The sequence below is a fragment of the Pseudoalteromonas piscicida genome (assembly GCF_000238315.3).
GTDB classification, from domain to species: domain Bacteria; phylum Pseudomonadota; class Gammaproteobacteria; order Enterobacterales; family Alteromonadaceae; genus Pseudoalteromonas; species Pseudoalteromonas piscicida.
The window spans coordinates 1,817,998-1,875,668 of sequence record NZ_CP011924.1 but is presented as its reverse complement, the minus strand read 5'-3'; the positions used below and the strand labels follow the sequence as shown (position 1 = coordinate 1,875,668).

The window sequence follows — 57,671 nt, the reverse complement described above, 5'->3', positions numbered from 1 at the left end:
AAAGGACGCGGCACTTGAGCGTCGTTTCCAGAAAGTATTTGTTGCAGAGCCAACAGTAGAAGACACCATTGCGATACTGCGGGGGTTAAAAGAGCGCTACGAGCTCCATCACTCGGTTGATATAACCGACCCCGCTATCGTTGCCGCGGCTAATTTGTCGCATCGTTATATTTCAGACAGGCAACTACCCGACAAAGCCATCGACTTAATTGATGAAGCCGGCTCCTCAATTCGACTGCAAATTGACTCAAAGCCGGAGCAATTAGATAGACTAGAGCGCCGTATTATCCAACTAAAATTGGAAGATAACGCGCTGGCAAAAGAGAAAGATGAAGCGAGTCAAAAGCGTCGCACTGAGATGCAAACGCTCATCAATGAATTAGAAGCTGAGTATCGAGAGCTTGATGAAGTGTGGAATGCCGAAAAAGCCTCACTACAAGGCACACAAGTGATTAAGGCTGAGCTTGAGCAAGCGCGTTTAGATCTAGAAGTCGCGCGTCGAGCAAGTGATTTGCAACGTATGTCCGAACTACAATACGGTCGGATCCCTGAGCTTGAGCGAAAACTAGACCTTGCTTCTCAGGCTGAAATGCAGGAAATGAGCCTTTTAAAAAATCAGGTTGGTGAAGATGAAATTGCAGAAATTTTATCTCGCTGGACTGGGATCCCGGTCGCAAAAATGCTCCAAGGTGAGCGTGAAAAGTTACTGCAAATGGAAGACGAGCTTCACAAAAAAGTGATTGGTCAAGACGAAGCTGTTAATGCGGTTGCCAACGCTATCCGTCGCTCACGAGCCGGGCTTGCAGACCCAAATCGCCCAATTGGTTCGTTCTTGTTCTTAGGTCCAACAGGGGTTGGTAAAACGGAGCTGACCAAAGCGTTAGCCAACTTTATGTTTGATACGGAAGGTGCCATGGTGCGCATTGATATGTCCGAGTTTATGGAAAAACACTCAGTTGCGCGCTTGGTTGGTGCACCTCCTGGTTATGTCGGCTACGAAGAAGGTGGCTATTTGACAGAAGCGGTAAGGCGTCGTCCTTATTCTGTGATTTTACTTGATGAAGTGGAAAAAGCGCATCCAGATGTATTTAACATCTTATTGCAGGTCTTGGACGATGGTCGCTTGACCGATGGTCAAGGTCGCACGGTTGATTTTAAAAATGCAGTGATCATCATGACCTCGAACTTAGGGTCGGATGTCATTCAAGAGCAAGCAGGAAATAACGACTACGCAACACTCAAGGAGCGTGTTATGGGCGTGCTGGCTAGTCAGTTTAGACCTGAATTTATTAACCGTATTGATGAAACCGTGGTGTTCCACCCGCTTATCAATGAACATATTAAAGAAATAGCGAGTATCCAGTTAGACAGATTGAGTAAACGCTTAACTGAAAAAGGCTTTGCGCTTGAGCTCAGTGACGCCGCGCTTGATAAAATCGCAGCAAGCGGATTTGATCCTGTATATGGTGCTCGTCCTTTAAAACGAGCCGTGCAACAATACATTGAAAACCCGTTGGCGCAGGACTTGTTACAAGGTAAGTTTGTGACTGGCGATACCATTAAAGTCGAGGTGGTTGACGACCAGATAGTGTTTAAGCACTAATATAGCTAAATGCTCTTACAGCCATGCTGTAAGAGCATTTTTCCTTCCCATACTGTAAATTTCTTCAAACTCCTTACCCTTTCGCGTATTCTACAAAGATAACAAACTGTCTTCTAAGAAAGCCGCATATGATAAATAAGTCAACCACTTACGGTATCTACGAATTTGGTGATAGCAACCAGCTGTGTAGCACCATCATTTCTTTGCCAGCGCTTACTTCAGGCCAAGTGCGCATAAAAGTAAACAGTACCAGCATAAATCCTATTGAAGTGAAAACCAGACAAGGCCTTGGTTATGTTGCAGCGCAAAAAAGCGCAGATGCCTTTTTGCCGCTCGGATACGATCTGTATGGTGAGGTGGTTGAGGTTTATGGCCCAGATAGCCAATTTAAAGTAGGCGACCTTGTCATCGGTATGGTTGGATTTGCAAGTAACCCCGGGACCTATAGTGACTATACAATGGCGCTTGAGTCAGAGCTCATCAAGGTTTCTTTGCAAGAAAATCCAGATATTGCAGGTCTTTGTCTTGCGGGTCTTACGGCAAAACAAGCGTTAGATAAATTTTCGAATCATAATCGTCCACTATATGTATTGGCACCAACTGGTGGTGTGGGGCATTTAGCAATTCAACTAGCGCAGCTCCAAGGGCGAAAAGTCATTGCTGTCTCGACCCGTCCTGAGCACGAATTGTTGTCGAAGCTCAAGGTAACGGCAATAAGTTATGACAAATTTTATCAGCACCAAGTTGAGTGCGATTTACTGGACTTAATTGGTGGCGATATTGCATTACAGTGTGTCGACTCGATGAAGCCGAACTCGCACCTAGTGACTATTCCCAGCGTCACCAAAGAAATGGTCTGTGAGCGAGCTACGATAAGGGGTGTAAGGGCTGAGGGGATGCTGGTTGCGAGTAATTTAGACGATCTTAAATATTTGTATCAGGCGTATCAAGCTGGCAAAATCAGCATAAATGTAAGTCATTACTTTGCTATGGCGGATATTGCGCTGGCTCATCACTGTATGGAAAGTGGTAAGCATGTTGGCAAAGTTATTATTAAGGCCTAAGTGTACTAAAAGTAGCCGTATTTAAATTGATTGCTCGGTTTAAATCACTCATTTAATGAATACACTTGGTATAATTTGGTTTCGACCCCATAAACTTGAAATTGGCCTGTAGGTTCGAGGAAGAATTTTTGAAACAATTAGACTTAAACACTAAGCTGGACTTATTGTCTGACGGCGCGCATCGCGGCGTTTTCAAAGGTATCAAAAGAGGTATCGAACGTGAGGCATTGCGGATCCAAGGGTCGGGAAAAATAGCGAAAACACCGCATCCAGAAAAGACGGGCCACGCACTGACCAATGGTCATATCACCACTGATTTTTCTGAGTCGCTACTCGAATTTATCACTCCAGTGAGTGAAGACCCACAAGAGACATTAGCGCAACTTTCTGATCTACAGAAGTTTACTTTGGCTAACATGGGTGATGAGTTACTGTGGCCTTTGTCGATGCCATGCTTTATTGAGGACGAAGAAGATATTGTCCTAGCGCAGTTTGGCACTTCTAATATCGGCAAAATGAAAACGCTTTATCGTGAAGGGCTGAAAAACCGTTATGGCAGCATGATGCAGGCCATTGCAGGTGTGCACTTCAATATTTCATTTCCAGAGACCGTATGGCAAAGCCTGCAAGTGATGTCTGAAGACGATAACCCTCAACAATCATTTATCTCCCAGCAGTATTTAGGCCTTATTCGTAATTTCAAGCGTGAAATGTGGCTGATAAGCTACCTGTTTGGCGCATCTCCTGCGCTTTGTCCGTCATTTTTGCAAGGTAAAAAGAGCGACTTGCCATTTAGTAAGCTAGAAAATGGCTCCATCTACCTTGAATACGGCACCGCACTTAGACTGGGTGATTTAGGTTATACCAATAGTGCACAAAGCTCGCTTAAGGTGATGTATAACGATCTGGATGAGTATATTGCGGGCTTGCGACAAGCCATTCGTTGCCGCTCCGACTTGTATCATGAAATTCCAGACTATCGAGCAGCAGAGCCAAAACAGCTAAATCGCAACATTTTACAGATTGAAAACGAGTTCTACTCACCAATTAGACCAAAACGCAATGCCAAGTCTGGTGAAACACCGACTCAAGCACTTGAACGTGGTGGTATCGAATATATCGAAATTCGTGCGTTGGATGTTAACCCATTCGAGCATACTGGTGTGAGTCTTGAGCAAATCCACTTCCTCGATGTGTTCTTAACCTATTGTTTGCTAAAGCCAAGCCCGGAGCTTTCTTTTGAAGCGCAAAAGCTCGCTGGTAAGAATTTACATCAGGTGGTTAACCAAGGTCGCTGCACAGCACTTGAACTGAGTAAAGCGGGTGAGCCTGTGAGTGTGAAGCAGTGGGGCACGGAGATTTTTACAGACTTACTCAAAGTCGCAAAAATGTTAGATGCGAGTACCGAAAAATCAGTTTATGTGGCAACAGTGGAAAAATTAATGTTGTCAATTGAAACACCTGCACTTACTTTTTCTGGGCAGTTGCTATCTCAACTGAAGAGTCGTACCTTAGAACAAGGCTCAATGGGCATTGAACTTGCGAAAAAATATAAGCAACTTCATCAAGATATCAAATACGGTTATTACGATGAAGATACGCTGAAGTCATTTGCACGTCAGTCTTTCGAAGATGAGGCTGCGGTTAGAGCTGCGGATACGGTAGACTTCACGGCTTTCCTTGACGATTATTTTTCAAGGGCATAATGCACAAGGCATAAAAAAGCGCAGCCATAAGGCTGCGCAAATAAATTTCAGGGATGAAACAATGCTAAACTGCTGCATTCATAAGTTCAGACCAATGCAAATTGTAAAAGTTCATTAGGTTTCGAAAAAAATGCAAAAAAAATTAATTTTAATTAGCCTCGTCGCTGTTTTATCCGGATGTGCTACTGCACCACCTAAACAACCTCATGATATTTGTAAGATTTTTGAGGAAAAAGAAGATTGGTACTATGACGCTTGTGATGCTCAAGAAAAGTGGGGCTCACCAAAGCATGTACTGATGAGTATGATGTACCAAGAAAGTTCTTTTCGGCATGATGCGGCTCCTCCTATGGAATATTTCCTGTGGTTTATTCCTGTTGGCAGAGTGAGCTCTGCTTATGGCTACTCTCAAGCCAAAACTCCGACCTGGTCTGATTATATTCGTGAAACTGGAAACTCAGGTGCAGATCGCGATGACTTTGAAGACGCCATCGATTTTATGGCTTGGTTCGTATACAAGACTCACAAGGTAAACGGCGTGTCTAAATGGGACGCTTACGCACAATACCTCAATTATCATGAAGGCTGGGGCGGTTATCGTCGTGGTACGTATAAAAATAAGAAATGGTTAATGCAAGTCGCAAATAAGGTAAAGCATCGTGCTGCGCGCTATGCCGTTCAACTTAAACGCTGTGAAGATGATTTAGATAAGAACTGGTTCGAGAGAATTTTTTCTTGAATAAACCGCGGTGTTACTTTCAACACCGCAATTGAGTTTAGCTTTTACTTGCTTAAGAGCTAGAAGAAATTTTCACCATCTTGATCATGTTTTCTTTGATCTCAATGACTTCCATCTTATAACCAGAAATCGTTAAGCCAAGAGGCGCATCTGGAATATCCTCAAGGTGCTCTACAATCAGACCACTGAGGGTTTTAGGACCTTCGGTAGGTAAGTCCCAACTCATTTCTTTATTTAAGTCACGCACGTTTACACTGCCGTCAACCATAACTGAGCCATCACGCTGCATGTTTACGTCTTCGCTCGGCGCACGCGTCTGCGTAGTGGTAAAGTCACCTACGACTTCTTCAAGAATATCTTCGAGCGTAACCAGACCTTGAATGTCACCATACTCATCAACAACAAGACCAATGCGCTCTTTGGCTTCTTGGAATTTGATCAGCTGTGTATTGAGCGAGGTATTCTCTGGTACATAGTAAATCTCTCTTACCGCACGCAGTAGTGACGGCTTATCAAACTGCTCTTTTGTCAGTAGGCGTAGCGCATCACGAGCGTAAATAAAACCAACCGCATCATCAATTTGGTCACGGTAAAGTAGCACTCGGGTGTGCTGCGCATTCGTGAGCTGGCGAGCAATATCTTTCCACTCGTCATTGATATCTATCGCATTGATCTCACTGCGTGGGATCATAATGTCTTCCACGGTCACGTGATCCAAGTCTAAGATAGAAGTGAGCATGTTTTGGTGGTTTGAGGGCAGCATAGCGCTTGACTCATTTACCACGGTTTTTAATTCTTCTTTACTTAGGCTGTGCTCTTCAATCTCTTGTGGTGTGATCCCGACCAATCGCAACATACCATTGGTGATCCAGTTGGTTGCCACAACCAAAGGGAACAAGACCTTCAACAATACTTTGAGGATAACAGAGCTTGGGAACGCGACTTTCTCGGGGTATAAAGCTGCGAGAGTCTTAGGTGTGACTTCAGCGAAGATAAGAACCACAAGTGTGAGACCAAAGGTAGCTACTGCGATACCCATATCGCCATACAGGCGCAGTCCAATGATGGTAGCCACTTGCGCAGCGGCAATATTGACGAGGTTATTTCCGATCAGGATCAGACCAATCAGTCTGTCAGGACGGTTAAGAAGGTTACTTACACGCTTCGCACCACGGTGATTCTCTTTTTCAAGATGGCGTAGACGAATACGGTTGATTGACATGATACCGGTTTCTGAACTAGAAAAATAAGCCGACATCAAAATGAGCACGCCGAGTATGATAAACAAGGCGCTGGTCGATATGTCTTCCAACAGTGGATCCCTTTTTTACTTACGAAAGAGTATTAAGCGTTAGTGAGTTACGATAGTCAAGTTAAAGTTTAAAACCTGCCTAAAATCACTTCTTGTATAAAGCGACTACCAAAGTAACCTAAAGTCACGATGCCAGAAGCCGCTATGATTGAAATCACCACAGACTTACCGCGCCAGCCGAACTGCTTATGCCCAAAGGCGACGACGACATAAATAAGCCATGCAACGATAGATAAAATGGTTTTGTGAATAGTCTCTTTGGCGAACATACCGTCTAAAAAGTAAAAACCGGATGCCAATGCCAGTGTTAATAAACCTGTGCCTACAAATAACAGCTGATAAAGCTGCCTTTCCACTTGCATAAGTGGCGGTAGATGGCTGGTCATAATCGCCAAATCCCGCTGTTTTAGACGTTTATCAATAAACATAAATTGAATGGCGTAGAGTGTGGCGATGATAAGTACACAGTAAGCCAACAAAGAAAGTGAAATATGTAAAACGAGACCAATATCTATGTTTATTGTGTGCATAATAATATGGTGTGGAATAAATAGGCTTGCTAATAACAAAATAGCGGCGAAGCCATACACCACGGGCAGCAATAATGTTGCAGGGAAGCGTAAAGATACGGTCGTTACAGAAACAACGATAACCCAACAGGTTAACAAGGCAACGTTGACGGTACTGAGATCTTGTCCTTGATGCGTAAACACTGAATTCACCAACACTAGCATATGAGTCAAAATGGCGACGGTGCTTAATATTAAGGTTTTCTTTTGATCTGGACCTTGTTTGTCAAATAAGCGCGATAAAACATGGCTGGTGGCCATGATGTAAAAGAGACAGGCGATTAATGACAAGCTAATAATCAACATAAAAATAAGTGCCTAATTTTTGCTTTCCTTTTTTAGCTATTGTATTTAAAGCCTATCCACTTGCATAGGGTTTTATCTCAATCCGTTAACTTATTCTTATTTTCGTTCAGCGAAAGCGTAAAAAGCAGAACAATCGGCTTGAATACTGTATTAGTGGCTCGCATATCAGTATAATGCCCGACAATTTCGAGATTTTGGAACCGATACATGTTTGAAAACCTCCAAGAGCGTTTAGGAAAAACGCTTAAAAACATCAGTGGCCGTGGCCGACTAACTGAAGACAATATTAAAGAAACACTCCGTGAAGTACGCATGGCATTGCTTGAGGCTGACGTTGCCTTGCCAGTTGTGCGCGACTTTGTAAAACAAGTAAAAGAACGCGCGGTTGGTGTAGAAGTCACAAAGAGTCTGAGCCCAGGCCAGGTTTTCATCAAGATTGTTCGTGAAGAACTTGAAAAGTCGATGGGTGAGGCCAACGAAGAGCTGAACCTAAACGCGCAGCCGCCAGCTGTCGTGATGATGGCAGGTCTTCAAGGTGCGGGTAAAACCACCAGTGTTGGTAAGCTGGCTAAATTCCTTAAAGAGCGCAAAAAGAAATCTGTGTTGGTGGTGAGTGCTGACGTGTATCGTCCAGCGGCTATCAAACAGCTTGAAACGTTAGCAGCAGAGGTTGACGTCGAGTTCTTCCCCAGTGATATTTCACAAAAGCCGGTAGATATCGCAACGGGTGCTATTTCTCACGCGAAGAAAAAGTTCATTGATGTGGTACTTGTGGATACCGCAGGTCGTTTGCACGTAGATGCAGACATGATGGATGAAATCAAAGATTTACACGCGGCGATTAACCCAATTGAAACCTTATTTGTTGTTGACTCAATGACAGGTCAGGATGCTGCAAATACAGCAAAAGCGTTCGATGAAGCGCTGCCACTCAGCGGTGTTATCTTAACTAAAACGGATGGTGATGCGCGCGGTGGTGCGGCACTGTCTATTCGCCATATTACTGGTAAGCCCATTAAGTTTATCGGTGTGGGTGAAAGAACGGATGCCTTAGAGCCATTCCACCCAGACCGTGTTGCATCTCGAATTCTAGGTATGGGCGATGTACTGTCGCTTATTGAAGAAGTCGAAATGAAAGTCGATAAAGACAAAGCCCAAAAAGTGGCTGAGAAAGTCTTTAAAGGCGATGGTTTTACACTGGAAGATTTTGCTGAACAGCTGCGCCAGATGAAAAACATGGGCGGTATGATGTCGATGATGGAAAAGCTGCCTGGTATGTCGAACTTGCCGGATGCAGTAAAAGGTCAAGTAAACGACAAGACCTTTAACCAAATGGAAGCCATCATAAGCTCAATGACGCCTAAAGAGCGTGCACGTCCTGAAATCATCAAAGGCTCGCGTAAAAAGCGTATCGCTGCGGGTTCTGGTACGCAAGTACAAGACATTAATAAGTTGCTGAAGCAATTTACCCAAATGCAGAAGATGATGAAGAAGATGAAAGGCAAAGGCGGCATGATGAAAATGATGAAGAACATGAAAGGCATGATGCCACCGGGCATGTTCGGTGGCGGTGGGCCTAAGTTCTAACACCGTTTTATAGTTTGTATAATGTGAAGGCAAGCCATGGGGCTTGCCTTTTTGTTTACTTAGTTATTCTTAAAATTGGGCACTATTGGCCTAAAGTTTTCTGCTTTTTTCGGGTCGCCTGTACCAATGTACTGGGCTTCTTGTGGATAGGGGTAAACAGGGCGAGTGAAAAGAATATTGCCCTGCGGATCTTCTTTTTGCGTCATCAGTGCATCCGGTGCTATGCCTGTATCAAGCCAATGCACTAACGCTGCGATGGCATCAAAGGTTTCAGCGCCAGGTCCCTCGATACCACAATGCACCAATCCTGGTGGCAAGAATAGCCGAGCAAAGTCGTAGGTGTTGTCTTTACCCATATAGTTGATAACCGACTCATACCAATCAATAGTTGCATATGCAGGTATCGCAGCGTCTGACCATCCATGTAATACAATCATTTTGCCACCGCTATTTTTAAATCCAGTGAGATCAGGGTGATCGGCGTCCATAAAACTTAAGATAGGTGAAAGCTCGCCAACCTCATTGTTGTAAGAAAAGTCTCTCCAGTTGCCTTGATTGTATCTTTCTCGAGGAAAAGCCAAGTACTTTAAATACTCGGTTGCAGCATAGTAGTGATAAGGCTTGATAAACGGTGCTTCAGGGAACAACCAACCTGTCCATTCAGGTTCGGAGCCATAGGGTAGGCCGCCATAAATGATGTTGCCTTGTTGGTCGTAGGATGGCGCATATATTTCCTTAATTGCGTTGACTTGGCGAGGTGTCAGGCATTTACCCGTTGTGTTGTGGCTGCACAGGAGCGTTTGCGGGTCAAAATCGCAGCGTCTAGGATCACTTATTAATCCATCAACTAAGCCATCTTTATGATCACAAGCTTGCATGACGGCCTGTGAAATAAAGTCAGTGTAGCTTGCATCGAGCAGTGCGTTATCGTTTTCATCCAAAATAGCTTTTGCATTATCCATGCAGTTGACTAGGTTGACTTTGGTGTAATTAATCGTCGGTCCTCTGGCAATCACGCCATCAAAATCATTTGGGTAACGCTTTGCGGCCATTATCCCTGCATGACCTCCTTTCGAACAACCCGATATAAATGAGTACTTAAGTTGCTTACTATAAAAACGCTCAATAACCGCTTTTGCTGCAACAGCAACCACATGGTTCGCTCTATAGGCGAAGTCTTCTCTTAACGGCACATTGTTTTTAGCCCACAAACCATCGAATCCAGCAGCGGTATGGCCGCCATCATGAGACATGGTCGCGTAATTGCGCATAACGCCAGCCATCGTTGGGTAGTTCGATACTTCGCCACAAAAGCCCATACAGGCATTGAGCAAGAAACGTTGGTTCCAAACTTGGTCCATTGGTAACCTAAGCTGAAAACGTATCGTCGGTGCGGCATAGCCTTCAACCAAACAGTGCTCAGGTAAAGAGTTTGTTCCTTTTGGTATAGGTGCACCCAATAGGCGACTATACTTATAAGTCCAGAGTTCGGTGTCGGCATCTAGGGTTTGGCTTGGTACATATTCTGCGTTGGTGATACTCATTGCAGCATTACCTTGCTCTAGCTGCGAGAAGTCGCCAAAACGTAACAGTTTACAAGCCGTTATTTCTTCATTGTTTGCTGCAAGTGTTGAAGTAGCAACGAGCGCAAAAGAAAAGAATGGAATACCTAGAAGTAGATGTTTAATTGAACGTTTTGCTTTGCGCATTTGGTTCATATGTGTGCTTTCCTTATAAATGAAACAACAGGGACTTTCGACTTTCCAGCAGTGCTGAAAAAGTCAATTTTTTGTACCACTATTGGGACGAATGTGGCGTGCGAAACTTCAGCGGTAATTTTTGTAGCAGGGCCTAATAAAGCATCAACTTTGGAATTAACTTGCATTGCGCGTGAAAATGCGTAAAATGCCCGAGCTTCCCGTAATGGGAAGTACAAACTTATTAATGAAAACAGTCAATCTATGTAGAGGACGGTATGGTAACTATTCGTTTGCAACGTGGCGGCGCTAAAAAGCGTCCATTCTATCAAATCGTGGTTGCGGATAGCCGTTTCTCGCGTGACGGTCGTTTCATCGAGAAGGTAGGTTTCTTTAACCCTATCGCTGCAGGTCAGGAAGAAAAAGTACGTTTAGATTTATCTCGTGTTGATCACTGGGTAGGTCAAGGTGCAGCTCTTTCAGATCGTGTTGCGAAGCTGGTTAAAGACGCTCGTAAAGCGGCTTAATAGGCGTAAGTGTAACCATGAGTCAAAGTAAAACCTCGACAATCGTTGTTGGTAAGCTTGGTGCTCCTTATGGCATCAAGGGTTGGCTTAAGGTGCATTCATTTACTGACGATCCCCAAGGGATCTTCGATTTCAGCCCATGGTTGATAGGGCAACAAGGTAAATGGCAAAACCTTGAAGTGAGCGACTGGCGTCGTCACAACAAGGGATATATCGCTAAATTTGCACAGGTAAACGACAGAGACGAAGCAGTGGCTTATACCAATGCTGAAATCGCTGTTTATGCTGAGCAGCTTCCTGAATTACCTGAAGGGGAGTTTTATTGGCGAGATCTCATCGGCATGTCAGTAGTAACCGATAAAGGTTACGACTTAGGCATAGTTGATGACTTGATGGAGACTGGTTCAAATGACGTTTTGGTTGTGAAAGCAAACAAAAAAGATGCATTTGGCCAATCGGAAAGATTAATTCCATTCTTAACAGACTCTGTTATTTCGGATATTAATCATGACGAGAGAAAAATTACGGTAGATTGGGATCCAGCGTTTTAATGAGCGATCAGCAAAAGCTATGGGTTGGAGTGGTTTCACTTTTTCCTGACATGTTTGATGCGATAACTCAGCAAGGCGTAACGGGTCGAGCTGTGAAAAACGGCTTGATTGAGTTTAATTGTTGGAACCCGAGAGACTACGCCACTGATAAACATAGAACCGTGGATGACCGCCCTTATGGTGGTGGCCCGGGAATGTTAATGATGGTTGAGCCTCTCAAAAAAGCTATTCTTGATGCCAAAGCGGCAGCAGGAGAAGGCGCTAAAGTAATTTATATGTCCCCTCAAGGGCGAAAGCTAGATCAACAAGGTGCGACTGAATTGGCGCACTCTGAAAAGTTGATTTTAGTAGCGGGTCGTTATGAAGGTATTGATGAGCGGATCATCGAGTCTTATATAGACGAAGAGTGGTCCATCGGCGATTTTATACTGAGTGGTGGTGAGTTACCTGCCATGACATTAATCGATGCAGTAGCGCGGTTAGTGCCAGGTGTGTTAGGTCATAACCAATCAGCAGAGCAAGATTCATTTTCGGATGGCTTGTTGGATTGTCCTCACTATACCCGGCCGGAAACATTGGATGATAAACAGGTGCCTGCTGTATTACTCAGCGGAAACCACCAAGAAATAGCCAAATGGCGCTTAAAGCAGTCTTTGGGTAGAACTTGGCAACGTCGTCCTGACTTGTTGCGTAACCTAGCTCTGACTGAGGAGCAGGCGGCATTACTTGCTGAATTTCAGCAAGAGAATGGCCAAGCTTGTGGCTAGAAGACAGTTACACCTAGGAATGTGAGAAATAAAATGGCAAAAGTAAACCAAAATATTATTAAAGAGCTTGAAGCTGAACAGCTTAAGCAAGACATACCTGCATTTGGCGCTGGTGATACAGTACTAGTTCAGGTTCGTGTAAAAGAAGGTGAAAAAGAGCGTCTACAGGCCTTTGAAGGTGTTGTAATCGCTAAGCGTAACCGTGGTCTACACTCATCTTTCACTGTTCGTAAGATTTCAAGCGGTGAAGGTGTTGAGCGTGTATTCCAAACGCACAGCCCTCTTATCAGCAGCGTAACAGTTAAGCGTCGTGGTGCGGTTCGTCGTGCTAAGCTTTACTACCTACGTGAGCGCTCTGGTAAATCAGCACGTATTAAAGAGAAACTTAACTAATACGTCGCATTTATCAAATGCAGATAAAACAGGCCGCTTTATGCGGCCTGTTTTGGTTTTATCCCTCTCATTATTTCCATTCTGTGAATACTCACTGACATATCAGGCGTCTTGTCACGATATTTTCATGGTTGCTTACTTTTAAAGCTGCGCACTTCTTGTTAGACTCGGTGTACTATTTAATTTACTACTGTATATATAAGTTTACATCATGAATGGGGCTAACGATTTAGAAGCAATACGCGTTGCAATAGATGATTGCGATAGCGAGCTTGTCGCGCTACTTGCAAAGCGCAAAGCATTGACCGAGCAGGTTGGAAAAATAAAACAGCAAAAGGGCGCACCGCTACATGTGCCGAAGCGTGAAGCTGAGCTGATCAAAGCCCGGCGCGCAGAAGCTGATGCCAAAGGGGTAAACCCTGATTTAGTCGAAGATATTCTGCGTCGTATGATGCGAGAAGCCTACGAAAACCAGCAAAGTGAACTCGCCTGTGCCGCACCAAAAATGTCTCCGGTTGTTATTGTCGGTGGTCAAGGCGCCATGGGTAAACTGTTTGCGAAACAGTTTAGGCGATCAGGCTACGAGGTACGCATTTTAGACAAAGACAATCAATCACAGGCTACTGAGCTACTGAGTGATGCTAAGTTAGTATTGGTGAGCGTTCCTATCAATGCCTTTGAGCAGGTTGTTAATGCGCTACCAACGCTGCCTGATGACTGTATTCTTGCTGATATTACCTCTGTGAAGCAAGCCCCGCTCAAAGTACTAATGAACAAGCACAACGGCCCTGTGGTTGGTCTACACCCTATGTTTGGTCCAGATATATCTCATTGGGTTAAGCAAACTGTCGTGGTGTGCGAAGGACGTATGCCAAAGCAATGTGAAGGATTAATCAAGCAACTAAAGATCTGGGGCAGCCAGTTGGTACCGATGGACGCTAAAAAACACGACCAATCCATGCAGATCATTCAGGTAATGCGCCATTTAACCACGTTTGTGTATGGTCAGTTTTTATCTAAGCAGTGCCATTCATTAAAAGAGCTAAGAAGCTGCTCATCGCCTATCTACCAATTAGAGCTGATGATGGTGGGACGGCTGTTTGCGCAATCCCCTGAACTTTATTCAGATATTATGCTCGCGCAATTTAATGATGTAGAAGGGTTATTGGCAAGCTATCAAGATACCTTTGAGCAGACATTGGCCAAGCTACAACAAGGCGATAAAGAAGGTCTAATGCAATCTTTCTCACAAGCCAAACATTATTTCTCAGAAAGCGCGAAACACTTCCTATCACAAAGCCGAGGCCTGCTTAACAAAGCCAATGACGCTAAAGTGTTGGATTATGAGGAAAGTATTTAGCGCCAAGTTATGCCTCCTACATCACAGTGCGAATAGCGTTGTGGGAGGCTTTACGCCACGATTTTACGTAGGTCGCCATTTATGGCGACAAATAACCTTTCGGCGCAGATTCTATAGCGTTTTGTTCTAAGCGTTAGCCTGACGAAGCAAAGTATCAAATAACACCCGTTGCTATCAGCATCAATGCTGATAATGCAGCTCCAAGTTTAAGGTGGGTGTCAGCGATTTCGTACAAATAGTGTTGTGGGAGTGACTTTACGCCACGATTTTACGTAGGTCGCCATTGATGGCAACAAATAACTTTGGTGTTGATTCTATTGCGTTTTGTTCTTAGCTCTAGCCTAATGAAGCGAAGTATCAATAACAGGATTTCCAAATTTGAGGTGGGTGTCAGAGACTTCCTCGATTTTCACGCTTGTTCCCAAACCGTGTGAAAGCATTTCCTCTTAGTACAGACAACCTACACTTACTGATTAAAATCTATCCCATTGTCAGCCATCACAAAATGTCGTTTAATAAGGGCATTCAGCCCCCAATCATGATATTTACAGGGTTAAGCAGTTTAAAAGGAATATTGATGTTAGAACAGAACCCCGAATTAACCCCAGAGATTAAAGCACTGATTGAGAAAGCTCAGAGTGGAGATGCAGATGCCCATTGCAAGCTGGGTGTTATCTATGAGCAAGGAAAAGGCGTAGCGCAAAGTGATGAGAAAGCGGTTAAGTATTACCAGTTGGCCGCAGAGCAGGGAGATGCGTGCGGTCAGTGCAACCTGGGTCTCATGTATGAGCAAGGAAAAGGCGTTGCGCAAAGTGATGAGAAAGCGGCTGAATATTACCAGTTGGCCGCAGAGCAGGGAAATGCATGGGGTCAGTGCAACCTGGGTGTTATGTATGAATATGGTCAAGGCGTAGCGCAAAGTGATGAAAAAGCGGTTGAATATTACCAGTTGGCCGCAGAGCAGGGAAATGTGCGCGGTCAGTGCAATCTGGGTCTCATGTATGAGCAAGGAAAAGGCGTTGCGCAAAGTGATAAGAAAGCGGTTGAGTATTACCAATTGGCCGCAGCGCAGGGAGATGCAGATGCTCAGTGCAACCTAGGCTATATGTACGATTTTGGCAGAGGCGTGAAAAAAAGCCACACAGAAGCCAATAAATATTATCTGCTCGCCGCAAAGAAAGGAGATAATCGCGCCCAGCTCAATCTGGCCTACAGCTATTTTTTTGGTGAAGGTGTAAAGCAAAACTACATTCGGACCAAAGAACTGTGTGATCAAGTTCTCAAAGACCCAGAACTAAGCTTTGAAGCTTATGAGTTGGTGGATAGAGCGGAGCGTTTTGCGCTTTCAGAGCTTATAAGCAAATTAAGAGAACAGATCTTAGATATACTTAAGGTCGAACATAAAACCTCAATGACCCACTACACCTCCTTTGATGTCGGGCAAGCAATTTTATTGGAAAAAAGCCCTTTTAGGCTGGGTCACATTAACGCAGTAAATGATCCTAATGAGGGAAAATTACTCTGGCAGGAATTAGGTTACGAGCCGGAAGAGGGTAACCCTGTGTTTATTGGTTGTTTTTTACCAGACAGCGACAGCCTGAATATGTGGCGCTTTTACAGTAAAAACCACTTAAATGACGATGCTTGCGGCTGCGCCATTACCTTTAATACCGGGCGCTTTTTTGGCTATCGTTTAATGAAAGATCAGGGCAATCACGCAGAGCAAAATGAGCAACGAAAACCTTCATTTGCCAATACCGGCCAATCTCCTCAAGAAAGTGCTGCATTTTACCGGGTTGTGTATCTTAGAGATAATTTTAGAATACAGGGCCGGGGCGCAACCATACTGCAAACTCATTTCGAAGCGCTCAAAAAAGAAGTTGATAAATTTGTTGGCAAGAAACCTACGCCTGAAAAATTGCAAACACTTGCTTGGCTACTCGGCCCGCTGCCTTATCTCCTAAAAGATGCCAACTATAAGGATGAGCAGGAACACAGGGTGATAGTCACGCATCTGGACTATGGCGCAAAAGAAATAAAGAGTGAAGATCCCGACTTTGCAAATGGCAAAGCACCGCGCTTATATCTGGAGCTGCACAGAGACGATCATCTGACTCCGATTGAGTACGTTACGCTTGGCCCCAAAGCGCCGAACAAAGAGATGATGGCACCGTACTGGCGACACCAGTTGGCCAGCAAGTTTGAATCGCAGCTGGAAAGACGCAAGGGTAACCCTCTGAATATTAACCCCTCGCGCTGCGCTTATAAGTAGTGCGAGGGATCCCCTGGGCTTGTAGTCGGGCGTTTAGCGCGTTCGACCACCAGCTGGCCCGGTAGCGCGATTAAATAGTAAAATAAGTGACACCGCTCTCTATTTCCATCTTTGTGGATGGACATTTCCTCATTCTCCGTTACATTGAGCAACTTCAATCAAGTATCTTGCTTTTGATATGATTAAGCTTGTCTGCAGTTCTACTAACACATAGGCGCTTTATGCAAAGCAATCTTTTACAGCAGCGTATTTCGCTCGTTTGCGATTACATCAATCAACATTTAGATGATGAATTAACGGTGAGCTTGCTTAGTGATGTTGCTGCTTTATCTAAATTTCATTTTCATCGCGTATTTGTGGCTTTTATGGGCGTGAATGTGGGTAAGTATATTTTGCTGGCGCGATTAAAGCGGGCGTCTTTTCGCCTAGCATTTGAGCGCGATATTAAAATTATTGATATTGCACTTGAAGCAAAGTTTGATAGTGCTGAGGCTTTCTCTCGAGCTTTTAAACGTACTTTTGAACAAAGCCCTTCACAGTTTAGACAAGCTGCAAATTGGCCTAGTTGGTATGACGTTTTTACTTTTTCACCACAAAATTTAGGAGTGCAGACAATGCAGGTCGATATTATTAACTTTGAACAGACTCAAATTGCTTTTTTAGAGCACAAAGGGGCAGCAAAACTGATATTTGAAAGTGCAGGCAAGTTTATCGCTTGGCGACAACATAGCGGACTTTCACCAATTAATACGAGTCGAACATTTGGCATGCCAAATGGCGACCCTGAAGCCATGGCTGAAGACGCATTTCGTTTTAAATTGTGTGGCTCAGTAAACACTGAAGTACCAGATAACGCGTTTGGCGTCGAAAATGGTGTTATTCCACAAATGCGTTGCGCCAAGGTAAGGCATTTAGGGAGTCACGACAATATGGAGCAAACTATACACTGGTTGTATCAAAAATGGCTAGCAGACAGTGGCGAATTGCCAGATGCGCATTGCTGCTTTTTTGAATATCATAATTTTGTGCATCAAGTGGATGAGTGCGACTTGATCACCGATATTTACCTGCCATTGCAAAATTGATGATAACGTTACTTGGTTTGCATTTATGGCTAATGTATCTGCCTATACTCAAGTTACTAATATTTATTTGCTTTGCTATAGCAATCATTGTTGCTCTAGCGAAGCAAGTTCTCAGCGCTGCAAGCCGAGTCTGAGCATTTATTATCAAGACTTACTAATAACCTTCCGCTTAGCTTTGACACTTTACGCAGTAATCTTACGTAGGTCGCCATTTATGGCGACAAATAACTTGTGTATAAGTGAGATATTCAAGAATTCACGCTAATGAGCTTTTCGCTTCACTCAATTTTTGGCCCTCAATTTTTACCCGTTAATCGGGCGTTGGTTTATTAATATTACATGTTCAGCTTACTGTACAAGTAGGGTAGTGAAGACTATACTTGTTCCATTAAATGTACATGTGGGGATTCTTATGAAAATCGTATCTTTTACTGAAGCTAGAAATAGTCTCAAAGCTGTTTTAGACGGTGTAGTTAATGATGCTGATACAACAGTTATAACACGGCGTGATTCTGAGGATGCAGTGGTTATGTCTCTAGACTACTACAATAGCCTTATGGAAACAGTGCATTTACTGCGTTCTCCTCAAAACGCTGAACACCTAAACCGTTCAATAGCACAGTACCGCGCTGGTAAAACAACAACACGAGAGTTAATTGATGAGTAGTAGCCAACGTTTATTGGCGTGGACTGATGACGCTTGGGATGACTACCTGTATTGGCAAACTCAAGACAAGAAAACACTTAAGCGCATCAATAAACTAATTAATGATGTTAAGCGCTCTCCATTAGAGGGCATCGGGAAACCAGAGGCGTTGAAAGAGAACTTATCTGGTTTTTGGTCTCGTCGTATTGATGATACTAACAGACTTGTGTACGCGGTCGACGGTCAAGCGATAACGATAATTTCGTGTCGTTACCATTACTAAATCAGGTTCAGCGATCTGGCATCTACAAGATGCTCAAGATGGACTAAAAACGCTTAGCATTTTCGGTCTGATGCAGATTTAGTGTTTATAGCACAATGGGTTAGATAAAGTGCTAGCGTTGCTCACGCTTTCTTACGTAGGTCGCCATTTATGGCGACAAATAACTTGCGACATATAAAATTGAGCATTTTTAACACGTTATCTAGATGTAATTTTTTCGTGGCGAGCCAATCGATGGCTCGGATAAGTCACTCATGGATTTTTCAGGTGACTTATGTGTTGAAATCACATACTTTGACTGATAACTTACTAAAGTTAATAAATAAAGTTAGCTTGAATGTTGCGATTACTTTTCTTTTGGATAAGTGAGGTATTCAATAATTCACGCTAATGAGCTGTTGGTCTTCTAAAGGAGTTTCATGAGTACTGCTAACAATAATATGAAATGGATTTTGTTTTGGACATTTTTGGTTTTATTTTCTTTAGCAGTTCTCGGTACCTTGGGTATGGTTTTTCTTGGTTTTGGTACTCCAACTGAAAGTGAAAGAGAGTTACTGGTTAAGGGGCTCATTGGTGAAATAGCTGCATGCATTATCGCACTGTTCTATTCTATTTTTAGTTTAAAAAAGAATGACGGCACTTCTGATGAGAAATTAGAACTTCTCGAACATAGGATTGAGAAGTTAGAAAGTAAGCTAATTAATTCAACTAAAGAGATAGATGCTTCAATAAATTCTATTCCAACGGCTAAAGGTGATGATTTAGATGTGCCTAGATCAAATTTATCCCATGATCTATTTCCTGCACTAGCTTCAATAGAAGGATTTGATCAACCAGCTCCATTTGATACCAATTTATATAGTTTATCTCCATCAATGACCCAGATAAAAAACGAAATAAATGAAGCGAAACCATTCGATAAAAATCACCGAAAAAATAGTTATATTGGGTTAAAAGTACAATGGAAATGTGCTTTTTCTAGCTTTAAAGAGTGTGATGATGGTTATCGCATTAGCGTTGAAACTGAAAAACCGTTGAATACAGCTGATTTTACTATTGATAAGTCAAAAGATATTTCAAAACTTAAAGTAATGGACGAGTATCAACCACTTTGGATTTGTGGTGAAATTAGTTCTATCAATGGTACTAGCATAGAGTTAATAAATACGGAAATTTCAGTGTAATAGAAACTTAATAAGTTATTTAAAAAGACAAAAAACCAGTTGGCTTTTGCTCCTTCGTCACTCATTTTAGCTAACTATTTTATTGCCTCTTAACTATAGGCGTTACATTACAAGGAAAAACAGTGGGTAAACCGATAGATAGCGCAATTTTCCTAGCTGTTTGTACAGCACTTCTCTATTCATGGAGTACTGCGAACTATCATGGGTTTCTTATATCCGTGAGACTAGATTCGGACATGATGGAGAGAAGCTTCCATCAAGTTATCTACGGCGGCTTAATTATATCGTTTGGCCCAATTCTCTTAACGCTAGTGGTGGCTTCACTTTCATTGTATTTCTGGTCTCATGCTATTTTACCCTCATACATTGACTGGGTGAGAGGTAGCATCAGGTCTAAACGGCGAGTCATAAAATTTCGTCGTTACTGGATAGGAAAAAGGATATCTCCAGCCATAGAAAAGCAAGAAAAGAGTAGATTCAATCGTATAACGTTTTATTCGTTAGCTGGCTTGGCGTTCATTTTTAGCCTTGCATATTTTGAAAATAAAGGTCAGCAACAAGCGGCTGAGATTTTGGAGAAGCATATGGCTGACGATAATAGTTCAGGGAGCATGATTACTGTTTTTATTAACAAGAGCGAAAAAACACTTCGCTATCTGGGCTGTGGAGCAAAGAACTGTGCAGGTATCGAGGAAAAGTCTAACAAGGTATATTACTTTTCTCAGTCTAGTGGCTACAGCTTCACCTACACCCCGAAAAATGTAATAGGTGCGTCAAGCGGATAAATTTTCCGTTGCTCCGCACTCCAAATTTACCGCTTACGAACGCGTTACCATTTTCCACTCTCGCACCATTACAGCAGTCAGGTTTGATTAACCCCGCGATCAAACCTGACAGTGACAAACTATTTCAGATAAACGTATTCCCGCTTGTTACTCACTCAGTATCTTATCTAAATTCGCTTTTGAGCGGGCGACGCTTTCTAGGGGGGTTAGGCCGCTTGGGTATTCTTCTTGTTCGATTACCAGCCACTGTGTGCCGCCGTGTTGCTGCATGGTCTGGATGAGCGCTTTCCAAGGGTAGTGGTTTTCGCCAATGATTGGGCTTTTGTCATCTCCTTGGTGAGTACGTATTTTGATATGTGTCGATACGGTTCTTCCTGTATATCGCTTAACATAATCGCTAGGTGATTTACCTGCATAATTCACCCAGCCGACATCGAGCTGCAGCGGAAAGTCGCTTGGGGTGTTAGTGGCGATATAATCCCAAAATGTGCTATTAGCGTATGGGTTAAATTCCTTCTCGTGATTATGAAATCCGATCTTCATATCATAACGTATGGCAATTTGGTGCACTTGGTTAAGCTGTTTTACAAATGCTTGCACTTGGTTTTTATCCCATGCTCTTTCATCCCAAGGAATAAAGAGCGTGGATACGCCTAAGGTTTTGTAAAAGAGTAGGGTGTTTGCTAGTTTTTCTTCAGTTAATGCATCAAAGCCGATGTGGGCGCTGCTCGCAACTAATCCGAGTTCGGCTAACCTTTGTTTTAATTTACTTGGGTTATTGGCATAGCTGCCAAAGTTTCCAGCAAACTCAACGCCATCAAATCCCATGTTGGCGAGTGCTTGCAATGTGCCGTCGAAGTCTCTTGCTAATTCCTCTTTTACCGACCACAGTTGAACGCTAACGGGCAAAGGTTGAAGGGAAGGCTGTGCATACAGTGGCGAGATAAAAATTAAAGCAATGAACAGCATTACTTGCTTTAATCGGTTGGTGTTTTCAACAAACATGATCTACTCCTAAAGAAAAAGCAGAGCTAGACTCTGCTTCGGTTAGTCATAACAAAATGACTCAAGGGTTAGTCGCGGTACGCATACTGGCTTAGCCCAAGCTCTGCGAGTACGCCATCTAGATGCGCCTTGGCTTCAGCAGTAGGCCCAGGATAATCACCTGCAATTGGTACATTGCCCAGATAACCTATGTCTTGACAGCCCTCAGGTGTACAGAAGTAGGCGCCGAGAACGAGATCTTTAAAGCGCAAGAATGCTTTACCTATACGCTGAAATTGCTCTGGTGTTTGCGCATTAAAATAAGCAATATCATCCATAATCTTACTTTGCTGCGTGGCGCTAAGTTGTAAAAATGGCTTTTTAAAGCGCAAAGTCGACTCATCGTCAATCCAAGCAAGCGCATGGAGTATTGTCACTCTGTCTTTTTGTTGTCCGTAATACGGTGCGCTTACCCATTCATCGATCACACTCGGTACTTGTACTTCAGAAGCTGATGGATGACTTCCTTCCTTTGGCACAATAAAATCAGCTAGTACTGCAACTAACGTGAGCTGCGCTTCGGTGAGGGTGAGCGGCCAAGGTGACTCTGGCGGCATGATCATGTTTGGATCGGTTCCATACCCTTGAGCGCTAACTGGCTGTATTTCAATATCTGGCCAGTGCCCGGCAGTAGCCGTTTCACCTTCAATGGCCTTACTGCAACCAGCGGTGAGTGTTACCGCAGATCCCGCGGCAAGCAAGCCTAACCATTTTAATGACTCGCGACGTGTCATGCCTGAAATATATTTATAAGAATCAACGCGATCAGGTGTATTCATCACAGTGCTCCTTTATCAATTTGTGCTGCCAACCAAGTTGAGTTTCGCATCGCTAAGGTCATAATGGTTAAGGTGCAATTTTTATGGGGGTTAGACGCAAAGACACCGGCATCCATCACAAATAGATTGTCACAGTCCCATGTTTGGCCCCACTGATTCGTTACCGATTCTTTTGGTGAGCTGCCCATTCTCGTCGTGCCGACTTCATGAATGATCTCACCGCCTTTTGAAATAGCTTTTTCTGCAGGCGGTAGCTCGCCCACTTTGGCACCCATGTTCTCAAGGATCTGTTTCGCGGTTTTGAGACCATGCTCGATTTGCTTGAGCTCTCTGTCAGACCATTTGAAATGGAACTTAGCAACCGGGATCCCCCATTTATCTTTGACGTTTTCGTCAATTTCCATGTAAGAATCTTTGTTCGGTAGCATTTCTCCACGCAGTGCAAATCCAACATAAGAACCATAAGCATCACGCACTTGTTGCTTTAACTTGGGGCCATAACCTTGTTTATTGCCAGATACACCAGATCCCGGTTGATTAAAGCCGCTGCTAATTTCAAAGTGATAGCCACGCGGGAAATTAAGCTCACCTTTCTCATGGGCTTTGTGTCCCCACCACGGAATAAAAAGGTGGTTACCGGTATGGCCGTCTTCGTTATAACGCGGGCGACCTTTTAACGCAGGGATTTGCGCACCAAGCCAAGCACCGGTAGAGTCCATTAGATTGCGACCTACCTGACCACTTGAGTTTGCAAGTCCCTTGGGATGTTTTGCATGTTTAGAATTAAGCAAAATACGGGCAGATTCACAGGCACTGGCCGCCAAAATCACCACATCTGCATTGAGTGCATGTTCTTGTGCAGACTTTTTATCGACGTAAGTCACACCCGTTACTTTGCCATCTTCATTCACCGCGACCGACTTCACCATGGCATCGGTGATCACTTCAAGGTTTCCTGTCGCTTTGGCCATCGGAATAAGTGAGGTAGTAGTTTGGAATGCCGCACCAATTGAGCAACCGTGGCCACAAGGCGTGGCGTAAAAACACGCTAAGCGGTCGTCTTTATTACGAGTCAGCACCGCTCTGTGCATAGGAACCGCTGGGATCCCCATTTTTTTCGCGGCAGCAGCAACCAATAATTCGGGTACTCTTGGTGTTGGTGGTGGCTGTAACACGCCAGGCGCAGAAGGGGGCATGTCATCCAAGCCGGTATTAGTACCACAGATCCCGACTATTTCTTCTGTTTTATCATACCAAGGCGCAATGTCTTGATATTCAAACGGCCAATCAGCGCCATGTCCATCGCGGCTTTTGCCCTTAAAGTCGTGCTCACTAAAACGCAGCGAGTAGCGACCCCAGTGATTGGTGCGGCCACCGAGCATACGTGCACGCCACCAATAAAAATCGGTGTTTTCTGCGCGTGTGTATGGTTCATCTGGCACTTGCCAACCGCCATCAATTGTCGCGTCGTAAAAACCAAAGTTCTTATCCTTATTGCCAGCGCCCATGAGTGGGGCTTCGCTATTACGGCGGAACATTGGGCTTTCTGTTTTTGGGTCGTAATTTCTGCCTGCTTCTAACAATAAAACTTTGTGACCTAGCTTGGTGAGTGTATAAGCGGCCATTGCGCCACCGGCACCCGAGCCAACGACCAATACTTTATGATCAAATGTTGCCATGGTTACAGCTCCTTGATCTTAATGTTTTTGAACCAGACTTTGTCGCCGTGATCTTGCAGACCTATATGGCCTTTTTTACCTTCAGCAAACCCTTGCCATGTTGCAAATTTACTATTCTTAACCAAAGCATTCCAAGTGGTGCTGCCAATCACGATACTCGTCGTGCTTACACCATTTTGCCAAACTTGTAGGTGACTATCTTGCAGCTTAATACGAACCTGGTTCCAAGCTTCGGCAGGTTTATGTGCCGTACTTGGTGCTGCAAACAGGTCATAAATAGAACCTGCAAGGTGAGAGTCTATTTTATTGTCTGGGTGTTCTTTGTTATCTAGAATTTGGATTTCTGGGGCGTGGGAGTATATAGCTCCACCTTTTTCATCCGCCAATACAAAAATCCCACTGTTGCCTTTTTTAGAAACCTTCCAATCGAGCTGGAGTTCAAAATTCTGATATTGTTTTTTGGTCAGAATATCGCCGCCACCACCTTGGGTAAGTGTCATTGCGCCGTCCTCAACTTGCCACTGGCTATTTAGACCGTCACTTTTAAAGTTGCGCCATTGCGACATATCTTTGCCATCGAATAGCAGTTGCCATCCAGCTTGTTGTTCTTGCGGACTCAATAGGTTGTCAGTTGTACTAGCCCAAGCTGTACAGCTAACCGCCAATGCCAGGGTTAGTATTTTTATAGAGTTGAGCATATTGGAACCTCGTCTGTTCACTTTTTACTTGTTGCTACTTAATACAAAGGGTATTACGCGTATTTCTCAACGCGTTTATTTTTATTGATATAAAGGTAAAGGCCGATAAAAGCGGCAATGAGAATAGCTGGGAATAACAGGATATTTTCAAGCACCGCTTGACCTGCAACTAGTTCTGATTGCTGCGCAGTTAAGTTTGCTGCTTGGGCTTCGAGTCGCGCCGAATCAATCCAACTACCAATTACTGGATTCCACATGCTGACAGCAAACATCCCTGCGCCGCCCATTAAAGACATGCCAAGTGCGCCTGTTTTTGGGGTGTATTCAGCAACGCAGCCCAGCATGGTTGGCCAAAAATAAGTGACACCCAAGGCAAATAATATTGCAGCCAAGTAGATTGCTGATCCTTGTGCTTGGCTCATCATGAAAATACCCGCGGTTGCCAGTACTGCAGAGCCGAGTAACACGCCTGTTGGGTTAAAGCGATGGACTATTGGACCGGCAAAGAAGCGACCTAATGCCATTAAGCCTGTGATCAGCGCGAGGATCATCATAGGTGAGGCGCCAGACGCACCCAGTATGCGTTCAATCCACTGTTGCGTACCAAGTTCGGTTGTTGCTGTTAAGGTCATACAGCAAATTAAAAATAGGTAGAGTGGAGAAAACAGGTGCTTGAGATTGCTGGTGGTAGAATGATCTGTGCGGTCAAATTCAGGAAACTGTGACTTGATCATCATCGCACCGTAAATCAGCGTTGGAATTAGTATCAAAGCAACTTGCCATTGCCAATTAAAGCCCGATGCAGTCATGGCATTCGATGCCAGCGCACCAATCACAATGCCGCCTGGAAACCAGACATGGAATCGGTTGAGCATGGTCGTGGTGTTTTTTGGATACATTTCGGCAATCAGTGGATTACAGCCAGCTTCCACTGAACCATTCGCAAAGCCGATTAAAAACGTCGAGATCAGCAGTAACCAAAAACCGTCAGCGGTAATGGTTAAAACCAACCCAGCAAAGTGGCAGATAAAGGCGAGGGCAACTAACTTTTTAGCGCCAATGGCGTTGTAGATTGCGCCACCTAACATGGTTGCGACGGGAAAGCCCAGAAATGCCATGGCGTTAACCCAACCAAGTTCTGTATCTGAGAGTCCAAACTGCTCACCTAATTGCCCCAAAATGCCTGCGCGAATAGCGAACGTCATTGATGTGACGACCAGTGCAAGGCAACAGAGCTGAAACACGGTCCGATTATGATTATTATTATTCATGGTCGTAGTCCTGTTTATTTTATGCCGAGGATTTGATTATTGCGTTCGGTATCGGTGCTACTTCCTGCAAAATCATCGAAGGCTTTTTCGGTTGGTCTTATCAAGTGCTGTTTGATAAATTCGGCACCTTCTTTGGCCCCATCTTCAGGGTGCTTAATACAGCATTCCCATTCCAATACAGCCCAACCATCAAAACCGTACTGTGTTAACTTACTAAATATTTTCTTAAAGTCGACCTGTCCATCACCTAATGAACGGAACCGCCCTGGCCGTTGTTGCCATCCTTGGTATCCGCCGTAAACACCGCAGCGGCCATTGGGGATAAATTCGGCATCTTTTACATGAAACGCTTTGATACGTTCATGGTAGATGTCGATAAACGCTAAGTAGTCCAATTGCTGTAAGACAAAGTGACTTGGATCGTAAAGAATATTGGCACGCGGGTGATTATTCGTCGCCGCTAAAAAGCGTTCAAAAGTCACGCCATCGTGTAGATCTTCACCTGGATGAAGCTCATAGCACACATCCACGCCAACCTCGTCAAAGCGGTTCAAAATAGGCAACCAGCGTTTTGCGAGCTCCTCAAACCCTTGTTCCACCAAGCCATTTGGACGTTGTGGCCAGGGGTAAAAGGTATGCCAGAGCAAGGCACCAGAAAAGCTTGCGTGACTGGTCAGCCCGAGCTTAGCACTGGCACTGGCAGCTAGCATTAGTTGCTCAGTTGCCCACTCCATACGAGCCTTAGGAGAGCCATGCACTTTTGCTGGTGCAAAGCCGTCGAACATTTGATCATAAGCTGGGTGCACCGCCACTAATTGACCCTGCAAATGGGTTGATAGCTCTGAAATAGTAAGGCCATGCTCTGCGGCAATACCAGTGATCTCGTCGCAATAATCTTGGCTTTCAGCGGCTTTTTGCAGATCAAACAGTCGCTGTTCCCAACTTGGTAGCTGAATACCTTTATAACCTAGGTTACTTGCCCACTGGCAAATACTATTAAAATTGTTAAATGGCGCCTCGTCCGAGACAAACTGCGCGAGAAAAATAGCGGGTCCTTTAATTTGCTTCATTCTTATTTTATCCAATAGTAAAGGGGTGCCACTTAGTGTCTTTTGCACTAGCTGCGACCGCGTTTTCAATAAATGCCATGCCACGGACTGCAGCGCTAATACTTGGCACGTCAAATTCTTCGTGTTGCACATCGGGTTGTTGCTGATGCGCACGAATAAGGCTGGCGAAGTTAAGGTAGATATTTGCAAATGCTTCCAGATATCCCTCAGGGTGACCAGCTGGCACACGAGTTGCGCTAACGGCTGCTTGGCTAAGTGAACCCACTCCTGTGCGGATCAACTGAGCTGGAGCATTTGCCTCGCGTAACCACAAACTATTAGGCTCCATTTGCGACCATTCGATACTGGCTTTGTCACCATAGATTTTTAAGGTGAGATTATTTTCTTCGCCAAGTGCTATTTGGCTTGCCATCAACACGCCCTTTGCACCGTTGCCAAAGCGCAGTAACACGGTACCGTCATCGTCGAGTTGTCGGCCGGGCACGACCATATTTAAATCCGCGCAAAGCGCCTTTATCTCCAAGCCACTCACATATTCGGCAAGGTTTGCTGCATGTACACCGATATCGCCCATACAACAACTCACGCCAGACTTGCTTGCATCTAGTCGCCAGCTTGCTTGCTTGCTGTTTTCATCATCAGCACTTGCAAGCCATCCTTGACTGTATTCAACGACGACTTTGCGTATTTTGCCAAGTTCGCCGTTTGCGATGCGGTGGCGCGCCTCTTTCACCATCGGGTAGCCGGTATAGGTGTGTGTTAATCCGTACAAGCAATTGCTCTTCTGAAGCTGTGTTTGTAGACGCAGGGCCTCAGATAAATTGAGCGTGGCTGGCTTGTCACTCAAAACGTGAAAGCCGTGTTCGATAGCGGCTGTGGCAATCGGAAAATGCAAATGGTTTGGGGTCACGATGGCAACAAAGTGGATGCGCTCCGACTCTGGTAATTCCGCCTCTTGTTGTAAGAGTGCTTGGTAGCTGGCATAGCAACGCGCTGGGTTAAGCCCGAGTTGCTGGCCCATTGCTAGGCTTTTGTTTGATTGGGCGCTAAATGCGCCTGCAACGAGTTCAATTTGACCATCTAAACGCGCGGCTATGCGGTGCACTGCACCTATGAAAGCGCCTTCTCCACCACCGATCATGGCCATGCGGATTTTGTTATTATCCATCGTTTAGCTCCGTCGAGTTATCGAGGTAAGTTAATCTGATGTTATTGATAATAGGTAACAGAGGCGCCAAAGTGATAATAAAAATTCGGTTGACAATGCAACAAAATCGGCGTTTAAAATAAATTATTATAATTATAAAAAGGCGGTAAATAGGGTAATGGAAGAGCAAACGATATTGAATAAAGCTGGCGTAAATCAATTGATTGCAGCATTTGATCTGATCCCAGACATTCTCTTTTGGGTCAAAGACACAAAAAGTAGAATAGTGCATGCGAACCAACATTTTGTTGAACATCAGGGCTATAAAACCCTAGATCAAATCTTACTGAAAACCGATTTTGACTTTTCACCGCAACACTTGGCATTCCAATACGTTAACGATGATAAACGAGTGATGGAAGGCTCTATCGTGACGGATAGATTAGAACTCAACCAAACCGCAAATGGGGAATTGGCATGGTTTTCCACGTCAAAAAAAGTGTTACTTGATGACGAAAATGCGATTATGGGCACTTATGGTGTTACGCGACATCTAGCGAAAACGTCAAAGGCGTTATCTCACGTAAGAGCCATTGAAGCGCCCGTTGAATTTATTCGGGCACATTATCATCGTCATATTTGTATCGAAGAATTGGCGGAACTTGCTCACCTGTCGGTAAGCGCACTGGAGCGTAGATTTAAAAAGCATTTAGCCAAAACCCCGAATCAATTTATCAACGAAGTGAGATTGGAAAATGCCCGTAAATTATTGGTCGAAACACGCTTACCAGTATCACAAGTCGCTTATCAGTGTGGCTTTTCAGAGCCAAGTTATTTTAGCAAGCAGTTTCGTCGTTTATTTGGTGAAATCCCGTCGCAATTACGTAAGGAGTTAACGTCGAGCGAGCGTTAACGCAGCGACTTCTGGTGGTAGTGCTGGTGTCACCAGCGCATCTGCGTATTGGGCAGCTAACCATGGACGAATGGGCGTAGCAATGCCTCCAACTAGCGCGACTTTCTGTGTCCCTAAGCTCTGCAAATGACGGACATAACGCTCAATAAACCGTGCCGCGCTACTTAAGATCTGCTCGGCATAGGGATCGTTTGGCGTGGCAAAAACATGTTGAGCAAACTGGGCAAAATACTGGGGAGTGGCGTTTAGCGTGAGTTTGACTAGCTGTTCGGTACTGTGGCAATTCATAGCAGCCAAAAACGACTCAATCATCAGACTGCTAGGGGACAGTGTATCAAGCACCTCGATGGCATGCTTCACTAAACTCAAACCTATCCAACTGCCACTTGCACCATCACTGAGTAATAATCCGTGGCCACCGAACTCCCTAAATTGTCCATGCATCACCAGACCCGCGCAAAATCCGGTGCCGAGAATGATTACACCGCCATCTTCGTGTTGATGCGCACCAAGGCAAGCAATGTGTGCATCGGTTGAAAATTGAAAACGTGCAAAAGGGGAACGCCATTGCTGCATCGCCTCACAAGCCGTCGTGACATTCGCGCCGGCAAGTCCTGCAAAAGCACTGATGTTGGCAATATCGTGGTGGGGGATTTTTGCGTTTGTCAGCGCTGTCATTGTTGCGCTCAACATTGACTCTTGGGCCTGATGTATTGATGTTGCTATGTTTGCAGGGCCGCTGGTGGCCTCGGCAAGGAGCTGTCCATGTTGATCCTCGAGGCGGACTTTACATTTCGTCCCGCCACCATCAATCCCTAAAAATAGCTTCGATGCTGTCATTGTATTGCCTTTTCTGATCCGGTGAGTATTGCATTAACTAGCCTTGGGCAAACTTCATCGCCATGATGCACGCCAGAGTGAGTATGTAGAGAGAGTGGACCAAATTCACTTAAAAGCCAAAGATCCGCTGCGTTTTTCGTGTTGACCCCTCCACCGATCACAACTTCGATTTCAGCGTTGAGTTTTTTCAGTAAGGCAATGAGCTGACTGGTACCAAACGCTGCGCCTTTACCACTTTGCCATGTATTGCCGGCGCTTAAGACCCGCTCAACGCCTAACTCTAGCAGCGTCTCGGCTGCCTGCTGCCAGTTTGCAGCGGCGTCAAAAGCGCGATGAAAGGTGACAGAAAGGCCTAAGGATTTTGCCGTGGCAATAAGTGCTCTACAATGGTCAGCCGCTATCTTCTGATTGTCGTCGATAAAACCAAGCGCAATACCGGTTGCACCCGCGCAAGCAATGCCATCTATCCCTTTTTGTAACTGATATAGCATGGTGTCATCAATAGAAAAATGCGGTGCTTGGCGTAACATCACAATACATTCGCCAAAGCTTGGTAAATACTGGGCAACTGCAGCTATCGCCGTCGGGTTTGGGGTCAAGCCACCGCAACTCAGTACACCACAGAGTTCTATCCTTGTTGCCCCAGATGCAAAAGCAATTTGTGCATTTCGCTGCAACAAATGAGGATTATCGCTGCTGAGGCATATTTCCAAGTTTTTACCTGAATAGTTTGCCAAATTCATATTTCACTCTTGAAGTTGAATAATTTTAAAGTTTAAAATGCTTGGTTTTGAATATTTAATTAGTTCAACAAAAACATTTGGTTACACATGTTTGGAACGTTTTTAAATTGCCTAATATAGAAACTAATAATGAGTTTTTATGTTAATCAGACTATAAACCAAGGAAATTGAAATTGGATCTTTTTTTGACCTAAACGCCGATTTTGTCTTAGTGCAAACCGAAATTCTATTATCACTTTTTGTAGAGCGCTCCTATTCTGAACGAGTGTTTCACAAACCATTAACCCCGATAGGGAAACAAAAAAGGGTCGTCACAAAGTCATGCGTCATGGAGCAGCAAGGGACGTCGTGGCTTTACAAATTATAAAAACTTGGAGATAGGAATGGCCAATAATAATAACAGACGCCATGTGACAGGAAGGTCACGGCAATTTAGCAAGTCTGCACTGGTCCTCGCTATGTTATCAGCTACTAACTGGGCAATGGCTGAAGAAACCGAAAAAGAGGAAGCGCAGGAAATCGAAACGATTGAGGTGCGCGGGATCCGCGCATCCATGGCCGAAAACTTGGCGATTAAGCGTTTATCAAACGCGATTGTGGATGCCATTACAGCAGAAGACATCGGTAAGTTTCCCGATAAAAATGTGGCAGATTCACTGCAACGCGTACCCGGTGTGGTGATTTCTCGTAGTGGCGGGGAAGGGGAAAACGTCAGTATTCGTGGTCTTTCCTCTGATCTTACTTTTACGCAGTTAAACGGCAATTTTATCGCTTCTTCTCCGGGCTCGCCGTCGCGCTCTTTTAGTTACTCTTTGTTGCCTTCTACCATGGTGCAATCGGTTGAAGTGTTTAAGTCTTCTGAGGCGCGTTTAGATGAAGGTGGGGTCGGCGGCACGGTTATTCTACACAGCCGTAAACCACTGGATATGGAGGCTAATTCTGGGGCGTTGAATGTTGAATATACCTACGCTGATGTGACTAAAGAGTACGAGCCTAATTTTAGCGGCGTTTATTCTTGGAAGAACGAAGAAGAAACCTTTGGCTTACTAGTTGGTTATACCAAACAAGACCGCACTAACCGCTCTTTAGGCGGTGATATGTCGGGCGGTGGCGGTTGGCGTTGGGCAACGAGTTCAGACTTGCCAGCTGCGGACACTGCGGGCAATGTGATTGCCGATAGTACACGTCGATTTGCAGCGTTAGAAGATGCTTATGGCAACGTCTATGACGGTGTTTGGGCACCGCAAGTTGCAGGTGTTGGGGTAACCAAAGAAAAACGTGAACGCCAGGGGTTACAAGCCACCATTCAATGGCGTCCAATAGATGATTTATCTTTAACATTCAATCATTTTCATTTTGAGCTTGGGCAAAATCGCACCACGTCACAAATGTGGATCCCAGAATGGAAGTACAACCCAGATTATCTTACCGGTATTACCCTAGACGAAACCGGTACGATTGTGACTGGCATGGACTTCACCAGTGGCGCTGGTGGCACTGAAGGGAATCTTGAATTTCCCTGGATCATTGGGAGTTATACGGTAGAAAAAGATACTTCGGATACCTACGACTTCGCTTTTGAATATGCTGGTGATTTATATGATTTACGCGGTAAGTTTGGTCGCACAGAGGCCAGCGGTGGCCCTTCAGAATCTTGGAGCGCGGCGTATAAAAGCGGCCAACCTGCGAGTCGCAGCGACTCAGGACTGGTTGAAAACGCCGCTTCATTTGCAGGATGGCGATTAGGTGACAGAGTGTCGTTGTACGCCGATCCCGCTTTGCTGTCTAACCTTAAGGCTGGTATTGCCGGCGATCCCGATCCGGGGTCGACTGGTTCTAGCTTTGTCGTCAGTGACTTAGAAGAAGACTATGCTCAGTTAGACCTTGATTATCGCGTCGGGTACGGCATCGTTGATACGCTGCGTGTCGGTGCTAAATATCGTAAAGCGACACTGCACCGCGAAACCAACAACACCTTCTTCATTACTCAAGATGGGGCTGACAGAATTGCCAGTGGCGAGCTAGATCCGTTCAGTCAAGGTGCCATTGATGAAGTGTCTTATCAGTGGATTGGTGGTATGCCAAAACTGGAAGATATTTTGAATGCAACGTCTGAACAAAATATCCCAGGCGGTTTTGAAGTGAATGCGATGCCCACGATCAATTGGGATCGATACCGCGAAATCGTGATCAGTGAATATGTTAAGCACACGCGCCGTGAGCCTGATTTTGTGTTCGACATAGAAGAAGAGATCATGGCCGCCTATCTACAGGCTGATTTTTCTTTCGGAGATTTTAGAGGAAACATCGGGGTACGCTATGTCGAGACTGAAACGCAGATTATGTCGTCGGATAAAATTAACTACTTTTTAGATGACATTGATGATGTCACCGAAGAGGATATCTTAGGTGATGAGCGCCTCATTGACGTTGAAACCACCACCGTGCGTACCGTAACAGACTCGCAATTTTTACCTAGTTTCAACATTGTCTGGGATGCCAGCGACAATCTTGTCATACGTGGTGCTATCGCCAAAACGATGTCTCGAGCTCCATTCAACGACATGGGGGCGCCAGAGCAGCTGACCTTTATCTCTCAAGAATGGGCAGACGACAGGCTCGAGTTTAGAGGCAACCCTGTGGAGCCAGGATGGCGTGGCTCAGGGGGTAACAAGGCGCTAAAACCATTTGAATCGGTACAGATGGATTTATCTGCGGAGTATTATTATGGCGAAGGATCTGCGGTTGGCATTGCGGTATTCAACAAGGACGTAGATAACTTTATCGTGCCCTTGATTATTACCTCAGTAAGGCCGTTTGAGGGCTTTAATAACCCTTTTACCGGTGTTGAAATTGTGCCGCCGGGTGATATTACCGTCACGCCGTTTACCACCACCGCCAATGGTACAAACGCGACTTCTCGGGGAATAGAGCTGTTTGCACAACATGCATTTGATAATGGCTTTGGTCTCAACGTTAACTACACCCTAAACGATACCAATCAGGCAGACATTAGCGTAGACGGTGAAAAGGTCGGTGAGTCTGCACTTGTCGGCAGTGCCGATAATCAATTTAACTTCTCCGCCTATTACGAGAATGACACCTTTAGTGTCAGAGCATCATATAACCGCCGAGGAGAAACCGCTTTGGGGCTTGCAGACGGGCTCACTGTATATCAGGAACCATACCAACAAGTTGATGTGAACGCTTCTTATAACTTGATGGAAAACCTGATCCTAACCGCGTCTGTGATCAACCTAACCAAAGAAGAACCGAGAACCTTTTATGGTGAAGATTCTAAAGCGAGATTGCGCAGCAGCAGCTATACCGGCCAGCGCTACTATGCTGGGATCACCTATCGATTTTAACTTTGGCGATAACCATAAAGTAATGCAAACAGGGTGAAGTCGTGTCAGCACAACGAGAAACAATATCACGGCTTATCACCTGCTTGTGGTGCGTTTATATCAGCCTGGTCACACGAGTTGGTTGATATGTAAGAAGGGATAAATATGAAAACGTTAAATAAAATAAGAAATGCGATCCCGCTCATTGCCGTTAGCAGTATATTGGCTGCATGTGGCGGCGGGAGTGATGACCCAAAAGTTGAAGAAGTGCCAGTAACTCCCGCTGTGACGACGGCAGAAGTATCAGGTTCAGTGATCAAAGGCGCGTTGAGCCAAGCCCGCATTTCGGTGACTGCGCTCAATGGCTCTAGCATGATGATGGATGAGAACTCGGCAACCAGTCAAACGGGGGAGTTGTTTATAGAACTGACGGGTAAAGCCGGGTTTGGTATTAATTCCACCATTAAAGTGACCGCCACAACGAGCGAAGGCTCGCAGATGCGCTGTGATGCAAGTCGCTGTGGTTCTGTAGGAATTGGGGAGCAGGTAAGTGGCGATTACATTGCTGGTGTGACTTTGGCTACCTTGAGTCATGTCGCCGTGCCGTTTGGTTCAAATGCCGATGGCAGTGCTGATGCTACCTTACAAATCAACGCCTTGACGACACTAGCAACCATGCTGGTAGAGCAGCAAATTGCTGAGGGGCGTAATGTCTCTACTCCCGAATTAATGGCATTGGCAAAAGTGGAGATGTCTGCGTTATTGCTTCGGGCCCTTGGCTGGCAAACCGGGAATATCAATGTTTTTGAGTTACCTGTGGTTAGCGCTGATCAATTAACGAATTTTGAATTAGGGGAAACTTGCACAACCTCTGACTCTGATGAGCAAAGTTGCGAGATGGCATATGTTTCCGAAAGTGTGCAAAAGCTTTCTCTATTCAATGCCGCATTTGCACAGTTTGACGAGCAAGGCTCTTTGCAAGGCGTCTTAAGCGACTCAGCTAGTAATCTCAGCGCCGCACTTGGCGGTGATGAAGTTGCACTTGAAGCGCTTCGATTGCCAATTTACAACGCGCTTCAAGCTCACCCATTAACTGCGCAGCTAGATCTTAGTGCCGATAGTATTATGGACTTAGCGTTACCATTATTTGATGAACCGGTATCCACGGGACCAATGCAGCAAGTCGTGACATCAGGTGCCACTATCACAGCAAGAAATGCTATTGGTGATGCTGAGAGTGCAGACAAAGCATTTGATGGCGATCCACAAACTAAATGGCTTGACCACAATGACTGGCAGGGGCCACCTACTGAGGAAGCGCCGTCTTGGATCCAAGTGGATTTTCCCACTCAACAAGCAATTAGCGGTGTTTACATTACCAGTGCTAATGATGCCCCAGAGCGAGACCCTGAAAACTTCTCCTTATTAGCTTCTAACGATGAGGGAGCGAGTTGGGTTAATTTGGGTAATGTGGTTGGGGCGTCGTTTGAAGCGCGCTTTGAACGTCAAGGCTTTGTATTTGGTAATGCGCAAAAATATACAAGTTACCGAATAGCAGTGACAAAGAACAAAAATAACGATGGCTTACTGCAAATTGGAGAAATTCAATTTGTTGGTCCGGTTTATCCGAGCGTTGACCATACAGATACTGAGACGTTTGTGGTCACGGCAAGCAACAGTATCGGTGAGGCGGAAAACCAAGATAAGGCATTTGATAACGACCCAACTACTAAGTGGCTAGATCATAATGATTGGCAAGGCCCGCCCACCGTTGAAGCGCCTTCTTGGATCCAAGTAGACTTTAATGATGCGGTGGCGGTTAATCAGCTTGCGATAACGAGTGCCAATGATGCACCAGAGCGAGATCCTGAGAACTTTGCTTTGTTTGGCTCTAACGATAATGGTGTTACATGGCAGCGGTTGAGCAATTGGGTTGGTGAGTCTTTTGAAGCGCGAGGGGAGCGCCAAAGCTTTGCGGTAGCGAATCAATTGCCATACCAAAGCTATCGTCTTGAGATAACCAAGAACAAAAATAATGATGGCCTGATGCAGCTTGCTGAGATTGAATTAATCGGCCCAGAAATCTCTGGATTAGATCATGCACAAGTACAAGGTGCGAGTTACTCGGCGCGTTTTAGTATTAGTGATTCAGAGGGCGCAGCACAAGCATTTGATAAAAATGTTGAGACTAAATGGCTCGATCACAACGACTGGCAGGGGCCACCCACTGTTGAAAATCCGGCTTGGGTTCAAGTTAGCTTGCCGCAAGCGCAAGCGGTAAATACTTTGTACATTACTAGCGCCAATGATGCACCGGAGCGTGACCCTGAAAACTTCCAACTTTTAGCATCTCACGATGGGGAAGTGTGGCAAGTATTAAATACTTGGGTAGGGGAATCGTTTGAATCGCGTTTTGAACGTCGTGCCTTCGCGTTTGCTAATGGCTTGGCTTACTCACATTATCGCTTGTCTATCAGTAAAAATGCGAATAATGATGGATTAGTGCAAATAGCCGAAATTGAACTCGCTGGACCTCAGTATGCACTTGAAGATTTGTCTGATTTGGCAGGAACAAGCTTCACCGCGCGTAATCGTATTGGAGATGCGGAAAGTGAACAAAAGGCGTTTGATAATGATACCGAGACAAAATGGCTAGATCACAATGAGTGGCAAGGCCCGCCAACAGAGGAATCACCATCTTGGATCCAAGCCGATTTTACTGCGCCACAGATTGTGAGTGGTTTGGCTATTACCAGTGCCAATGATGCACCAGAACGCGATCCCGAAAACTTCCAGTTGCTAGGTTCTAATGATGGCGGTGAGACGTGGACAGAAGTCGCGGTTTGGGTGGGGGAAAGCTGGGATGAGCGCTTACAACGAAGAGCGTTTACTTTCTCCAATGCTTTTGCCTATAGCAGTTATCGTCTAAATATTAGCAAAAATGCGAATAACGATGGCCTAGTACAGATCTCAGAAATAGAGCTCCTTGGCCTTAGCAGCGAATAGCCTGAATATCCAAAGGTTAAACAAATCTCAACCAAAAAAGCCAGAATGCAATTTGCGCTCTGGCTTTTTATTCGTCTCTATGAGAGTGACTTAGTATGATTACAACACATCTACGGCTTGCAAAGACTCGCTTTGGTAGCAGCCCAGTAAGCGTACAAATTGGGTATGATCTTTTAATTCTTCAAGTGCTACTTGGACTTGTGAGTCTGCAATATTGGCAAGCAAATCTACGTAAAAGACTTCTTCCCAAGGGTTACCAGGTACTGGGCGTGACTCTAGCTTAACCATATTGATATTGTGCTGTTTAAATACCATCAGCGCGTCAGCAAGTGAGCCTACTTGCTGTTTGGTGGCCATAATTAAACTAGTTTTTGTTGGGATTTGAGTAGACACTTAAAGTGCTTTTCTTGCTACTACAATAAAGCGGCTATGGTTTTCGGTCTGATTCGCAAGACCAGATTTCACCACTTCTAGACCCATATTCTTTCCAGCTTGTGCCGAGCCAATCGCGGCACTGTTTGGGTGCTCTGCTGCTTGTTTTAATGCACTAGAGGTCGAGTCGCAAGTTTCATGCTGAATATCCCCCAGACCTTGAATAAAACGGCTGCACTGGGCAAAAGGTTGAGGGTGCGCATAAATTTTGTCGATGGCTTGTAATTCTGTATCTGGTAATGCTAGGAGGCAATGTTCTACGGTATGGGTTACTTCGCCTACAATAGATACTTGTGCATGTTGCAATAAATCGAATACTTCGTTGATACTGCCTGAACTGGTATTTTCAATAGGTAAAATACCAAAGTCCGCTTGGCCTTTCTCTACCTGCTCGGTGATTTGCTCAAAGCTTTGGCAACCCATTTCCACAAGCTTACCGGGACGACGGCTGAAGTATTTATGACAAGCAAGCTGGCTATAAGAACCTTGTCCACCCAAGTAGGCAACGCGGTGTGTATCACCTACGGCATCGGGGTTTAAGTTCTTTTGCAGCATGGCTTGCTGGTTTAATACAGAGTCTTCTAAGATAGTTTGGAAAACGCTGTTTATATAAAAGGCATCAAGACCCAGAGATTTACCATAGCGGATCAGTTTCTCCAGCAGTGCCTGCTCACGTGCTTCATCACGGATAGGTTTGTTGTTGGCAATCTTATATTCCAGCACACCATGACTAATGCGACGTCGCTTTGCCAGTAAAATCAGTAATTCCGAATCTATCTCATTGATGTCATGCCTAAGGGCATCTAATGTATTTTGTGTCATAGGTCCTCACTCCCATTTAGCCAAAAAAAAAGCCTCCCGAAGTTGGGAGGCTTAGCTATTCTTTTTCACTCGCGAACAGTCAAGCCTCTTCACCTAAAGAAGCTAAAAAAGAAATATGTGTTGCTGTTGCGTATGATGAAATTCATTTATTCAAACCTTACTTTGAAACTGAATACATTATTAGCATAGAACTAAACGAGAAAACAAGTACTACTTTGGACGTATGGGCAAAAACCTAAGTTATTTGGTAGATAAGTGTCCAATCTCAGTGAGTTAAGTACGTTAATCAAACGTAACTTATTGGCGAGTCGAAAAATATTCTGGTATATTCAGGCAACACCACCACTGTAAATAAAAGAATAGGTTAACTTGTGGGCAATCGTCGTCCCCCATCAAGATATGGTGCAAGCTCTTTAAGTGTAAAGCTGTCGATGTTGATTTCGGCCGTGTGTTTGATCGCGGGCGTTTTTGCTGCGGCATTGATGCTAAAATCTGAAGAAAAGCAGTTGATCTATGAAGAGTATGATGAGCTTAAGCGTTTTAGTGCGCAGGTGAACAATCAGTTCTCAAATTACCTCGACCTTAAAGCTAACTTGGCCGAACAAGCCAATTCAGTGGTTTCCAAACACTTACTTTATGGTGTTCAAGATTTATCTGGCGCGCAAGCGAGCGTCGACAAGCGTGGCGAAAACTTAGCGAGTACAGCCAAAAATGGCCTTTCTGCAGCTATGTATACTGGCGATTTAAAATTACAGTCAGTACAAAAGTTATTTTCTGAATCTGAATTGCTCTGGAACATTCTCGCACCCCCACTGTTGCAGGATTTCTTTAACTTTTACCTTTCTACAAAAGACGGATTTGTCCGTGTCGCGCCTCCTAATGCCCTATTAGCGAAAGACCCAAGGCTGGTAAATAATCAGCTTCATAACTTGCCTGTTTTACATGCTGAACAGAACCCAACGAGGGAAGCGGTATGGTCGGGCGTGTATTTTGATAGGGTTTGGAACAAGTGGGTTGTCAGTATTTTGGTGCCTTTATACTTACATGACCAATATCTTGGGTTAACGGGTAGCGATATAGAGTTGACCACCTTACTCGAAAAACTACCTAAATCTGACCATCAGCAAGGTTTCATCGTTTTTGATAAACAGGGTCGATTATTGGCAGCTCCCGGCCTGTTTAAAACCACCGCTGCGACTGGACAGCTATTGGACCACAACAAGCTACCTGAAGACTTGAGTAAAATAGTACAAACAGCACTTATTACTAAGCTGCCAAATATCCAAGATGAATTTAGATATAAAGACAACTGGCATATTATGCACGTGACCCATATTGCCAATTTAGATTGGTACATTGGGATCTACAAGAAGCGGGCGTCGGCTATCTCGGCCATTAAAGAGCTTAAAGTTAAGTTCTTTGGTTTGTTTATTCTGTATGCCATTTTTGTCGCAATATTACTGCATCAGGTTTTATATCAATTAGTACTCAAACGCATCAATGCGCTTGTTAAAGCAGTGAAGGGATTTGGTCGAGGGCAGTGGGATACGCCAACCTTGCCGCATACCGATGACGAAATAGGTCAATTGAACGCCTCATTTAATGACATGAGTGTTGAGATAAAACAGCTTGTAAATGGTCTAAATCAACGTATTACAGAAAAAGAAATCGCTGAAAAGGCGGCAAACCGTTTGTCAAAAGCTGTGGCTTTCTCTGGTACTGGCGTTGTATTGACCAATGAGCATTTTCAAATTGAGTACGTCAATCCAAAAATGCAGGAAATGACGGGCTATGATGAACAGCATTTTATTGGCTCTCCGCTTTTGAGTATTATTTCAAAAGACATGGCAATTCTAATTGATGATATTGATATTGACTTGCGCAGCCGCAATCATTGGCGCGGGGATACTATGTTGGCGGGTAACAGAGAGGCACCTATTTGGGTCAGTTTGAGTGTGTCGCCGATCCGTGAAGAGGGCGGCGCGATTTCAAGTTATGTTGCCTCAGCCCAAGATATTTCGTTTGTAAAAGAAAGCCAGCGTAAAATGGAAGAATTGGCTTACTTTGATACCTTAACTGGCCTTGCCAACCGAACTTTTTTCAGGATGCAGCTACGTAAATCTATGGCGCTTGCCGAGCGTGGTCATTACGCCTTTGCTCTATTTTACTTTGACTTAGATGAGTTTAAACGCATCAATGATACTTTGGGACATGACGCGGGTGACCGCTTATTGCTTGAAGTCGCGACGAGATTGAAAAAGCGCCTCCGTGCAGAAGATACCATTGCCAGATTGGGTGGGGATGAGTTTGCGGTGTTACTGAGCGGCATCAATGAGCGAGAAAATGCCATGGAAGTTGCCAATATCATTCAAAAGACACTGGCAGAACCAATAAAACTGGGGAATAACGAGGTGATCGTCAGTGCAAGTATTGGCATTACGATGGCTCCGTTTGACAGTAAAGAAGAAGAGCAGCTGCTTAAACATGCAGATTTGGCAATGTATCAGGCCAAAGCAAAAGGGCGGAACACTTACCATTTCTATAGCCAAGATTTAGACGAAGCTGCTAACGAGCGCCTATATATAGAAAACGAGCTGCGTATAGCAATTAAAGCGCAACAATTTACCTTGCATTATCAGCCACAAGTGAACAGTGAAAGTGGTGAGGTTGTAGGCTATGAAGCACTTATTCGCTGGTTCCACCCAAGCGAAGGAACCATTCCGCCAAGTAAGTTTATTCCAATTGCTGAAGCGACAGGCCTAATCGTAGAGCTTGGTGCATGGGTGTTAGAAGAAGCATGTCATTTTTCTCGTCGTTTAAAAGCCGCGGGCAAGATTGCCAACGTATCCATCAACCTTTCTGCGAGACAGTTTAAAGACGCACAATTGATCAGTACGCTGTCAGATATTATTGACAGAACTGAGATGGAGCCGACTCTACTACACCTTGAACTTACCGAGAGTATGCTGATGGGAGACGTGGAAGCGGCAATCATACAACTTAGAGATATCAAAGCGCTTGGCGTTTCACTGTCTATTGACGATTTTGGTACAGGCTATTCGTCTTTAAGTTATATTAAGCGTTTCCCAGTTGATATACTTAAAATTGACCGCTCCTTTGTAAAGGATATCCCTGAAGATCCAAACGATATGGAAATCACCGCTGCTATCATTGCGATGGCGCAAAAATTAAATTTGCAGGTTATTGCTGAAGGGGTGGAAACTGAGGCTCAGATGACGTTCTTGGCGAAAAATAACTGCTATATTGTACAAGGTTATTACTACAGCCCGCCGTTAAGTGAAGCCGAGATTTTGCGGTTTGCCCCAGCGGTATAGCGGCTCAGCCCCAACGCTTGGGGCTGAAAATAATAAGCGCTTAACCGCCTGCGATTTTCACTTTGAAGCCTTGGCCTTCTAATAATTGCTTAAGCTTTTCTCTGTCATCGCCTTGAATTTCGATAACGCCTTCTTTAACTGCGCCACCTTGACCCATTTTTGATTTAAGCGTTTTTGCCAATTTCTTTAGATCATGCTGTCCATTATCGATGCCAACGACAAGCATAACGCCTTTGCCTTTTCGCCCTTTAGTTTGTCTTTCAATACGAACGGCGCCGTCTTTAAAAACTTTCCCTTGAACTTCTTGCTTTGGCTCTTTGGTGTCAATACGGCCTACATCTGTGGAGTACACAAGTCTTGATTCTGACATTGATTCTGGTCCTCTTAAGGGTTCTTTGCAGAGATCATAGCAAAAAGCAGATTAGATGTTTTTTATTTTTTGCTAAATGATTTTTAAGCGTTATATTTAAATTGGTGAGGGGAAACAAATCAAAATAATTTAGGAGCTTAATGATGAGCTTGAGTAAAAACGCTTCTGCTGACGGTAAGACACTAACCATTCAAATTAGAGGTAAGTTCGACTTTAATTTGGTGCAATCGTTTCGTCAGGCGTATGCGGAGGTGAATGATCAAACCGAAAAGGTTGTTGTTGACCTGCGTGAAACCGATTATATGGACAGCTCCGCTTTGGGTATGCTGTTAAATATGAAAAAAACACTAGGAAGCTCAGTTTCTAGCATTCAAATTAGTAACTGCCGTCCACAACTTAAGAAAATCCTCCAGATCTCTCGTTTTGATAAGAAGTTTGATATTGACTGATCGCTGATAGATTAGCTCCTCATGAATATCTTGGTAGTCGACGATCAGGTATTAAACTGTAAGCTGCTCAAGGCGATGCTTGAGCAACAATTTTATACCGTTTTTTGTGCCCATAATGGTCGTGATGCATTAAAAATTCTCGAAAGTCAGGACATCGACATCGTGCTGCTAGACGTTGTCATGCCCGTAATGGATGGCTTTGAGACTGCCCCTAAAATAAAGCAATATGCGGGCGACGTATACCTCCCCATCATCTTTATCACTGCACTTGAAGATCAAAGTAGCTTTGAAAAATGTCTTGCTGTAGGAGGTGATGACTTTATTCATAAGCCGTTTGATAAAGTCATTTTATCAGCCAAAATCAAAGCGCATGCGAGGACACGTAGGCTCAGCCAACAAAGCAACGAACAACGCCGACAACTAGAATATCACTATAACCAGATAGAGCGAGAGCACGAGATTGTTGAGCACATCTTTAGTAATGCGCTTGCACAACAATCTGAATATCCTGAGATTTGTGAATACCACTTGTCCCCCGCGTCAATGTTTAATGGCGATATGTTTTTAATGGCCAAGAGCCCAATGGGTGGCTTTTATTGTTTGCTGGGTGATTTTACTGGCCATGGTTTAGCAGCTGCAGTCGGCGCGCTTCCCGCATCGCGCATTTTCTACACTATGGTGCAAAAGGGAATGGCGGTTAGTGATATAGCCGTTGAGCTCAATACCGCCCTTAATGAGTTATTACCCGGCCATATGTTTTGCGCAGCAGCGATCATCGAATTGAGCAGCTCAGGGAAAAGTGTTTCTGCCTGGCTTGGTGGTCTGCCAGATTTATACCTGATTGACCAAAATGGCAGCCTTATTAAAACCATAGAGAGCCAACATATGGCACTCGGCATTTTAGAAGTCGATGAGTTTGAACGTAATCTGCTGCATTTTGAAGTCAGCCCCGACCAACGCCTCGTAATGGCGACAGACGGTATCATCGAATCTGAATCTGAGCGGGGGGAAATGTATGGCGAACGACGGTTAAAGCGCTTGCTGGCGAGTCGACAGCATATTTCCACGGATCAAATTATCTCTGAAGTTCGCGAGTTTTCTGGCAATACGGAGCAACAAGATGACTTGAGTATCGCAATTATTAATTGCGTTGCCAGCGAGTCAATTGTTTCTGCGCCTAACCATTATTCAAGCTTGCCGTTTAATATTTCGTTATCTTTAGATGCCAAACAGATGAAAACTACCGATCCGGTACTTGAGCTGGTGGACTTGCTTAGTGAGGTTGACGGTATTTCGGCGCATCGCTCTAACATCTTTTTACTACTCTCCGAAGCCTACAATAATTCTTTAGATCACGGTGTGTTGGGGCTAGATTCTGAGATTAAAAATAAAGAAGATGGCTTTTTTGAGTTCTACAGTTTGCGAGAGAGTGTTTTGAAGGAGCTAAAAGAAGCGCTCATTATTATTTCAGTGCGCTACAGCCCTGAAGAGCTAAAGCTATACTTCAACATTTGTGATTCAGGTAATGGTTTTGAATCAAGCGAGCGTAACAAAGCACAGCAAGAGCATAGCCATGGCCGAGGTGTTAGCTTACTTAACGAAATTGCTCAAAGCGTTAGCTACAACAGTGCTGGAAATGAAATAGAAATGATTTATTCACTCACCTCCAAATCGGTCTAAATTCCACTCAAGCGTATTTCACCTCTGCTTTAGTTTACTATCTACTTCCTATTACTCTATGTACCTGTTTTTTAGTGTTGGCAAGGTATAAAGAGCGTGGTAAAGTTGCATTAACTTTAGATGTTTAGATGGCTAAAATGTCAGATTATATTTCATTGAGTGAATTATCTATCTCCCGCGAGTTGCTTTTGCTGCAATTAGAAAAACTAGATGCTTATATTGAGCAAAACTCAAGCCCTGCTGTGTGGTCATATCAGATCCCTGAACTTGGGGAAGGGGGCGCTTGCAGCTTGTTTGGATACCTTCAGGAAGCACCTTTTTTATTGAGTGACTATGTTGAAAAGAACACGGCTAATGCACGTTCGCTTACCAAGCTGCAAACGATAGTGTCAGCGGTAGTTGAATTTACAGCTGTTGATTGGTTTGGCATATACCAAGCAAGAGCGACAAATGAAGGGAAACAACTTCTCAAATTAGCGTATTCTGGCGCGCCGAGTAGACCACTATTCCCTATAACGGATGCTTTTGCCGCTACGTCAAATAATATTCAAACGGTATTGAGTGCTAAAGCTCGAGTGATTAATGACATCCCTCAATATGTCGCCAGTGGAGGTGAGTACTATACTTGCGATCCAAAGGTGAAAGCAGAAACCTGTCTGCCATTATTCGATGATGCTCAAAATTGTATTGGAATTATTGATGCAGAAGCGTTTTCTGAGTCATTTTTCAACGAAGAAATTTTAGCATTGCTTGCAGCGGCATGTACGAGAATCCCTGAATATTTACCCAAATAATTATCGGAATGTCCGGCTGTAAACTTGACGCCTTTGTGGTGCTGCCAAGTTTACAAAAATGAATAAAATTCTAGATAAATATGGTAACTGAGATGCAAGTCTCTATGTTACCATCAAGTCTACTGGAATCGGGCGTCAGCCGCTCGAGTTTGCATTAATTAAAATAAAAGAGATAAGCCATGTTCTCAGAGCTAAAACCACTTCCAACAGATCCTATTTTAGGCCTGATGGCCGCTTATAAACAGGACACTAACCCAAACAAAATTGACCTTGGTGTAGGTGTTTATAAGGACGAGCAGGGAAACACGCCGGTACTTAGAGCGGTTAAAAAAGCGGAAGCGTTTCGTTTAGAAAACGAAACGACAAAATCTTATATTGGTTTGGCTGGTAACTTAGACTTCTGTCAAAAGATGGAAACACTGTTACTTGGAGAGCATAGTACATTATTGGCAAACCGTGTACGTACGGCGCAAGCACCAGGTGGTACTGGCGCATTACGTGTTGCTGCCGAATTTATTAAACGTTGCAACACCAATGCAACTGTTTGGGTTACGACGCCAACTTGGGCAAACCACATTAGCCTATTTGAAGCAGCTGGTCTAACAGTTAAAGAGTATCCTTACTACGACTACGAAAACAAAGGGTTGTTGTTTGATGAGATGATCAATGCGTTGAAGCAAGTACCTAAAGGTGATGTGGTACTACTTCATGCATGTTGTCATAACCCAAGTGGTATGGACTTAAATCAAGCGCAATGGAAAGTGGTTGCTGAACTCGCAAAAGAGCAAGGCTTTACACCATTAATTGATATTGCATACCAAGGTTTTGGTACCAGCCTTGAAGAAGATGCACAAGGCCTTAGAACGGTTGCGGATACAGTTGATGAAATGATCATCTGTTCGTCTTGCTCTAAGAACTTTGGTCTATACCGTGAGCGTATCGGTGCGTGTTCAATCATTGCAAAAGACAGTGCAACTGCTGATGTTTCAAACTCAGTATTACTTAGCGTTGTTCGTAGTATCTATTCAATGCCACCAGCACATGGTGCTGATATTGTAAATACCATTCTAAGCAGTACTGAACTTACGCAAATGTGGTACGACGAACTTGACGAAATGCGCGGCCGCATCAATGGTCTACGTACGTTGATCAAAGAAAGCCTAGCTGCAAAAGGTGTTGAGCAAGATTTCTCGTTCATCGACCGTCAGCACGGTATGTTCTCTTTCTTAGGTATTAATAAAGAGCAAATTGACAGACTACGCACTGAATATGCTATCTATATGGTAGGCTCTAGCCGCGTTAACGTAGCTGGCGTAAGCAAAGACAATATTGACTACTTTGCTGACGCAGTGGCAAGCGTGATTAAATAATACCACACTACACAGCACAAAATAAAAAACCGCAGAACATGCGGTTTTTATTTTCAGCCTAAACCACCCACTGAAGTAAGTGGTTATTATCATTTAGGCTTGCTTAATTTTTGTCACTTTATCTGGATCTGACGCTTTTTCGTTTTCAGGTTTGTTTTTGGTATTGGCCTTTGGCGCTACTTTGCCACCTTTTAACACAGACACAAAGTCATCTTTTTGTTTTGCAATTTCAAGCGCTAGGGATTCAACTTGTTGTTCACTCAGCGGCACGTCAACTTTCGTTAGCATGTCTTCCAATGCTTCAGCTACATCTAGCATCTTATCATAAGCATCAGCTTCTTTTTTAGACGTGAAAGTCATACGCTCGACTCCATTTCTTTCAACAACATATTTGATGATAACGGCCATGGTTATTCCCCTAGTCACTGTTTTTTTATACAGTAAATCGAATTCAGTGATTAAGCAAGTTATTTTGAAAATTTTTCAAGTGGCATTGAGTGAAAGGAAATTTATTAAAGCCATTAAAAACAAAGTCTTAGTCTTTATTTTGGTTTTTGAAAGAATGAATGTTTTTTGACAAAGTCAATATTCCAATCTTTATTTAACCTGAGGTTTGGATAAGGAATGAGCTAGCTCATTGTTTTTAAAATCATTAAATTATTTCCTTATCTAGCCAGAGAGTTTTGGGGATAACTAGGCGAATTTACGCACCAATAGCTGGCGATTGGAAGTGAATTCAACACTGTTAGCGCTAAAACTAACTGCTAGAAAGGCATTAATTATCCGAAGCTCAGGTTATTTTATAAGCTTGCTGCAATCATCCATTGAGAGGAATGCAAAAAGCTTTGGATACTTTTTACGCACAAGGAGTGTATATATGTTCAATAAACCCACCATACTTTCTATTTTATTGGCGTTAGGTTTAAGCTGTTCAAGCGTGCTCGCAAAACCTGCGGAGCAAGCAAAGTCAGTCTCTCAAACACAGCAGCAAAGTGCTGTACTCGATATTAATTCCGCTGACGCTTCGGCGCTTTCAAGTTTACCAGGGATTGGTATTCGTAAAGCTGAAGCCATCGTAGAGTACCGTAAGAAAATGGGGCGCTTTAAAACAACAACGGAGTTGCTGGAAGTAAAAGGAATTGGGAAAGGAATATTGGCAAAACTGGAGGGGAAAATTAGAGTCTAGTCGTAGTTATTGTGTGCGAGCTTAGCTGCTCGCACACAGATAGATTGAAGATTAGGGCTTATTCGAGGCGTTAAACTCAGCGATTGCCTGAGCTAACTTGGGTTTGCCAAACTGTATTTCCAGTGGTGTGGTCAGTAGCGGATAAATTAGTCCTGCTACCAATAAGACAGGTAATAACAGCCAGCCTTCAAATACGACCAATGAGGCAAAAAATGGTGTGAGCAGTAGCAACTTGGCTATTCTTAACACGACCTTTGTTTTTGCATCAAGGTGGCTAAGTGTAAGACGTAAGATCATCTGCTTGTCACGTAATTTAAACGCTCTCAGTTGCTCAATTTGGCTTAACCTAAAATGCATGAATGTGATATCTCAACTTCTTTTGGTAACGTGGAAAAATAAGAAAAGAATAAATGCAACACTATAAAATGCAAAGATAATTTCCATCCATCCAGGCATAGATAATCCTGCAAAAGACCAATCTATGTTGCCGCAGTCACCTGTTGCAGCAAAAAAGCTTGGTAGCCATTCATGCAGCGGCATAAACGCAGGAAAGTTTGGTACAAAGTCACAGGTAAAAGCAAATGGATCCGTTGTGGTTTGCATACTGATATGTTCACGGGCGATAAAATAACCCCAAATACTGCCTACACCCCACGAAACAAATGCCAGACTACGCAGCGCGAAAGAGCGAGGAGAAATCATACCGATTAAACCAGCTGCTAATAACCCCAACATAGCAAAACGCTGATAGATGCACATAATACAGGGCTCTAAACCCATACCGTATTGGAAATACAGTGCAATGGCTTCAAAAATAGCAGCGGATAGTGCTAGCAATCCCCAAGATTGCCTAGAGAGATGAAAAGATGAAATCTTCATTATAGAGAAACCCTTTTTGTTTTATTATGCTTTATCTGGCCGCGTCAGAGCAACTTTACTTCGCATTGTGCGCTATCTTTGCGACGATTTTTCGACTCTTGTTACCAGCAGAAGTTCGAAAATATCAGAATAGATCACTTGATTAAGTCAATTAAGGTGAGATCGACGTTATCAGCACTTCTATTCTGACGTATTTACTCACTCACTTTTCTCGAGGGCATCGATATGAAAAGTAGCACGCTCAATGGCTGAGCCGTGTAAGATAACATATTCAATATCGTTATAAGCCGCGACTGACTGCAAAGGGTTACTATTTAGAAGCAATAAATTTGCTACTTTCCCCGCAGCGATACTGCCGTACTGGTTGTCTATCGCAAATGCTTTGGCATTATTGATGGTTGCAGCAGATAGCAAGCTAATGAGATCTACTCCGGCTTGATCCATCATCGTTAATTCTTGATAAGTCGATAAGCCAGGTTGCGAGACGTAAGTTGGTGCGGGTGGCGTATCTGAGCCAAGCAGCAAGGTTGCGCCATTTTTATATAGATAATGTAGTGCTCGTTGCCCTTGAGAGAAAACTTGCTCAAGTTTAGCCACCTTTTGTTGATTACTTATTTCACCCCAGCCTTGACCCATTTCTCGAGAAAACCAGCGACCAGGCTCACTTTGATACCAAGCAATTTGAGACGGAGGTAATACGGTACGATATTCAGACGAGAAGGTGAAAGTGTTGTCAGTCACCTTCGCCAGAGCATTCATCACATTCAATGTGGCTTGATAGGCGATGTCTTTTTCGATGATGGTATCCAGCACAGCTTTTACATTGGTTGGTAGTTCGCTTTCGCTAGGGGCTGTATTTGGCGCTAACCAGTTCCAAAGTCCATGCGCCATAACGTTGATATTGGCATCTACAGCAAGTTGTTGCATATCAACGGCATTCGCATGTGCCATTACGGGTAACTTAAGTGAGTTTGCGGACTCGACTAACTGTTTGGCAGTTTCTTGGTTAATAAGCGGTATAGCACTGTTTTCTCCAAAGCCATCTTCAAAGTACAGTTTGGCACAAGTTGCACCGTCAGATTTCATTCGCGTTAAGGGCTGAGCTCCTTGGTGAGCGTGTGCTTGAGATGGTGTTAGCTCATGAGCAGGATCGCTGTGTTGTGCAGCAAAGTAGGGTTTATGTTGGTGTAGCTTTGAGTAACTAAGGCCTTCAGCATTATACCCTTGGTAAACTGGCATTGCGCCACAAAAGTAGGCGTCGGGTGCGGGGCCATTTGCTGTAAATTCGGTCATGCCGGTTGCAGTGTTTGACGGGTCAATAACTTGCGTGACGCCATAGTAAAGATAATTAGCGCCTTGCCGTTTTAAAAATGCTGTTTGCATCTGGCGAGCTCTAGGGGAGGTGTTAAGCAATCCCGGCATTGTTTTTAGGTGGACATGGCTATCGGTTAACCCTGGTATGAGGTATTGACCATGAGCATCAATGACCTGTGCTGCATCCGGTTTTTGACTTGAGTCAGAGACTTGTATAATTTTGCCATCTTGGATGGTGAGCCAATGATTGGAAATGATATTGACTTGGTGCTTATCAATAGGATTTAAAATGGTAGCATTGTCGATACGAAGGTCCACTGCTGCAAATAATGCATGAGAAGACAGGGCGCAACAGGCCGCAAATATTAATGTTTGTTTTTTCATAATGAAAACCAGTTAGTGTCGTATTAGATGTCTTCGAGCATAACTAGCGAGGTACTTTGTGTTTTAATTTTCATATAAATTAACTCTGAAATTTTTCTTAATTTAATTAAAACTATAATAATCAATAATGTAAGGTGTTCTGGGGTTGAAGAATTTGCTTTTGGGAAATTGGCTTGTTGTGCCTAAATTGAACCAGATTGTGGAGTATCCGACTGGCCGTGAATATACCGTCACCCCAAAAGTGATGAAATTACTGTTGGTGCTGGTCGATGCTAAAGCTGAGCCTCTGAGTATTGATACCCTCGTCGAGTTAGTTTGGCACCCGAAGGTGGTGTCTGACAATTCGGTCTATCAAGCTGTTGCGCAGTTAAGAAAGATTTTGAACACAGATCCGCAATACGAAGAATACATAGAAAGAATATCAGCTCAAGGCTACCGCATTCATCCAAACATTGCACTTAGAGAGCATAAAGTGGCTGTGATGCCAGTGAGCAAAAAGCGAATTTGGCTGCTTGGTGTCACCATTACGTTGCTCGCTCTAATCGCCTTTTTTGCTTTTTATATTCAAACTGATCAAAAGCACAAGACACAAAACAAACCTTATTTTGATGAGATCACTCTTGCCACACACCTATCCCAAAGTACAGCGGTGGAAGAGTTAGCGCGAGCGAAAACGATTTATCAACAAGTGTTATCTAAACAAAGTGATAATGTCGAGGCACTCAGTGGCTTATGCAATGCCTTTATGGGGCTTAGCGTATATGGCGCGGTGTCAGAGTATGAATCACTTGCTTTGTGTCGCCCATTGTTAGAGAAAGCACGGATCTTAGATGATACAAATATTGAAGTGATAACCTCTCTTGCGCGCTTTGCGGTGATGGAGAATGAAATTGAGCAAGCACAGGATTATTTTAAGCGCGGATTTGAGATCTCAACTAAGCATGCTCGCCTATGGCATTGGTATGGTCGATTTCTTCGGGACCAACACAAAATACCCGATGCAATTGCTGCGCATAAACAAGCGTATCAGTTAGCACCAAACGATGCGGTTATTATCCGAGGATTAGCCTATGCCTATTTGAATTTTAGAGAGTTAGTGCTCGCGCGAAAATATTTTGATCGTAGCGTTGCCATTGCCCCGCACACCAAAAACAATCCTCTCTATGCGCTAGACTTTTATCCGCTTAACCAGAATAGGGCAAGCGAATATTTGCTGTGGTACCAAAACAATCACATCAGTCATAGTAAATTGTACCCCGCGCAGCAATTGAGCCACATATTAGTGTTATTGAGTTTAGGGCGAGCAGAAGAAGCTGAGGAGAAATATCAGCAAGCCGCAAATTTAGGTTCAATTTCTACAGCATTTAGACTCTATGTTGAAGCCGGGATCGCATGGCGACAGGGTGATGTCGAAAAGGCCGAAGAACTCTTAAAACAGCGATACGAGCTAGACTCAAAGGGTAATCATTATGTGATGCCTTATATTCTTGCTTTACTTGCACGGCAGAAAGTACAATCCGCGCTAATACTTTTTGAACAGCATTTTGCTGATATCGCAGCGCTTACATTGCCAGAGGCAGGCAATGTAGGGCAATACCTTACTTATGCCCTGATGCTGAAACGTACAGATGAACAAAACAAGCTCAAGCGAGTAACACAGTTGTTGGCACAATACCTTAATCAAGGAAATCAGCTCGATGCAGCTTTATCTCCATACTGGTTCGCACTTAACAATGACACCGCAGAAACACAACAAGCGCTAACGCAGCTGCTCAACACTGGCTGGTTACCCGACTACAATGATAGTTTTTTTGCTACGGATCTTTATCTCGCTTTGACATCAGACCACGAATTTAAACAAGCATGGCTGAATAAGCTTGAAAGCAGACAGCGCGAGCTCTAATACTTTTGGTTACTCAGGCATAAAGTTCGCTATGTGATTTAAAAGTAGGGAGTGAATTTCTCTGGGTGCTTTCAAGCTTGTTATATGGGGTAAGGTATTGCTAAAGAATACGAAGGCAATGGTCTTGCTTTCAATATGTGCAATACTGCTATTGATTATGCTTTGCACACATTAAAACTTCATCGCATAATGGCAAACTACATGCCTTCTAATTTGCGGTTAGAAAAATTACTAAACCGTTTGGGTTTTGTAAAAGAAGGGTTGGCGCATGAGTACCTTAAAATTGCCGGAAAATGGGAAGATCATGTACTTACATCTCTCACGAGCAAGCAGTGTGCATCACATCGCAAGTATCGGACAAAGCGCTGTTACGTATTTTAGTGTTAGCTCCGCCTTTCTATACAAAAATACTTCACTACAATTTACCGCTGTTGCGGCGTAATAAACATAAAACAATATGAGCAATCAACAACATTGGCAAAGGAAGTGGAGAGAAGTATTAGGAGAGTCGACTGACTCAATGCCTGATATCAGGGAGGATTATGCTCTTCATTTCGACATATGGAAACTAGATGATGAAAAGCTCGAAGCCTGCTTTTCAATATTTCCAAATGGCAAGCGAATACTTAAAAGAGTGAATGAAGTCAGAAAAGTGTGTCCGCAATCTACAGATACTGATGATGAAACACTCTTAAGCAAGATAAATCAACTCAATGAAAATATAGAGATTGTGCTTCAAGCATTCGGCGATCAAGCACTTATTGAGTTAAATAGTGAAAAGTCTTCCACTGAGAAATATCGTGTTTATCGAGGCAGTGAAACGCTAAGGTGTGAAGTGTTTAAAAATGCGGATCCACCCACCATACATTTAGATGATGCACTGTCTGAAATTATCAAGAAACACTGTGGTGGAGAAGGTTACGAAGCACTTTGCTTTTTAAGTGAGCCGCTATACCAATTGGCTGGTTGCGATTATACCGTTTCGCGTTGGATAGCATGGGCAATGGTAGAAAACGAATACGATACCGATCCGTACTACGAAGCATTTGAGTTATACAAAATGAAAGCAGAGGCTGGATGGTCTGATGAGGAGCAATTTGTTTACATTAACAGCTCAGTGTTTAGCGAAGATGAGCTCGTTCAGGCCAAGTCTATATCGCCTTAATTGAGTTTTAAGTCTCACACCACATCACAATCTCACCGGCATTAAACATGGCTATTTTCAGCTAGGGTGATTTGTAGCTTGTTAGTTGAGCTTCATCTGGTACAATCAGTGGATTAACAAGCACAACCTGCCAATCAAGGCATTGATGTAATAATAAAGTGGTGTGAGATGAGAATTTTCAAAGCCAAGAGCCCAGCTGGATTTGCTGAAGAATATATTGTTGAGTCAATTTGGAACGGCGAATTCCCTCCGGGATCCATTCTACCTGCTGAGCGTGAGCTTTCTGAACTCATTGGTGTAACAAGAACAACACTGCGCGAAGTATTACAAAGGCTAGCTCGTGATGGCTGGTTGACTATCCAACATGGTAAGCCAACCCGAGTAAATAACTTTTGGGAAACATCAGGGCTTAATATATTAGAAACCTTAGCGCGTCTTGATGAAGATAAGATGCCTGAGCTGACCGATCAGCTGCTGTCAGCGCGTACCAATATTAGTGCTATCTATACGCGTGCGGCGATAAAATTCAACCCGCAGCGTGTTATCGATATTTTGTCTAAGCATGAAGAGCTAGAAGACACCGCAGAAGCGTTTGCCGATTATGACTACCAAGTTCACCATGAGCTGGCAGGTGCAGGGCAAAACAAAATTTACGTGCTTATTTTAAATGGCTTCAGAGGGTTATACTCAAAAATTGGTTGCCATTACTTTTCTGATTCAAGAACACGAGGACTGGCGAGACAGTTCTATGCAGATTTAACCAAACTGGCAGAAAATCAAGAACACGATGGTGCTATTTCATTGATGCGTAAGTATGGTCACCAATCGGGTGAAATTTGGCAGCAGATCCGCGGTGATATGCCAGAAAATATCATGGACTAATGTCCACTGAGTGATAGACATCTTAAAAAGGCTTCTTTGTGAAGCCTTTTTTGATCTCCGAATGGCATCGTGAGCGGAGGTATTTGCGTCTCATCGAATTTATAGATTGGTGCTATCGGTAAATTCGATTGTTAATTATGGCACTTGCCAAATACACTAGGCGCAGTTTTTGGTGGTGAGAATGACAAAGAGACTTTGGTTATGAATTTAGCTAGGGTTGTTTTTTCATAAGCACGCCACAATATTATGAACAAGATATTTTGGTCTCGACACGAGATACCAAGATAAGATTGGAAATAAACCTAACTATTGGAGATAAAAATGGGTGTATTAGTAGGCCGCAAGGCACCAGACTTTACAGCAGCAGCAGTACTAGGTAACGGTGAGATCGTAGATAGCTACAACCTGCACGAGCGTATTAAAGGTAAAAAAGCGGTTGTTTTCTTTTACCCACTAGACTTCACGTTTGTTTGTCCTTCAGAGCTAATCGCGTTCGACAAGCGTTACGAAGAGTTCCAAAAGCGTGGTGTTGAAGTGATCGGTGTTTCTATCGATTCTCAATTCTCACACAACGCATGGCGTAACACTCCAGTAAACGAAGGCGGTATCGGTCAAGTTAAATACGATCTAATCGCTGATGTTAAGCACGAAATCTGTCAAGCATATGACGTTGAGCACCCAGAAGCTGGTGTTGCTTTCCGTGGTTCTTTCCTAATCGATGCTGAAGGTAATGTACGTCACCAAGTAGTTAACGACCTACCACTAGGCCGTAACATCGACGAAATGCTTCGCATGGTTGATGCACTAGCATTCCACGAAGAGCACGGTGAAGTATGTCCAGCTGGTTGGACTGAAGGTAAAGCAGGTATGGATGCAAGCCCTGAAGGTGTTGCTAAGTTCCTATCTGAAAACGAAGGCGCACTATAATTTAGTGTCGACTTTGTGATATCTCGCTGATATCAAAAAAGAAACCCGCCAATTGGCGGGTTTTTTAATGGCTACTGATACCTCAATAGCTTTCTCAGGGTAATACCAAAAAATGTATTTAGCAAATAAGCTATTTGAAACGGAGAAATAGCTTTAGTAGCTAGGCAAAAATTTTGCTATTTAGTTGTTCTAAATGAGAAATTTTTAACGACGCTAATATGCTATTTCATCCTACAAATTGATTAGAGAATTAATTCAATTGGTATGATACTTTGACTACTCGGCTACCTTGCCTACTTTAGCAAGTGCCATGCTAGTTAAAGTTGATAAACTGACCCAGTGATTTTATCAGTTGAATGCTTAAGTAAGCGGCAAATAAACTGATCACGGGAGTTGCGAGCAGACTCAGAAATTCGAGTTCATTAATCATTAGTCTCTTCCTTTTTTTCTTGCTCGCTGTTATTGGTTGTTTGAAACGCTTTCTCTAAAGACTGTTTGGTCTCAATTTTTATTTCTTCTAGATTCGCTTTGATTGACTCTGTGATAGCTTGCGTTACTTTGGTTTTTACTTCTTGAAGTAATGAAGCATCAATTTCTGCAGCTGTTGTTGTCATGCTTGCTGTAAACAATAAAGTTGTCATGGTGATTTTCGCTAAAGTAGTCATAATAAGTTTCCTTGTAATTTGTTAGTCGCAATAACTATTACAAAGGTTGTGCCAAAATGAATTTAATTTTTATGTTATTGATTTTTATATTCTTTAATTTTTATTTTGCACAGGAGAATTAATGGGTGGTGAATTTGACCAGTGTAGGATGGGTGAAATGGCTAAGATTTAGTTAAATTTATTAAGGCTGGATTAAGCGAAGCAAGAAAGGATAAAAAACAATGTTCGGGCCGAATTAACGGCCAAAGTTAGGGTCATCAGGTAGGTCAACCAAGATTAATACTGCCCCTTTACCGCCATATTCTAAAGGTGCTTGGTGCATCGCCAGTATATCTGGATGCTGAACAAGATACTGCGGTACTTTATGTTTAAGCACACGCTCACCAATTCCATGCACCACGCACGCACAAGCAATATGCTGCTTCTTACAAGCATGAATTAATGCTGCTAGTTCTTGTTTTACTGTTTCTTTATTTAGCCCGTGTAAATCTAAGATGAGTTCGGGTGCGTAGTCACCACGCCTTAGCTGCTTTGCTAAATAGCGATCAGCTCCGGGCTTTACGAAATTGATGGTTCCCGACGTATCAATATCAGGAATATACTCGTCAGAAAAGTAAAACTCAGATTGCTGTTGCTTAACTTGTTGCTTCAGCTCAATGCTCTGAATTTTTTTCTTTTGTTTGAGCTGCACCTGATCTTGTTTGAGGGGTTTTACACCATTCAAAGACTCACGAAACATCGCGAAATCGTCATTTAGGTCAGCATTAGTGTTAGATTCTCTGTTCATGGTGGCATTTTAAATAAAAAAAGCATAAAAACCTAGCTTAAAAACCGCTACAATAGCGCCATATAGTTTGATCTTTAGAGAGTCATCATGACGGAAATGTCGCAACCACTTATTACCGAAGAAATGGCCGCTAGGCAAAAATTTTGCTATTTAGTTGTTCTAAATGAGAAATTTTTAACGACGCTAATATGCTATTTCATCCTACAAATTGATTAGAGAATTAATTCAATTGGTATGATACTTTGACTACTCGGCTACCTTGCCTACTTTAGCAAGTGCCATGCTAGTTAAAGTTGATAAACTGACCCAGTGATTTTATCAGTTGAATGCTTAAGTAAGCGGCAAATAAACTGATCACGGGAGTTGCGAGCAGACTCAGAAATTCGAGTTCATTAATCATTAGTCTCTTCCTTTTTTTCTTGCTCGCTGTTATTGGTTGTTTGAAACGCTTTCTCTAAAGACTGTTTGGTCTCAATTTTTATTTCTTCTAGATTCGCTTTGATTGACTCTGTGATAGCTTGCGTTACTTTGGTTTTTACTTCTTGAAGTAATGAAGCATCAATTTCTGCAGCTGTTGTTGTCATGCTTGCTGTAAACAATAAAGTTGTCATGGTGATTTTCGCTAAAGTAGTCATAATAAGTTTCCTTGTAATTTGTTAGTCGCAATAACTATTACAAAGGTTGTGCCAAAATGAATTTAATTTTTATGTTATTGATTTTTATATTCTTTAATTTTTATTTTGCACAGGAGAATTAATGGGTGGTGAATTTGACCAGTGTAGGATGGGTGAAATGGCTAAGATTTAGTTAAATTTATTAAGGCTGGATTAAGCGAAGCAAGAAAGGATAAAAAACAATGTTCGGGCCGAATTAACGGCCAAAGTTAGGGTCATCAGGTAGGTCAACCAAGATTAATACTGCCCCTTTACCGCCATATTCTAAAGGTGCTTGGTGCATCGCCAGTATATCTGGATGCTGAACAAGATACTGCGGTACTTTATGTTTAAGCACACGCTCACCAATTCCATGCACCACGCACGCACAAGCAATATGCTGCTTCTTACAAGCATGAATTAATGCTGCTAGTTCTTGTTTTACTGTTTCTTTATTTAGCCCGTGTAAATCTAAGATGAGTTCGGGTGCGTAGTCACCACGCCTTAGCTGCTTTGCTAAATAGCGATCAGCTCCGGGCTTTACGAAATTGATGGTTCCCGACGTATCAATATCAGGAATATACTCGTCAGAAAAGTAAAACTCAGATTGCTGTTGCTTAACTTGTTGCTTCAGCTCAATGCTCTGAATTTTTTTCTTTTGTTTGAGCTGCACCTGATCTTGTTTGAGGGGTTTTACACCA

Annotated in this window: 51 protein-coding genes and 2 pseudogenes (2 of these 53 only partly in view); 31 read left to right on the top strand and 22 right to left on the bottom strand. The window is 43.6% G+C overall.

Going from position 1 to position 57,671, the window contains the following annotated elements; genetic code table 11:
* The 4 genes from clpB to PPIS_RS08655 all read left to right on the top strand — a co-directional run.
* Window positions 1-1,603, top strand: partial view of an ATP-dependent chaperone ClpB gene (gene clpB, locus PPIS_RS08670; protein ID WP_010371030.1) — the 3' portion only. Its footprint begins 971 nt before the window's first position; only the last 1,603 of its 2,574 coding nucleotides appear in the window; its start codon lies off the left edge, out of view; it ends in the stop codon at window positions 1,601-1,603.
* 128 nt (window positions 1,604-1,731) lie between these two features.
* Complete coding sequence (locus PPIS_RS08665) at window positions 1,732-2,667, top strand: NADP-dependent oxidoreductase (protein ID WP_010371032.1); 936 nt, start codon at window positions 1,732-1,734, stop codon at window positions 2,665-2,667.
* Between the two features lie 128 nt (window positions 2,668-2,795).
* Window positions 2,796-4,373 carry a glutamate--cysteine ligase gene (gene gshA, locus PPIS_RS08660; RefSeq protein ID WP_010371034.1) on the top strand — a complete coding sequence of 526 codons (1,578 nt, stop codon included), beginning with the start codon at window positions 2,796-2,798 and terminating at the stop codon, window positions 4,371-4,373.
* Window positions 4,374-4,503: 130 nt separating this feature from the next.
* Window positions 4,504-5,112: a transglycosylase SLT domain-containing protein gene (locus PPIS_RS08655; RefSeq protein WP_010371036.1), complete on the top strand. Its 609-nt coding sequence runs from the start codon at window positions 4,504-4,506 to the stop codon at window positions 5,110-5,112.
* Between the two features lie 52 nt (window positions 5,113-5,164).
* Here the strand turns inward: PPIS_RS08655 and PPIS_RS08650 are convergent, their stop codons facing one another.
* Window positions 5,165-6,424, bottom strand: coding sequence for an HlyC/CorC family transporter (locus tag PPIS_RS08650; protein WP_010371038.1), 1,260 nt, complete (start codon window positions 6,422-6,424; stop codon window positions 5,165-5,167).
* A 68-nt stretch (window positions 6,425-6,492) separates the two neighbouring features.
* A complete protein-coding gene (locus tag PPIS_RS08645) occupies window positions 6,493-7,299 on the bottom strand; it encodes a cytochrome C assembly family protein (protein WP_010371042.1) in 807 nt (268 codons plus the stop codon).
* 207 nt (window positions 7,300-7,506) lie between these two features.
* Here PPIS_RS08645 and ffh point away from each other — a divergent pair, with 207 nt between their 5' ends.
* Window positions 7,507-8,886 (top strand): signal recognition particle protein, encoded by a 1,380-nt coding sequence (ffh, locus tag PPIS_RS08640; protein ID WP_010371045.1) that lies wholly within the window; start codon window positions 7,507-7,509, stop codon window positions 8,884-8,886.
* Between the two features lie 59 nt (window positions 8,887-8,945).
* Here ffh and PPIS_RS08635 read toward each other — a convergent pair whose 3' ends face one another.
* A complete protein-coding gene (locus PPIS_RS08635) occupies window positions 8,946-10,604 on the bottom strand; it encodes a tannase/feruloyl esterase family alpha/beta hydrolase (RefSeq protein ID WP_010371049.1) in 1,659 nt (552 codons plus the stop codon).
* Between the two features lie 257 nt (window positions 10,605-10,861).
* Here PPIS_RS08635 and rpsP point away from each other — a divergent pair, with 257 nt between their 5' ends.
* The 11 genes from rpsP to PPIS_RS08580 all read left to right on the top strand — a co-directional run bounded on the left by rpsP (window position 10,862) and on the right by PPIS_RS08580 (window position 20,436).
* The gene (gene rpsP / locus PPIS_RS08630; RefSeq protein WP_010371051.1) at window positions 10,862-11,110 is read left to right on the top strand and encodes a 30S ribosomal protein S16; all 249 of its coding nucleotides are present in this window, start codon (window positions 10,862-10,864) and stop codon (window positions 11,108-11,110) included.
* 17 nt (window positions 11,111-11,127) lie between these two features.
* The gene (rimM, locus tag PPIS_RS08625; protein ID WP_010371053.1) at window positions 11,128-11,661 is read left to right on the top strand and encodes a ribosome maturation factor RimM; all 534 of its coding nucleotides are present in this window, start codon (window positions 11,128-11,130) and stop codon (window positions 11,659-11,661) included.
* The gene (gene trmD / locus PPIS_RS08620; RefSeq protein ID WP_010371055.1) at window positions 11,661-12,428 is read left to right on the top strand and encodes a tRNA (guanosine(37)-N1)-methyltransferase TrmD; all 768 of its coding nucleotides are present in this window, start codon (window positions 11,661-11,663) and stop codon (window positions 12,426-12,428) included. Before rimM ends, trmD begins: the two co-directional genes overlap by 1 nt.
* A 33-nt stretch (window positions 12,429-12,461) precedes the next feature.
* A complete protein-coding gene (rplS, locus tag PPIS_RS08615; protein WP_010371056.1) occupies window positions 12,462-12,821 on the top strand; it encodes a 50S ribosomal protein L19 in 360 nt (119 codons plus the stop codon).
* Window positions 12,822-13,032: 211 nt separating this feature from the next.
* Window positions 13,033-14,181 carry a bifunctional chorismate mutase/prephenate dehydrogenase gene (gene tyrA, locus PPIS_RS08610; RefSeq protein WP_010371057.1) on the top strand — a complete coding sequence of 383 codons (1,149 nt, stop codon included), beginning with the start codon at window positions 13,033-13,035 and terminating at the stop codon, window positions 14,179-14,181.
* 577 nt (window positions 14,182-14,758) lie between these two features.
* The gene (locus tag PPIS_RS08605) at window positions 14,759-16,453 is read left to right on the top strand and encodes a tetratricopeptide repeat protein (RefSeq protein ID WP_010371058.1); all 1,695 of its coding nucleotides are present in this window, start codon (window positions 14,759-14,761) and stop codon (window positions 16,451-16,453) included.
* Between the two features lie 221 nt (window positions 16,454-16,674).
* The gene (locus tag PPIS_RS08600) at window positions 16,675-17,538 is read left to right on the top strand and encodes an AraC family transcriptional regulator (RefSeq protein ID WP_010371060.1); all 864 of its coding nucleotides are present in this window, start codon (window positions 16,675-16,677) and stop codon (window positions 17,536-17,538) included.
* A 412-nt stretch (window positions 17,539-17,950) separates the two neighbouring features.
* Window positions 17,951-18,205, top strand: a complete 255-nt coding sequence (locus PPIS_RS08595; protein ID WP_010371061.1) for a type II toxin-antitoxin system Phd/YefM family antitoxin — start codon at window positions 17,951-17,953, stop codon at window positions 18,203-18,205.
* Window positions 18,198-18,467 (top strand): Txe/YoeB family addiction module toxin, encoded by a 270-nt coding sequence (locus tag PPIS_RS08590; RefSeq protein WP_010371062.1) that lies wholly within the window; start codon window positions 18,198-18,200, stop codon window positions 18,465-18,467. The genes PPIS_RS08595 and PPIS_RS08590 overlap by 8 nt, the downstream gene beginning before the upstream one ends.
* Before the next feature lie 419 nt (window positions 18,468-18,886).
* Entirely contained in the window at window positions 18,887-19,651 is a 765-nt protein-coding gene (locus tag PPIS_RS08585) for a hypothetical protein (RefSeq protein WP_010371064.1), read from the top strand.
* Between the two features lie 122 nt (window positions 19,652-19,773).
* Complete coding sequence (locus PPIS_RS08580) at window positions 19,774-20,436, top strand: hypothetical protein (protein WP_010371066.1); 663 nt, start codon at window positions 19,774-19,776, stop codon at window positions 20,434-20,436.
* 147 nt (window positions 20,437-20,583) lie between these two features.
* On the opposite strand, the gene PPIS_RS08575 is transcribed toward PPIS_RS08580, so the two are convergent.
* From PPIS_RS08575 to PPIS_RS08545, 7 genes are all read right to left on the bottom strand, one after another.
* On the bottom strand, window positions 20,584-21,441 hold the full coding sequence (locus PPIS_RS08575; protein ID WP_010371068.1) for a sugar phosphate isomerase/epimerase family protein: 858 nt from the start codon (window positions 21,439-21,441) through the stop codon (window positions 20,584-20,586).
* Window positions 21,442-21,509: 68 nt separating this feature from the next.
* Window positions 21,510-22,259: a gluconate 2-dehydrogenase subunit 3 family protein gene (locus PPIS_RS08570; protein WP_010371070.1), complete on the bottom strand. Its 750-nt coding sequence runs from the start codon at window positions 22,257-22,259 to the stop codon at window positions 21,510-21,512.
* On the bottom strand, window positions 22,259-23,938 hold the full coding sequence (locus PPIS_RS08565) for a GMC family oxidoreductase (RefSeq protein ID WP_010371072.1): 1,680 nt from the start codon (window positions 23,936-23,938) through the stop codon (window positions 22,259-22,261). The genes PPIS_RS08570 and PPIS_RS08565 overlap by 1 nt, the downstream gene beginning before the upstream one ends.
* Window positions 23,939-23,940: 2 nt before the next feature.
* Complete coding sequence (locus tag PPIS_RS08560) at window positions 23,941-24,636, bottom strand: 3-keto-disaccharide hydrolase (RefSeq protein WP_010371076.1); 696 nt, start codon at window positions 24,634-24,636, stop codon at window positions 23,941-23,943.
* Window positions 24,637-24,689: 53 nt separating this feature from the next.
* Entirely contained in the window at window positions 24,690-25,907 is a 1,218-nt protein-coding gene (locus tag PPIS_RS08555) for an MFS transporter (RefSeq protein WP_010371078.1), read from the bottom strand.
* A 14-nt stretch (window positions 25,908-25,921) separates the two neighbouring features.
* Window positions 25,922-26,977: a sugar phosphate isomerase/epimerase family protein gene (locus PPIS_RS08550; RefSeq protein WP_010371080.1), complete on the bottom strand. Its 1,056-nt coding sequence runs from the start codon at window positions 26,975-26,977 to the stop codon at window positions 25,922-25,924.
* 7 nt (window positions 26,978-26,984) lie between these two features.
* Window positions 26,985-28,145 (bottom strand): Gfo/Idh/MocA family protein, encoded by a 1,161-nt coding sequence (locus tag PPIS_RS08545; protein ID WP_010371084.1) that lies wholly within the window; start codon window positions 28,143-28,145, stop codon window positions 26,985-26,987.
* Between the two features lie 157 nt (window positions 28,146-28,302).
* On the opposite strand from PPIS_RS08545, the gene PPIS_RS08540 reads away from it, so the two are divergent.
* The gene (locus tag PPIS_RS08540; RefSeq protein WP_010371085.1) at window positions 28,303-29,037 is read left to right on the top strand and encodes an AraC family transcriptional regulator; all 735 of its coding nucleotides are present in this window, start codon (window positions 28,303-28,305) and stop codon (window positions 29,035-29,037) included.
* On the opposite strand, the gene PPIS_RS08535 is transcribed toward PPIS_RS08540, so the two are convergent.
* Window positions 29,017-29,877: a glucosamine kinase nucleotide-binding domain-containing protein gene (locus PPIS_RS08535; protein ID WP_010371086.1), complete on the bottom strand. Its 861-nt coding sequence runs from the start codon at window positions 29,875-29,877 to the stop codon at window positions 29,017-29,019. The two genes, PPIS_RS08540 and PPIS_RS08535, sit on opposite strands and share 21 nt — an antisense overlap.
* The gene (locus tag PPIS_RS08530) at window positions 29,874-30,620 is read right to left on the bottom strand and encodes a copper homeostasis protein CutC (RefSeq protein ID WP_010371087.1); all 747 of its coding nucleotides are present in this window, start codon (window positions 30,618-30,620) and stop codon (window positions 29,874-29,876) included. Before PPIS_RS08530 ends, PPIS_RS08535 begins: the two co-directional genes overlap by 4 nt.
* A 383-nt stretch (window positions 30,621-31,003) precedes the next feature.
* Between PPIS_RS08530 and PPIS_RS08525 the strand changes: the two genes are divergently transcribed.
* Both PPIS_RS08525 and PPIS_RS08520 read left to right on the top strand, forming a co-directional pair.
* Window positions 31,004-33,988 (top strand): TonB-dependent receptor, encoded by a 2,985-nt coding sequence (locus PPIS_RS08525; RefSeq protein WP_010371088.1) that lies wholly within the window; start codon window positions 31,004-31,006, stop codon window positions 33,986-33,988.
* 144 nt (window positions 33,989-34,132) lie between these two features.
* On the top strand, window positions 34,133-36,973 hold the full coding sequence (locus tag PPIS_RS08520) for a discoidin domain-containing protein (RefSeq protein ID WP_010371089.1): 2,841 nt from the start codon (window positions 34,133-34,135) through the stop codon (window positions 36,971-36,973).
* 99 nt (window positions 36,974-37,072) lie between these two features.
* On the opposite strand, the pseudogene pheA reads toward PPIS_RS08520, so the two are convergent.
* Window positions 37,073-38,227, bottom strand: a pseudogene (gene pheA, locus PPIS_RS08515) (prephenate dehydratase).
* A gap of 371 nt (window positions 38,228-38,598) precedes the next feature.
* Here pheA and PPIS_RS08510 point away from each other — a divergent pair.
* Window positions 38,599-41,562 carry a bifunctional diguanylate cyclase/phosphodiesterase gene (locus PPIS_RS08510; RefSeq protein WP_010371091.1) on the top strand — a complete coding sequence of 988 codons (2,964 nt, stop codon included), beginning with the start codon at window positions 38,599-38,601 and terminating at the stop codon, window positions 41,560-41,562.
* Window positions 41,563-41,602: 40 nt separating this feature from the next.
* Here PPIS_RS08510 and PPIS_RS08505 read toward each other — a convergent pair whose 3' ends face one another.
* Entirely contained in the window at window positions 41,603-41,932 is a 330-nt protein-coding gene (locus PPIS_RS08505; RefSeq protein WP_010371093.1) for an SUI1 family translation initiation factor, read from the bottom strand.
* Window positions 41,933-42,075: 143 nt separating this feature from the next.
* On the opposite strand from PPIS_RS08505, the gene PPIS_RS08500 reads away from it, so the two are divergent.
* The 4 genes from PPIS_RS08500 (at window position 42,076) to PPIS_RS08485 (ending at window position 46,225) form a co-directional block, all read left to right on the top strand.
* Window positions 42,076-42,381, top strand: a complete 306-nt coding sequence (locus PPIS_RS08500) for an STAS domain-containing protein (protein WP_010371095.1) — start codon at window positions 42,076-42,078, stop codon at window positions 42,379-42,381.
* Between the two features lie 21 nt (window positions 42,382-42,402).
* Entirely contained in the window at window positions 42,403-44,061 is a 1,659-nt protein-coding gene (locus PPIS_RS08495; RefSeq protein ID WP_010371098.1) for a fused response regulator/phosphatase, read from the top strand.
* Window positions 44,062-44,189: 128 nt separating this feature from the next.
* The gene (locus PPIS_RS08490; protein WP_010371100.1) at window positions 44,190-44,855 is read left to right on the top strand and encodes a GAF domain-containing protein; all 666 of its coding nucleotides are present in this window, start codon (window positions 44,190-44,192) and stop codon (window positions 44,853-44,855) included.
* Between the two features lie 179 nt (window positions 44,856-45,034).
* Complete coding sequence (locus tag PPIS_RS08485; protein ID WP_010371103.1) at window positions 45,035-46,225, top strand: amino acid aminotransferase; 1,191 nt, start codon at window positions 45,035-45,037, stop codon at window positions 46,223-46,225.
* Between the two features lie 93 nt (window positions 46,226-46,318).
* On the opposite strand, the gene PPIS_RS08480 is transcribed toward PPIS_RS08485, so the two are convergent.
* A complete protein-coding gene (locus PPIS_RS08480) occupies window positions 46,319-46,633 on the bottom strand; it encodes a YebG family protein (protein WP_010371106.1) in 315 nt (104 codons plus the stop codon).
* 469 nt (window positions 46,634-47,102) lie between these two features.
* On the opposite strand from PPIS_RS08480, the gene PPIS_RS08475 reads away from it, so the two are divergent.
* Complete coding sequence (locus tag PPIS_RS08475; RefSeq protein WP_010371108.1) at window positions 47,103-47,411, top strand: ComEA family DNA-binding protein; 309 nt, start codon at window positions 47,103-47,105, stop codon at window positions 47,409-47,411.
* 51 nt (window positions 47,412-47,462) lie between these two features.
* Here PPIS_RS08475 and PPIS_RS08470 read toward each other — a convergent pair whose 3' ends face one another.
* From PPIS_RS08470 to PPIS_RS08460, 3 genes are all read right to left on the bottom strand, one after another.
* On the bottom strand, window positions 47,463-47,768 hold the full coding sequence (locus tag PPIS_RS08470; RefSeq protein ID WP_010371109.1) for a hypothetical protein: 306 nt from the start codon (window positions 47,766-47,768) through the stop codon (window positions 47,463-47,465).
* Window positions 47,769-47,780: 12 nt separating this feature from the next.
* On the bottom strand, window positions 47,781-48,290 hold the full coding sequence (gene dsbB, locus PPIS_RS08465) for a disulfide bond formation protein DsbB (protein ID WP_010371111.1): 510 nt from the start codon (window positions 48,288-48,290) through the stop codon (window positions 47,781-47,783).
* Between the two features lie 198 nt (window positions 48,291-48,488).
* Window positions 48,489-49,988, bottom strand: coding sequence for an amidohydrolase family protein (locus tag PPIS_RS08460; protein WP_010371113.1), 1,500 nt, complete (start codon window positions 49,986-49,988; stop codon window positions 48,489-48,491).
* A 145-nt stretch (window positions 49,989-50,133) separates the two neighbouring features.
* Here PPIS_RS08460 and PPIS_RS08455 point away from each other — a divergent pair, with 145 nt between their 5' ends.
* From PPIS_RS08455 to PPIS_RS08435, 6 genes and pseudogenes are all read left to right on the top strand, one after another.
* Window positions 50,134-51,891, top strand: a complete 1,758-nt coding sequence (locus tag PPIS_RS08455) for a winged helix-turn-helix domain-containing protein (protein WP_010371115.1) — start codon at window positions 50,134-50,136, stop codon at window positions 51,889-51,891.
* Window positions 51,892-51,987: 96 nt separating this feature from the next.
* Window positions 51,988-52,131 (top strand): annotated as a pseudogene (locus tag PPIS_RS25610) (GNAT family N-acetyltransferase); the annotation flags it as partial.
* A gap of 28 nt (window positions 52,132-52,159) precedes the next feature.
* On the top strand, window positions 52,160-52,333 hold the full coding sequence (locus tag PPIS_RS25330) for a hypothetical protein (RefSeq protein ID WP_238322901.1): 174 nt from the start codon (window positions 52,160-52,162) through the stop codon (window positions 52,331-52,333).
* A 15-nt stretch (window positions 52,334-52,348) separates the two neighbouring features.
* Window positions 52,349-53,056 (top strand): hypothetical protein, encoded by a 708-nt coding sequence (locus tag PPIS_RS08445; protein WP_248694141.1) that lies wholly within the window; start codon window positions 52,349-52,351, stop codon window positions 53,054-53,056.
* A gap of 168 nt (window positions 53,057-53,224) precedes the next feature.
* Window positions 53,225-53,938, top strand: coding sequence for a fatty acid metabolism transcriptional regulator FadR (gene fadR / locus PPIS_RS08440; RefSeq protein WP_010371123.1), 714 nt, complete (start codon window positions 53,225-53,227; stop codon window positions 53,936-53,938).
* Between the two features lie 321 nt (window positions 53,939-54,259).
* Window positions 54,260-54,865, top strand: coding sequence for a peroxiredoxin (locus tag PPIS_RS08435; protein WP_010371125.1), 606 nt, complete (start codon window positions 54,260-54,262; stop codon window positions 54,863-54,865).
* Between the two features lie 422 nt (window positions 54,866-55,287).
* Here the strand turns inward: PPIS_RS08435 and PPIS_RS08430 are convergent, their stop codons facing one another.
* The 4 genes from PPIS_RS08430 to smrB (PPIS_RS08415) all read right to left on the bottom strand — a co-directional run.
* Window positions 55,288-55,530 carry a hypothetical protein gene (locus PPIS_RS08430; protein ID WP_010371126.1) on the bottom strand — a complete coding sequence of 81 codons (243 nt, stop codon included), beginning with the start codon at window positions 55,528-55,530 and terminating at the stop codon, window positions 55,288-55,290.
* 235 nt (window positions 55,531-55,765) lie between these two features.
* Window positions 55,766-56,317 (bottom strand): endonuclease SmrB, encoded by a 552-nt coding sequence (smrB, locus tag PPIS_RS08425; protein ID WP_010371129.1) that lies wholly within the window; start codon window positions 56,315-56,317, stop codon window positions 55,766-55,768.
* A 392-nt stretch (window positions 56,318-56,709) separates the two neighbouring features.
* Window positions 56,710-56,952 carry a hypothetical protein gene (locus PPIS_RS08420; RefSeq protein WP_010371126.1) on the bottom strand — a complete coding sequence of 81 codons (243 nt, stop codon included), beginning with the start codon at window positions 56,950-56,952 and terminating at the stop codon, window positions 56,710-56,712.
* Window positions 56,953-57,187: 235 nt separating this feature from the next.
* Window positions 57,188-57,671, bottom strand: partial view of an endonuclease SmrB gene (smrB, locus tag PPIS_RS08415; RefSeq protein ID WP_010371129.1) — the 3' portion only. 68 nt of this gene lie beyond the right edge of the window; 484 of the gene's 552 nt are visible here — the last part of the coding sequence; its start codon lies beyond the right edge, outside the window; it ends in the stop codon at window positions 57,188-57,190.

Excerpts from the sequence above, each read along its gene's own strand:
- PPIS_RS08665 (WP_010371032.1), top strand. The coding sequence starts at position 1,732 with ATGATAAATAAGTCAACCACTTACGGTATCTACGAATTTGGTGATAGC.
- PPIS_RS08655 (WP_010371036.1), top strand. The coding sequence starts at position 4,504 with ATGCAAAAAAAATTAATTTTAATTAGCCTCGTCGCTGTTTTATCCGGA.
- PPIS_RS08645 (WP_010371042.1), bottom strand. The coding sequence starts at position 7,299 with ATGTTGATTATTAGCTTGTCATTAATCGCCTGTCTCTTTTACATCATG.
- ffh (WP_010371045.1), top strand. The coding sequence starts at position 7,507 with ATGTTTGAAAACCTCCAAGAGCGTTTAGGAAAAACGCTTAAAAACATC.
- PPIS_RS08635 (WP_010371049.1), bottom strand. The coding sequence starts at position 10,604 with ATGAACCAAATGCGCAAAGCAAAACGTTCAATTAAACATCTACTTCTA.
- rpsP (WP_010371051.1), top strand. The coding sequence starts at position 10,862 with ATGGTAACTATTCGTTTGCAACGTGGCGGCGCTAAAAAGCGTCCATTC.
- rimM (WP_010371053.1), top strand. The coding sequence starts at position 11,128 with ATGAGTCAAAGTAAAACCTCGACAATCGTTGTTGGTAAGCTTGGTGCT.
- trmD (WP_010371055.1), top strand. The coding sequence starts at position 11,661 with ATGAGCGATCAGCAAAAGCTATGGGTTGGAGTGGTTTCACTTTTTCCT.
- rplS (WP_010371056.1), top strand. The coding sequence starts at position 12,462 with ATGGCAAAAGTAAACCAAAATATTATTAAAGAGCTTGAAGCTGAACAG.
- tyrA (WP_010371057.1), top strand. The coding sequence starts at position 13,033 with ATGAATGGGGCTAACGATTTAGAAGCAATACGCGTTGCAATAGATGAT.
- PPIS_RS08605 (WP_010371058.1), top strand. The coding sequence starts at position 14,759 with ATGTTAGAACAGAACCCCGAATTAACCCCAGAGATTAAAGCACTGATT.
- PPIS_RS08600 (WP_010371060.1), top strand. The coding sequence starts at position 16,675 with ATGCAAAGCAATCTTTTACAGCAGCGTATTTCGCTCGTTTGCGATTAC.
- PPIS_RS08595 (WP_010371061.1), top strand. The coding sequence starts at position 17,951 with ATGAAAATCGTATCTTTTACTGAAGCTAGAAATAGTCTCAAAGCTGTT.
- PPIS_RS08590 (WP_010371062.1), top strand. The coding sequence starts at position 18,198 with ATGAGTAGTAGCCAACGTTTATTGGCGTGGACTGATGACGCTTGGGAT.
- PPIS_RS08585 (WP_010371064.1), top strand. The coding sequence starts at position 18,887 with ATGAGTACTGCTAACAATAATATGAAATGGATTTTGTTTTGGACATTT.
- PPIS_RS08575 (WP_010371068.1), bottom strand. The coding sequence starts at position 21,441 with ATGTTTGTTGAAAACACCAACCGATTAAAGCAAGTAATGCTGTTCATT.
- PPIS_RS08570 (WP_010371070.1), bottom strand. The coding sequence starts at position 22,259 with ATGAATACACCTGATCGCGTTGATTCTTATAAATATATTTCAGGCATG.
- PPIS_RS08565 (WP_010371072.1), bottom strand. The coding sequence starts at position 23,938 with ATGGCAACATTTGATCATAAAGTATTGGTCGTTGGCTCGGGTGCCGGT.
- PPIS_RS08560 (WP_010371076.1), bottom strand. The coding sequence starts at position 24,636 with ATGCTCAACTCTATAAAAATACTAACCCTGGCATTGGCGGTTAGCTGT.
- PPIS_RS08555 (WP_010371078.1), bottom strand. The coding sequence starts at position 25,907 with ATGAATAATAATAATCATAATCGGACCGTGTTTCAGCTCTGTTGCCTT.
- PPIS_RS08550 (WP_010371080.1), bottom strand. The coding sequence starts at position 26,977 with ATGAAGCAAATTAAAGGACCCGCTATTTTTCTCGCGCAGTTTGTCTCG.
- PPIS_RS08545 (WP_010371084.1), bottom strand. The coding sequence starts at position 28,145 with ATGGATAATAACAAAATCCGCATGGCCATGATCGGTGGTGGAGAAGGC.
- PPIS_RS08540 (WP_010371085.1), top strand. The coding sequence starts at position 28,303 with ATGGAAGAGCAAACGATATTGAATAAAGCTGGCGTAAATCAATTGATT.
- PPIS_RS08535 (WP_010371086.1), bottom strand. The coding sequence starts at position 29,877 with ATGACAGCATCGAAGCTATTTTTAGGGATTGATGGTGGCGGGACGAAA.
- PPIS_RS08530 (WP_010371087.1), bottom strand. The coding sequence starts at position 30,620 with ATGAATTTGGCAAACTATTCAGGTAAAAACTTGGAAATATGCCTCAGC.
- PPIS_RS08525 (WP_010371088.1), top strand. The coding sequence starts at position 31,004 with ATGGCCAATAATAATAACAGACGCCATGTGACAGGAAGGTCACGGCAA.
- PPIS_RS08520 (WP_010371089.1), top strand. The coding sequence starts at position 34,133 with ATGAAAACGTTAAATAAAATAAGAAATGCGATCCCGCTCATTGCCGTT.
- PPIS_RS08505 (WP_010371093.1), bottom strand. The coding sequence starts at position 41,932 with ATGTCAGAATCAAGACTTGTGTACTCCACAGATGTAGGCCGTATTGAC.
- PPIS_RS08500 (WP_010371095.1), top strand. The coding sequence starts at position 42,076 with ATGAGCTTGAGTAAAAACGCTTCTGCTGACGGTAAGACACTAACCATT.
- PPIS_RS08495 (WP_010371098.1), top strand. The coding sequence starts at position 42,403 with ATGAATATCTTGGTAGTCGACGATCAGGTATTAAACTGTAAGCTGCTC.
- PPIS_RS08490 (WP_010371100.1), top strand. The coding sequence starts at position 44,190 with ATGGCTAAAATGTCAGATTATATTTCATTGAGTGAATTATCTATCTCC.
- PPIS_RS08485 (WP_010371103.1), top strand. The coding sequence starts at position 45,035 with ATGTTCTCAGAGCTAAAACCACTTCCAACAGATCCTATTTTAGGCCTG.
- PPIS_RS08480 (WP_010371106.1), bottom strand. The coding sequence starts at position 46,633 with ATGGCCGTTATCATCAAATATGTTGTTGAAAGAAATGGAGTCGAGCGT.
- PPIS_RS08475 (WP_010371108.1), top strand. The coding sequence starts at position 47,103 with ATGTTCAATAAACCCACCATACTTTCTATTTTATTGGCGTTAGGTTTA.
- PPIS_RS08470 (WP_010371109.1), bottom strand. The coding sequence starts at position 47,768 with ATGCATTTTAGGTTAAGCCAAATTGAGCAACTGAGAGCGTTTAAATTA.
- dsbB (WP_010371111.1), bottom strand. The coding sequence starts at position 48,290 with ATGAAGATTTCATCTTTTCATCTCTCTAGGCAATCTTGGGGATTGCTA.
- PPIS_RS08460 (WP_010371113.1), bottom strand. The coding sequence starts at position 49,988 with ATGAAAAAACAAACATTAATATTTGCGGCCTGTTGCGCCCTGTCTTCT.
- PPIS_RS25330 (WP_238322901.1), top strand. The coding sequence starts at position 52,160 with ATGAGTACCTTAAAATTGCCGGAAAATGGGAAGATCATGTACTTACAT.
- PPIS_RS08445 (WP_248694141.1), top strand. The coding sequence starts at position 52,349 with ATGAGCAATCAACAACATTGGCAAAGGAAGTGGAGAGAAGTATTAGGA.
- fadR (WP_010371123.1), top strand. The coding sequence starts at position 53,225 with ATGAGAATTTTCAAAGCCAAGAGCCCAGCTGGATTTGCTGAAGAATAT.
- PPIS_RS08435 (WP_010371125.1), top strand. The coding sequence starts at position 54,260 with ATGGGTGTATTAGTAGGCCGCAAGGCACCAGACTTTACAGCAGCAGCA.
- PPIS_RS08430 (WP_010371126.1), bottom strand. The coding sequence starts at position 55,530 with ATGACTACTTTAGCGAAAATCACCATGACAACTTTATTGTTTACAGCA.
- smrB (WP_010371129.1), bottom strand. The coding sequence starts at position 56,317 with ATGAACAGAGAATCTAACACTAATGCTGACCTAAATGACGATTTCGCG.
- PPIS_RS08420 (WP_010371126.1), bottom strand. The coding sequence starts at position 56,952 with ATGACTACTTTAGCGAAAATCACCATGACAACTTTATTGTTTACAGCA.